Below are 57671 nucleotides of genomic sequence, written 5' to 3' on the forward strand. Positions count from 1 at the left end.
GCGGAACAGAATCAGATCCTTGTCCTCTTCCGGATTTGGCGTGGTAAGCAGTTTGCAGCCGTAGAAGATGGAGTTAGCGCCGGCCATAAAGCACATCGCCTGCGTTTGCTCGCTCATCTGCTCGCGTCCGGCAGAAAGACGCACATGCGACGAGGGCATCATGATGCGCGCCACCGCGATGGTGCGGATGAAGTCGAAGGGTTCAACATCGTCGTTATCGGCCAGCGGCGTGCCTTTGACCTTTACCAGCATGTTGATCGGTACGCTTTCGGGCGGCGTCGGCAGATTCGCCAGCTGCACCAGCAAGCCCGCGCGATCTTTCACCGTTTCACCCAGACCCACAATGCCGCCGGAACACACCTTGATGCCCGCGCCGCGCACTTTATCCAGCGTATCCAGACGTTCCTGATAGCTGCGCGTGGTGATGATGTTGCCGTAAAACTCTGGCGAGGTGTCGAGGTTGTGGTTGTAGAAATCCAGTCCCGCTTCGGCGAGGCGCTGCGCCTGGTCGCCATCCAGCGTGCCAAGCGTCATGCAGGTTTCCATGCCCATCGCTTTCACGCCCTGCACCATCTGCTGAAGGTAAGGCATGTCGCGCTCGTGCGGGTTTTTCCACGCGGCGCCCATGCAGAAACGGCTCGATCCCGCCGCTTTGGCTTTGCGCGCCGACTCCAGCACCGCGTCCACTTCCATCAGACGTTCCGATTCCAACCCGGTTTTGTAGCGCGCGCTCTGCGGACAGTATTTACAGTCTTCCGGACAGGCGCCGGTTTTGATTGATAGCAGCGTGCTGACCTGCACCTGGCGTGGATCGAAATGTTGACGATGCACTTGCTGCGCTTCAAACATCAACTCAAGGAAAGGTTTATCGAAAAGTGCCTGAGCTTGTGTCAGTGTCCAGCGGTTTGCCATTGCTTACTCCAGAAAAAGGGGGTTCATCCCGACGATTAACGTGGTTATACTTGTAAACTAAATCTTTTTAAAATGGTTTACAACTCACATGTTCACTCAGGATGACCTCAACTTTGACCGTCAGCATATCTGGCATCCCTACACGTCGATGCGCGATCCCCTGCCCTGTTATCCGGTTGTGGCGGCGCACGGCTGCCAGCTGCAGTTGGCCGATGGACGTGAACTGGTGGACGGCATGTCGTCGTGGTGGGCGGCGATACACGGCTACAACCATCCGCGTCTCAATCAGGCGCTGCAGCAGCAAATGACGCAGATGTCGCATGTGATGTTTGGCGGCATCACCCATCCGGCGGCGGTGGAACTGAGCCGCCAGTTGGTTGCCATGACGCCTGATGCGCTGGAGTGCGTGTTCCTCGCCGATTCGGGTTCGATCGCCGTCGAAGTGTCGATGAAAATGGCGCTGCAATACTGGCTGGGACGCAACCAAACGCGACAGAAATTCCTCACGCTGAAGCGCGGCTATCACGGTGATACCTTTGCCGCGATGTCGGTGTGCGATCCGGAAAATTCGATGCACAGCCTGTGGCGCGGCTATCTGCCGGAACATCTGTTCGCCAACGCGCCGCAGTGCGCTTTCGATGACGCGTGGAACGAGGCCGATTTCGCCGATTTTGCGCAGCTGGTGGAAATCCATCATCGGGAGATTGCGGCGGTGATTCTGGAGCCGATTGTGCAAGGCGCTGGCGGGATGCGTTTCTACCATCCGCGCTATCTGCAGCAGGTGCGCGAGCTGTGCGATCGCTACGGTTTGCTGCTGATTGCCGATGAGATCGCCACCGGATTTGGTCGCAGCGGCAAGCTGTTTGCCTGCGACCATGCGGGTATCACGCCGGACATTCTCTGCCTCGGCAAAGCGCTGACCGGCGGTACCATGACGCTCTCCGCCACGCTGACCACGCGTGAAGTCGCCGACACCATTAGCCGCAGCGCAGCGGGCTGCTTTATGCACGGCCCTACTTTTATGGGCAATCCGCTGGCCTGCGCGGTGGCGGTGGAAAGTCTGAAGATGATCAATGAAGGCGGCTGGATAACGCAGGTGGCGCACATCGAACAGCAGCTGCGCACCGAGCTGCTGCCGCTGCGCCGTCATCACGCGGTGGCCGATGCGCGCGTGCTGGGTGCGATTGGCGTGATCGAAACCCATCAGGCCGTGAACATGGCGGCGCTGCAGCACTTCTTCGTTGAACGCGGCGTGTGGATTCGTCCATTTGGGCGCTTGCTGTACCTGATGCCACCTTATCTGATTTCTGCCGCCGAACTGACGAAACTAACGCAAGCGGTCGGTGCGGCACTGGATGTTGCGGCGCATTTCCACCATGATTGAGGGTTCTGCACAACCATAAAAGGAGCGATCATGCGCGTAGTTAGCCAGGATTTTAACGACGGCGATAAGATGCCAGAGCGACACGTTTTCAATGGCATGGGTTACCAGGGCGACAATCTGTCACCGCACCTGGCGTGGGATGATGTACCGGCAGGCACCAAAAGCTTTGTTGTCACCTGCTACGATCCTGACGCGCCTACCGGTTCCGGCTGGTGGCATTGGGTGGTAGCGAACATTCCGGCTGACGTTACCGTGTTGCCGCAGGGTGCCGGTTCCGGCGTGGCGGACTTGCCGGAGAGCGCCATTCAGACGCGTACCGATTTTGGCCAAACCGGCTACGGCGGCGCAGCGCCACCGCAGGGCGAATCCCATCGCTACATCTTTACGGTGCATGCGCTGGATACGGATAAAATTGACGTGGATGAAGGCGCGAGCGGCGCGATGGTTGGCTTTAATGTGCATTTCCGTGCGCTGGCCAGTGCGTCGATTACGGTGAAGTACGCGTAACAGCACAGAATCGCGCTGTTAGAAAATATGCCTGCCTGTTTGATCAGGCAGGCATTTTATTTATCCCAATTGGTGGATAACCACCCACATTGGGCCTTGTCCTACCGCGTAACGCGCCAGCGGATTAAGCAGACCGCGTTCCTGAATCTTATACACTTCGATGTGGTGCGATTTCTGTCCCGCCGCTACCAGATATTGACCGCTGTGATCAATATTGAAGCCGCGCGGCTGGGTTTCAGTTGGCTGGTAGCCTTCAATCGCCAGCACCGAGCCATCTTCACTGATGCTGAATACCGTAATGGTGCTGCTGGTACGGTCGCAGGCATAGAGGAAACGGCCATCCGGCGTGATGTGGATGTCCGCCGCCCAGCGCGTGTCGCTGAAATCTTTCGGCATCATATCAAGGCTCTGCACGCGCTCAACCTGGCCGTGCACATTGTTCAGCGCCCAGACATCCACTGTGCTATCCAGCTCGTTCACCACGTAGCCATATGCGCCGTTCGGATGGAAGGCCATGTGACGCGGACCGGCACCTTCAACGGTGGTGACCTGCGCTTGTTCGCGCGGAGCCAGGGTGCCGTCTGCGTTCAACTGATACAGGCAGATGCGGTCCTGCTTCAGTGCCGGTACAAACAGCGTTTGGTTATTCAGATCGATATTGGCGGAGTGGCAACCGTCTAACCCGCTGATCACCTGAACTGGCGCTTGCGGCAAACCATCGCTGCCAATCGGGCTGATGCTGACGCAGGCATCGTTGTACGAACCGCAGAACAGATAATTGCCCTGACGATCGGTGGAGATGTGGGTTGGGCTGCCCGGCAGCGGTGCTTCACCGGCGAGGCTCAGCGTGCCGTCGGCCGCAATGCGAAACGCCAGCACGCGAAAATTCGGACGCACACCGACATAGAGAAAATCTTTCTTCGGGCTCACCACCATCGGCTGCACCTGGCCGGCAACATCTGTTACCTGCAATAACGTCAGTGCGCCATCTTCCTGCAACTGCCAGGCATGAATCTGCTGGCTCTCGGGACTGGCGGTATACACGACTTGTTTCATGCGTTTTCCTTATTCGCTGCCTGATGAAAGGGATAACTGTAGCGCGTTTCATTTTGTCGCGCTGGATTCATTTGTGCCCTGTTTTTTGTCTCAGGGCCGTTGCCGGGTGTAGACTCAATGCTTTGCCAACTCCCGGACGGAAAGTGTAATGAGCTACCGCGTAATCGCCCTTGACCTCGACGGCACCCTGCTGACCCCGAACAAAACCATCTTGCCAGAATCCATTGAAGCGCTGGCCCGCGCGCAACAGGCGGGCGTGAAAGTGTTAATCGTTACCGGTCGCCACCACTGCGCTATCCACCCTTTTTATCAGGCACTTAAGCTGGATACACCCGCAATTTGCTGTAATGGCACCTATTTATATGATTATCCCGCGAAACAGGTGCTGGCCGCCGATCCGCTGGATAAAAGCCGAGCCGCGCGGGTGATTGAGATGCTGGATGAAGAGAACATTCACGGTCTGCTGTATGTCGATGATGCGATGCTGTACCAAACGCCAACCGGCCATGTGACGCGTACGCTTAACTGGGCGCAATCGTTGCCGGAAGCGCAGCGTCCGCTGTTCCTGCAGGTGCCAAGCCTGGCGCAGGCGGCGATTGAGGCTGATTCGATCTGGAAATTCGCGCTGTCGCATCCCGACACGCGCGCGCTGCAGCAGTTTGCCGAACGCACCGAAGCCGAACTCGGTCTGGCGTGTGAATGGTCGTGGCACGATCAGGTGGATATCGCCAAAGGCGGCAACAGCAAAGGCAATCGTCTGGCGCAGTGGGTTGAAAGTCAGGGCTTTAGCATGCAAGACGTGCTGGCGTTTGGCGACAACTACAACGATCTCAGCATGCTGGAACAGGTGGGGTTGGGCGTGGCGATGGGCAATGCCGATGACGCCATCAAAGCGCGCGCCAAAAAGGTGATTGGCACCAATCTGGAGCCGGGCATCGCCGAAGTGATCTATCAAGAGGTTCTGTAACCGTAAGATGTAGCGGCGCAATTCATGGCGCGGATTTTTCTCACACCGCGCAATGAATCCATTTACGCTGCTATCGACACGCTCTTGATCTGCGCATACAGCCACTGATCCGGTCGGATGCCCAGCTCATCGCGCGCCCACGGCGAAATGCGCGCCCACAGTTCGCTTATCCCAATGCGCAGCTTCACTTCCACCTGATCGTCAATCTCCAGCAGCTCAACCACCTGTGCCGGCAATATATTGCGGATCGAGGTGTTATGCGGCGGCTGCAATGCCAGCGACACATCGGCTGAGGCGATGCGAATACGCAGCGGCGTTTTCAACGGCTGATTCACCCGGCTCACCCAAATATGCTGATCGCCAAGCGACAGCGCGGTCATTGGGTAATCAGGATGCTGCTCCAGCACCTGCACGCGCAGCACGCTGGTGCGCTCGGCGAGCGGCAGCCACGGACGCATCGCCGAACTGCTCCACACTTTTTCCAGCGGACCAAAGGCTTTCACCTGGCCGGCATCCAGCACCAGCACGTTATCCGCCAGCTGCAGGATTTCATCGAGGCTGTGCGATACGTAAAGAATGGGAATATCGACCTGCTTCGCCAGCTTTTGCAGATAGGGCATCAGCTCACGTTTGCGCGGCAGATCAAGCGACGCCAGCGGCTCATCCATCAGCAGAATATCGGGCGCCGTCAGCAACGCGCGGCCTATCGCCACGCGCTGTTTTTCACCGCCCGAAAGCGACGCAGGAAAACGCGTCAGCAGCGATTCTAAACCCAGCAGCGCCACCAGCGCGTTGAACTGCGGCTTCATTGAGGCCGCCATGCCGTATTGCAGATTGCCGCGCACGCGATAATGTGGAAACAGCCGCGCGTCCTGAAACACATAGCCGATACGGCGCTTTTCCGGCGGCAAATTCACGCGCGTGGCCGAATCGAACAGCAGGCGATCGTTTAACTCAATACGCCCGCTCTGCGGCTGGGTTAATCCGCCAATCGCGTTAATCAACGAGGTTTTGCCCGCACCCGACACGCCGAAAATGGCGGTAATGCCGCTGGCGGGAATATTGATGTTAACGTCGAGCAGGTGCTCGCCCAACTGCTGAGAAAGTTGCAGATTGAGCATTATGCCGCTCCCAGCCGTTTACGGCCCCAGCGCGCCAGCATTTCCGATGCCACTAACGACATCAGCGCCAGCGCAATCGCCACCGCACAGAGGCGCGCGGCGGTGCCTTCCGCGCCCGGCGTTTCAATCAGGGTAAACATCGCCGACGGAATGGTGCGCGTCTCGCCGGGAATGTTGGAGACAAATGTGATGGTGGCACCAAATTCACCCAGCGAACGGGCAAAGGCCAGCACCGTGCCAACAATAATGCCCGGCAAGGTGAGCGGAAGCGTGATGGTGAAAAATACGCGCCAGCGCCCGGCACCCAGCGTGCGTGCGGCCAGCTCCAGTTTGGTATCCACCGCTTCCAGCGCAAGACGAATTGCACGCACCATCAGCGGAAACGCCATCACCGCCGAAGCGATCACCGCGCCGCGCCAGCTAAAGGCAAAGGTGAAACCGAACCAGTCATACAGCCATTCGCCAATAAAACCGCGCCGGCCTAAGGCGATCAGCAGCAGATAGCCGACCACCACCGGTGGCAGCACCAGCGGCAGGTGGACGATGCTGTCCAACAGGGTTTTGCCCGGAAAGCGGCAGCGCGCCAGAATCCAGGCCATCAGGATGCCAAACGGCAAGCTGCATATCACAGCTACACAGGACACTTTCAGGCTGAGAAAAACGGCCTGCCATTCGGGATCGCTCAATATCATTTCTTCGGCGTGAATCCATACTGTTTAAACACGGCAGCGGCATCTGGCCCCTGCAAATAGTTGTAGAAGGCTTCCACCGTTGCGTTCTGATGTTCTTTGACAATCGCCATCGGATATTCCACTGGCTTGTGGCTATCTTCCGGGAATCGTCCCACGACCTGCACTTTCTGGCTGGCTACCGCGTCCGAACCATACACGATGCCGTACGGCGTTTCGTTACGCTCAACCAATGCCAGCGCGGCGCGCACATTGTTGGCTGGCGCCAGCTGCGGGGATAAAGCTTCCCACGCGCCGAGTTTTTGTAATGCTTCTTTGGCATAAATGCCGGCTGGCACGTGATCCGGATCGCCCACCGCCAGACGCTCGCCTTTCAGCAGGCTTTTCCAGTCGGTTTTGCTATCAATGGTGACCGCTTTAGCCGCGTCGCTTTTCGGTGCAATCAGCACTAAATCGTTGCCAAGCAGCGTATAGCGCGTGCTGCTCACCACGCTGTTTTTTGCCACCACATCGTCCATCCACTGCTGATCGGCAGAGATGAACAGATCGGCCGGTGCGCCCTGATCGATCTGGCGCGCCAGCACCGAAGAAGAGGCAAAAGAGGATACCACTTCTACACCACTTTTCTTCTGGTACTGCGTCGCAATGTCCTGCAGCGCATTGGTCAGCGATGCTGCTGCAAACACGGTGATTTTCTCTGCGGCCGCGGCATGACCGGCCAATGAAACGCTTAAAACGGTTGCAGCAGCCCAACGGTACTTGATGGTTCGCATTTGTTGCTCCTTGTTACGTTATATATTTGATAATACAACGTACGCGCAAATGCGTCATGAGCTTTATATCGGCAGGATTTTACGGAAGTTCAGAAACAAAACGCCCGCAGGAAGCGGGCGTTGAGAAATTAGTGTTGTGAGCTGTTGGCAGGACGATCGTCGCGGCGGCCAAATTTTGAGATGACGTTGAAAACTTCACCCAGGCCGTAAATCAAACCGAGCATAATCGCCATCACAATCGGCACCATGATGATAGCCACAGCCAGGCTTTTTAACAGTTCCAGCATGGAAACCTCACGCAGAAAATAAAAAAGTGATTGTAACGGTTAGCGAAAAAAACGCACTGCCCTTTTCGTGCTTTTACTTTTAAGCAGTAAACTGAGCGGATTAACCTAAGGAGCTGACATGCAGGCAGAACTTTCTCTCCATATTCGTCTTCAGCAAAAGCTGTTTGCCGATCCGCGTCGCATCGAATTACTGAAACGCGTGCAGCAAACCGGCTCCATCAGCCAGGGCGCGAAACTGGCGGGCATCAGTTATAAAAGTGCCTGGGATGCGATCAATGAGATGAATCAGCTGGCCGACCAAACGCTGGTGGATCGCGCCACCGGCGGCAAAGGCGGCGGCGGCGCGCAGCTGACGCGTTATGGCGAGCGGCTGATTCAGCTGTTCCAGTTGATGGAGCAGATTCAACAAAAGGCCTTCGATGTGCTGCAAAACGACAGCTTGCCGCTCGACAGTTTGCTGGCGGCGATTGCGCGTTTCTCGCTGCAAACCAGCGCGCGCAATCAGCTGTTTGGTACGGTGCTGGCCAGCGATCATCAGCAGGTGCAGCAGCACATTGAGGTGCTGCTCGCCGATGGCTTAACGCGCCTGCAGGTGGCGATCACCGCACGCAGTGCCGAACGCTTGCAGCTCGACAGCGGCAAGGAGGTGCTGGTGCTGATTAAAGCACCGTGGATTCACGTCAGTCACGCCGCGGCCAGCAGCGACAATCAACTGGCTGCGCAGATCAGCGCAATTGAGCCCGGCGATCAGCTTAGCGAAGTATTGATGGCGTTGCCGAGTGGCGAAACGCTGTGCGCGACCGTCACCAATGAGGCGGTGAAACAGCAGAATCTGCAGGTTGGTGCCAGCGTCACCGCCAGTTTTAATGCCGAACACGCCATCATCGCCACACTGCTCTGAAATCCACGCCATGATTTGACTTCGTCTGCATCGCTGGCTAAAACTGGACGACACGATGCATAAAACGGAATAGATCATGGCTTCATTGCAAATTTCGCAAGGTACGTTTCACCTTAGCGACACCCGAGCACTGTCCCTTAACGATTTAACCCTCAACAGCGGCGAAAGCTGGGCGTTTGTCGGCGCCAACGGCAGCGGCAAGTCATCGCTGGCGCGCGCCCTATCCGGCGAGTTGCAGCCCGGTAAAGGCAGCGTGCAGCAGGATTTTCAGCGTCGTACGCGCCTATCGCTGGAGCAGCTACAGAAACTGGTCAGCGATGAGTGGGAACGTAATAACACCGATCTACTGAGTGAAGGCGAAGACGATACCGGTCGCACCGCCGCACAGATCATTCAGGATGAAGTGCAAGATGAGGCGCGTTGTCAGGCGCTGGCGCAGCAGTTTGGCATCACTTATCTGCTTGATCGCCGGTTCAAATATCTCTCCACCGGCGAGACGCGCAAAACACTGTTGTGTCAGGCGCTAATGGCGCAGCCGGATCTGCTGATCCTCGATGAACCTTTCGATGGGCTGGATGTGGCGTCGCGCGCCAGCCTGGCGCAAACCCTCAACGATCTGCATCGAAGCGGTTTTAGCGTAGTGCTGGTGCTCAATCGCTTTGATGATATTCCCGATTTTGTCGAGAAGGTCGGCGTGTTGGCCGAATGCACGTTAACCCACGTGGGCGAACGGGGCGCGATTCTGGCCGAAGCGCTGGTGGCGCAGCTGGCGCACAGCGAGAAGCTTGCTGGTATGGCGCTGCCGGAAGCGGATCAACCCGATCAACTGCCGCAGCTGGCCGAAGATGCGCCGCGCGTGATGCTGCGCAACGGCGTGGTGTCGTACAACGACAAAGCGGTGATTGATGGCCTGAACTGGCAGGTTAATCCCGCTGAACACTGGCAGATTGTGGGGCCGAACGGCGCGGGTAAATCCACCCTGCTCAGTTTGGTAACCGGCGATCATCCACAGGGTTACAGCAACGATTTGACGCTGTTTGGCATCCGACGCGGCAGCGGTGAAACCATCTGGGACATCAAGCAGCACATCGGTTACGTCAGCAGCAGCCTGCACCTCGATTATCGCGTCAGCTGTAATGTGCGCACCGTGGTGCTCTCCGGCTTCTTCGATTCGATTGGTTTGTATCAGGCGGTGTCCGATCGGCAAAAAGCGCTGGCGCGTCAGTGGCTGGCGCTGCTCGGTATGGATAATCAGCTGGCGGATGCGCCGTTCCACAGTTTGTCGTGGGGCCAGCAGCGGCTGGTGCTGATTGCGCGCGCGCTGGTGAAACATCCCACGCTACTCATTCTCGATGAACCGTTGCAGGGGCTTGATCCGATTAACCGCCAGTTGGTGCGCCGCTTTGTTGATGTGCTGATTGGCGAAGGCCGTACGCAACTACTGTTTGTCTCCCACCACGCCGAAGATGCGCCGCAGTGCATCACCCATCGCCTGAGTTTTGTCGCGCAGGAACAGGGTTACGGTTTCCTGCAAGAGTCGCTGCGTTAAATAGCGGTTGCCATAGATGGCGTAATGCTCGTCAATTAAGACATGAAAAACCCTCATCACCGAGAGCACACATTGTAGCGGCGCAATTCATTGCGCGATAAATCGCGCCGCTACGGAAGGTGCGGTGATTTGATACGGCGCTTAACTGAGCGGCGTTACGCCATCAATGGTGACCCTTATATCTACAAACATCTAACGTGCATAGCGCCATTGCCAAAATAATTCGAGCTGCGGCAAGCAGCAGCAGTTCGGAGTATGAAGGCAATGTAAGCGTTACCATTTCATCGCCTGGTAATTCAACAAACATACGCAACAACCCCACAAAATGAGAATCGTCACCTTGTGTAAACGATACCATTTATCCAGACTGGATCACGCTTTCACGCTGGTCTTTGTGCTACTTTGATCAAAATCATTTTTATCTGTTTGCCGTTTACCAGGACTCATCATGGAAAAATTTAACCCGGTCGATCACCCGCATCGCCGTTATAACCCATTGATCGATCAATGGGTGCTGGTCTCACCCCATCGCGCTAAGCGCCCGTGGCAAGGTGCGCAGGAAACCCCGGCACTGGAGCAACTGCCAGCGCACGATCCTGACTGTTTCCTCTGTGCCGGAAACACCCGCATTACCGGTGACAAAAACCCAAACTATAAAAGCACTTACGTGTTCACCAATGACTTTGCCGCGCTGATGACTAACACGCCAGACGCACCGCAAAGCGACGATCTGTTGATGCGCTGCGAAAGCGCACGCGGTACCAGCCGGGTGATCTGCTTCTCGCCGGATCACAACAAAACGCTGCCGGAACTGCCGCTGAGCGGGCTGGAAGATATCGTGCGGACCTGGCAGGAACAGACTGCCGATCTCGGTCAGCACTATCCGTGGGTACAGGTGTTTGAAAACAAAGGTGCGGCGATGGGCTGCTCCAACCCGCATCCGCATGGCCAGATTTGGGCCAACAGCTTCCTGCCGAACGAAGCGCAGAAAGAAGATGACAACCAACGTCACTATTTTGCCGAGAAAGGCACGGCGCTGCTGGTCGATTACGCTGCGCGCGAGTTGAGCGATGGCAGCCGTACGGTGGTGGAAACCGAACACTGGCTGGCCGTGGTGCCGTGGTGGGCGGCGTGGCCGTTTGAAACCTTGCTGCTGCCGAAAGCCCATGTGAAACGCATCACCGATCTCTCCGAGCCGCAGCGCACCGATTTGGCGCTGGCGCTAAAGCAGCTCACCAGCCGCTACGACAACCTGTTCCAGTGCTCTTTCCCCTATTCGATGGGCTGGCACGGCGCGCCGTTCAACGGCGAAGCCAACGATCACTGGCAGCTGCACGCACACTTCTATCCGCCGCTGCTGCGTTCAGCCACGGTACGCAAATTTATGGTTGGCTATGAAATGCTGGCCGAAACCCAACGTGATTTAACGGCGGAACAGGCAGCTGAACGTCTGCGTTCTGTCAGCGATGTCCATTTCCGCGAGGCGCAATAAATGTCATTAAAATCCATTACTCAACAGGTTTTCGCTGACACTTTCGGCTATCAGGCGACACACAGCATTCAGGCACCGGGCCGCGTCAATCTGATTGGCGAACACACCGACTACAACGATGGCTTTGTGCTGCCGTGCGCCATCGATTATCAAACCGTGATTGCCTGCGCCAAACGCGACGATCGCCAGGTGCGCGTGATTGCCGTCGATTACGACAATCAGCAGGACAGCTTCTCGCTGGATGCGCCGATTGAGCCGCTGAAAGAGCCAATGTGGGCCAACTACGTGCGCGGCGTGGTGAAACATCTGCAGAAACGCGATGCCAGCTTTGGCGGCGTCGATATGGTGATCAGCGGCAACGTGCCACAAGGCGCGGGCCTGAGTTCTTCGGCGTCGCTGGAAGTGGCGGTCGGTACCGTATTCCAGCAGCTGTATGCATTAAACCTCGATGGCGCAGCGATTGCGGTGAACGGTCAGGAAGCGGAAAACCAGTTTGTCGGCTGCAACTGCGGCATCATGGATCAGCTGATCTCGGCGCTCGGTCAGCCGGATCACGCCATGCTGCTGGATTGTCGTACGCTCGGCACGCGCGCGGTATCAATGCCGGAAGATGTCGCGGTGGTGATCATCAACTCCAACTTCCGTCGTAGCCTGGTGGGCAGCGAATACAATACGCGTCGTGAACAGTGTGAAACTGGCGCACGCTTCTTCAATAAACCGGCGCTGCGCGATGTGACGCTGGAAGAGTTTGAAGCCTCTGCTGGTGGGCTGGATGCGTTGGTGGCAAAACGCGTGCGTCACGTGATTAGCGAAAATGCGCGCACGCTGGAAGCCGCCGATGCGTTAAGCGCGGGCGATCTGAAACGCATGGGCGAACTGATGGCCGAATCGCACGCCTCAATGCGTGACGATTTCGAAATCACCGTGCCGCAAATCGATCAGTTGGTTGAGATTGTGAAAGCAGAAATCGGCCCGCGCGGCGGCGTGCGTATGACCGGCGGCGGTTTCGGTGGCTGCATCGTGGCGCTGATGCCAATCGATCTGGTCGATGCGGTGAAAACGGCGGTGGCCGAGAAGTATGAAGCGCAAACCGGCATTAAAGAGACCTTCTACGTGTGCAAAGCGTCCGCAGGAGCAGGCCAATGGTAAGTGATGTGAATTCACACGCGCCAGACGGGCAACCGTGGCGCATCACTGTGCTGCGCAATCGCAACGGCATGGTGGCTACTTTTATGGATTGGGGCGCGACTTGGCTTTCAGCGCGCGTGCCAATGTTGGACCACAGCGTGCGTGAAGCGCTGCTCGGCTGCGCCACACCGTCCGATTATCTGCATCAGGATGCTTATCTTGGCGCGACAATTGGCCGCTACGCGAACCGCATCGCCTCGGCCGAACTTAAGCAACTCAATTTACAGCTGACGGCTAATCAGGGCGCACATCAGCTGCACGGCGGGCCGCAAGGTTTCGATAAACGTCGCTGGCAGATTCTCAGTCAGAGCGAAAGCGAGGTGCACTATCGCCTCGATTCGCCGGATGGCGATCAGGGTTATCCCGGCAATATGATCGCCGATGTCATCTATCAACTTGATGACGATAATTGCTTGTCGATTCGCTATGAAGCGCAAACCGACAAGCCTTGCCCGGTCAATCTCACCAACCATGCTTACTTTAATCTTGATGCGCATCATGGTGATGCGCGCCAGCATCGCTTACAACTGCACGCCGATCGTTACCTGCCGGTGGACAGCGAAGGCATTCCTAACGCGCCGCTGAAAGAGGTGGCGGGAAACAGTTTTGATTTCCGCCAGCCGAAGCGCGTCGCCGATGAGTTCCTCGCCGATGACGATCAAAAAGCGGTGAAAGGCTATGACCACGCCTTTTTGCTCAACACCGCTGGCGACAGCAGCCAGCCCGCCGCCCATTTATGGTCTGCCGATGGCAAGCTGGAGCTGAGCGTGTTTACTGCCGCTCCGGCGCTGCAGTTCTACACCGGCAACTATCTGGCGGGAACACGCGCCCGTGAGCAGGACAGCTATACTGCTTTCCAGGGCATCGCTCTGGAGAGCGAATTTTTACCGGATTCGCCTAACCATGCAGAGTGGCCGCAGCCCGATTGCTGGCTACAACCCGGCGACAGCTGGCAGTCCGTGACGCGTTATCGCTTCACGCCGCACTGAGCCACCGGATGAAAAACGCGCACTGCGCTGCCGACAGGCTTACGCCGTGCGTTGTTTTCCGCTATGGTATGGCGCTATTAGTGAGCCGCTTCTCAGTGGCCGCAGCCGGTTTCAATACTAATCGTAAATCGAGCATTAAGGAGTAAAGCTATGGCCGTAACTAAGCTGGTACTGGTGCGACACGGCGAAAGCCAGTGGAACCAGGAAAACCGCTTCACCGGATGGTACGACGTTGACCTGTCTGACAAAGGTCGCACTGAAGCCAAAGCAGCCGGTCAGCTGCTGAAGAAAGAAGGTTTCGTGTTTGATTTCGCTTACACCTCAGTGCTGAAGCGCGCTATCCATACCCTGTGGAACGTGCTGGATGAGCTGGATCAGGCTTGGCTGCCGGTTGAAAAAACCTGGCGTCTGAACGAGCGTCACTACGGTGCGCTGCAAGGTCTGGATAAAGCAGAAACCGCCGCTAAATACGGTGACGAGCAAGTGAAACAGTGGCGTCGTGGCTTTGCCATCACTCCACCCGAACTGGATCGCGCTGATGAGCGTTTCCCTGGCCACGATCCGCGTTACGCTTCACTGACTGACGCGCAGCTGCCAACCACCGAAAGCCTGGCGCTGACCATCGAACGCGTGATTCCTTACTGGAACGAAAGCATTCTGCCGCGCATTAAGAGCGGTGAGAAAGTGATCGTTGCTGCACACGGCAACTCACTGCGTGCGCTGGTTAAATACCTCGACAACCTGAGCGAAGACGAGATCCTCGAACTGAACATCCCAACTGGCGTGCCGTTGGTGTATGAGTTCGATGAGAACTTCAAGCCACTCAAACGTTACTATCTGGGTGATGCTGATGAGATTGCTGCGAAAGCCGCAGCCGTAGCAAACCAGGGTAAAGCGAAGTAAGCGAACGCTGAAACGCAAAAAGGCCAGACGCAAGTCTGGCCTTTTTTATTGCCGCATTGGCTTAGCTGCGGCGCTGTTTGACCGCCTGAGCCAGCTGACGCAACGCCTTCTCAGTGTCTTCCCAGCCGATACAGGCATCGGTCACGCTCTGGCCGTACACCAGCGGTTTGCCGCTTTCGAGGCTCTGATTACCTTCCACCAGATGACTCTCGATCATCACGCCAGTAATCGCCTGCTCACCACCGGCAATTTGCTGCGCCACGTCGTCGGCAACCACCATCTGACGCTGGAACTGCTTGCTGCTATTAGCATGGCTGAAGTCGATCATCACTTGCGGACGCAAGCCTGCTTTCTCCAGACCGGTTTTCACGGCCGCCACGTGTTCGGCGCTGTAGTTCGGCTCTTTGCCGCCGCGCAGGATGATGTGGCAGTCTTCGTTACCGCTGGTTTCGACAATCGCCGAGTGACCATATTTGGTGACTGACAGGAAGCAGTGTGGCGCGCTGGCCGCACCGATGGCGTCAATCGCCACTTTGATGGTGCCGTCGGTACCGTTTTTGAAGCCCACCGGGCAAGAGAGGCCGGAAGAGAGTTCGCGATGCACCTGCGATTCGGTGGTACGTGCACCAATCGCGCCCCAGCTCATCAGATCGGCCATATATTGTGGCGTGATCATATCAAGGAACTCACCGGCCGCTGGCAACCCGATATCGTTGATATCCACCAGCAACTTGCGCGCCAGGCGCAGGCCGTCATTGATCTGGAAGCTGCCATCCATAAACGGGTCGTTGATCAGCCCTTTCCAGCCCACCGTGGTGCGCGGTTTTTCAAAGTAAACGCGCATCACCACTTCGAGATCGTCTTTCAGCTCATCACGCAGTGCCAGCAGGCGCGTCGCATACTCTTGCGCAGCCTGGGTATCGTGAATTGAGCACGGACCGATCACCACCAGCAGACGATCGTCCTCGCCATGCAGAATGCGGTGAATCGCCTGACGTGACTGCGCTACGGTTGTAGCCGCTTTATCGGTGGCGGGGAATTTTTCAAGCAAAGCAACAGGAGGCAGTAACTCTTTGATCTCTCTGATGCGTAAATCATCGTTCTGGTAATCCATACACAATTCCATTCAAATTTCTGGCCCAACGTCCGTCGGGCGCAACCCGCCCACTTTAGCCCTTCGCGCGGTGGGTGTAAATTACGCACCGCGCTTAAAATGTACATCTCAAATTTGCATTTATATATCCATGCACTAAGCTTTTTAAATGTAAGCACTAAGGAATGATGTGTTTGCAAAATTAAATTTTTAAGTGAAGCGTATAAGGTGGATTTTGTTCCATCGCGGCACGCTATTTTCGTCACTCAACACCAGCGGGTGTTAGACGGCAACTATCCATTAATTACTGGAGCATAATGATGAATAAGTTTGCAATGATCTTTCTGACAGCAGCGATGACCATGGGTAGCGGTGCTGTAATGGCTGCGGATAACAACAATGGTGCGGCCAACGCTTCAGCTGAAGCCGGTGCAGCAGCTGGCGGTGCAAAACAAAATCTGCCACCTAATAATGTTGATAACAGCAAAATTAACAGCGGTAGCACGAATACCAACAGCGCAGCAACGTCAGGCACTGACTCAAGCAATATGTCAGCCAACCAGGTGCACAAAAACAGCATGTGCAAAGACGGCAAATGCCCGGACATGAATAAAAAAGTCGACACTAAAGAGGGTGGCGGCCACGTGAAACATAAAACAGACGGTACTTCGCAATAAGTTTCCTTCTGTTTGATCAAGGGAGAGCTTCGGCTCTCCCTTTTATTTTGCCCCCCGCCCTTTTCCGCTATGCTGAAGCAATGAAATTCACAGGAACTGTTTCATGGCTTCATTGCTGCTTATTGATGATCACCCGTTAGTTGCCGTCGCACTGGAAGCGGCTTGCGTTAACGCTCCTATCACGTTGAACATTCACGCCGCTGGCGACGAAGCGCAGGCGCGCCAACTGCTTCAACAACATCCCATCGATTTAATTGTGCTGGATATCGGTTTACCCGATTGCGACGGACTCGAACTGCTGCGCCGGTTGCGCGTGCGTAATCAGTACTGCCCGGTGTTGATCTATTCCGCGCAGCAGAGCCGCCACACGCTGCTCAGCGCCGTGTCGCTTGGCGCTGCCGGTTACGTGGTGAAAAGCCAAAGCATGGCGCAACTGCTGAGCGCGATTCTGGCGGTGCTCGGCGGCCAGCAGGCTTTTCCGCCGCTGCCGGAACGTATCGAACTGCCGTTAACCGAGAAAGAGCAGCAGATTGTAGCGCTGCTGGTGCGCGGCCTCTCGAATCTGCAGATTGGCGAACAGCTGCATATCAGTAATAAAACCGTTAGCACCCACAAGAAGAACATCCTGGAGAAAACCGGCGTACAGTCGGTGGTTGAGCTGGCTGAGCTGTGGAAAGCGCAGCAGTGAGGATCTGTTTGCTGCTGTGTACGCTGCTGCTGAGTGTGATGGCGAAAGCCGATCTGCAACCCGCCAGCAGCGTGATGTTACCCGCGATGATGCCAGCCCCACACGCCGAACCGTGGCCTGGCGCAACGTTGCGCGTCGCGGTGCCGGCACAAAACAGCGCGCCCTGGGCAATGCGCATTGGCGATCACATCTGGGGCATCGACGCCGACTATCTCAGCGCCCTAAGCCAGTTGACCGGTACGCATTTTACGCTGCAAAGCTATGCCGATCGCGCGCAGCAACTGGCAGCCTTGCAGCGCGGCGAGGTGGATTTGGTGTTAAGTAATCAACATGCCCAGCTCCCATCCGATGTGCTGCTCAGCGACAGCTGGTACAGCAGCCCGATTCGCATCTATCGTAACCGGGATAATCAGCGCGCGGTGATGTTCAATAGCGAAACCGCGCAGCTCACCATTGCCGAAGCGACGCTGGCGCAGTTGCCCACTGAATTTGTGCAGCAGCATCGCTGGCACACCTTGCCGGGCGATCTGCAGGCGCTGTATGCGCTGCTCAATCAGCAAAGCGATTATCTGGTCGCCGATGAAGCCAGCGCCGGTTTCTTGCTGGGCCAGCTGCAGCAAGGACAAATTTACCAAATCACTGCCGATCCTGGCGCGGGCGAATTAACGCTACGCGCAATGACGCGCAATGCCGCGCTGATCCACTGGCTTAACAGCCAGCTGCGCCTGCTGCCCGCCGAGTTCAGCAGTCGGGTCCAGCAGCGCTGGAGCCCGCCGCTGCTGCGTTATCAGGACACACAAACTCTGATGCTGTCGGCCAGCGAAAAGCAGTGGCTGGCGCAACATACTGAGATTCCGTATGCGGTTGAGGCGGATAACGCGCCCTGGAGTTATCGCGACAGCAGCGGCAACGCGCGCGGCTTCGGCATCGACATGCTGAACGCGCTGAGCCAAAGTACCGGCCTGCGTTTTACCCCGCGCTGGGTCAACAATCCGCAGCAGGCCGCCACGCTACTGCAGCAACAGCAGGTGATGCTCAACCTGTTGCAGCCGCTGTATGGCGACGATCCCGGCAGCAATACTTTGCCGGTATGGCGCGCCATTTGGGGCATTTACACGCTTGCCACGCATCAGCCAATGAACTGGCAATCGTTACAAGGCCAGCGCGTGGGCGTATTACGCGACGATCTCGCCATACGTTTGCTGCCGTCAGGTATTACGCCGCAGCCGTTCGACGATCGGACGCAGCTGTGGCAAGCGCTGAATAACGGTCAGATCGATGCGCTGGTGGATAACGTGCTCTCTGCCCGCTGGCGTATGGCGAGTCACGAAGATAATCGTGTGCATCTGGCGTTTGCTGCCAGCGATATCGCCTGGCCGCTGGCGCCGCAGGTCACTGCTGAACAGCCTGAGCTGCGCGCCCTGCTCGACCATGCATTGCAGCAAATCCCGCCTGATACGCTCAACCAGATGCGCGTCAGCTGGTCACAGCCGCCGCAGCCCGGCACGACGATGGCGATGCGCAATATTCCGCTGATGATTTTGCTTGCGGCAGGCGTAATTATTCTGTTGCTGTTGGGCTTGCTGGCGCGTCGTTACTGGCAGCAGCGTCGTGACCGATTGCAGCGTGAGCAGGCCGAACGCGCCAATGCCGCCAAAAGCCAGTTTCTCGCCACCGCCAGCCACGAACTGCGCACGCCGATGCAGGCGATTCTCGGTTTGCTGGAGCTGGAACAGCAGCAGCATCCGAGTGAACGGCTGGCGCTGATGCACAGCAGCGCGCGGTCGCTGATGGCGCTATTGAACGACTTGCAGGATCACGCGCGTATTGAGAGCCAGAGCTTCCGTCTGGCGCCGCGTCCGCTCAATCTGACGCTCTGGCTGCAGCAACAGCAGCAGTTTTATCATCCCTTAATGCGCGATGCCGGGCCGAACCTGATTGCCGAAGCCCTGACGCCGCTGCCTGCCAGCGTGTTGCTGGATGGGGATCGCCTGCAGCAGGTGGTGAATAATCTGGTGGCCAACGCCCTTAAGTTTACCCGCGAAGGCGAAGTGCGCCTGTCGCTGGCGGTCAGTGAGCACATCCAGCTTACGGTCACCGACACCGGCAGCGGCATCCCGCTTAACGAGCAGGCAAAACTGTTTGAGCCGTGGTATCAGGCGCCGTCCGGCAAAAGCCATGCGGTGCAAGGCAGCGGCTTAGGTTTGTTTATCTGTCGCGAGATTGTGCAACGAATGGGCGGTACGCTAACGCTCACTTCAGCACCGGGCAGCGGCACCACGGTCAGCGTGCAGTTGCCATTAGTCGTGAGCCAAGAGCCGTTAACCGAGCGCACAGCCAGCTGGCCTGTTTACCCGCAGCTGCGCGTGGCGATTGTGGACGATCACCCGACCAATCTTTTGGTGATGCAGCAGCAGCTGGCGATGTTTGGCGTTGAGGCGCAGGTATTTGAAGAGGGCCGAGCGCTGCTGCGCGCCGATGCTCAGCGCGCCTTCGATATTCTGTTTATCGACCAGATGATGCCGCGCCCGGATGGTTTAACGCTGCTGCGTATTCTGCGCCGTCGTCAGCGCCAGCGCGGCAGCACCTCGCTACGCGTGCTCTGCTCTGCGGATGTTCAGTTGCTGAAAATCGCCTTGCTGGATGACGAAGCTCTGCTGCTCAAACCCATTGAGCTCGATCATCTGGCACCGCTGCTGGCGCGCGCCGTAAAAGATCCATTGGATGTCTTGCCAAACAGTTTACTGATTCTGGCGCAGGATAATCAGGCATTTATTCCGCGCATCTGTCAAACCTTGCAGCGCACGCTGCAACAGGATCGGGATTTGCTGTTGAACGCGCGCGATACACAAAATTGGACGGCGCTGGAACAGGCTGCACACCGTATGAAGGGCAGCTGGTTGATGCTGGGTATGGATGAGGTAGCCGAGCGCTGTCAGCAGTTGATTGAGCAGGTTAAACAGCAGCAGTTGCCGCTTGATGATCTCAATTTACTGATATCATTAACAAACAGGTTACTTAAACAACTGGATAATTATGGCACACACGCATTCTCACGGGACCGCTAACGGCAACCGCAAACGACTGGCCGCGGCGTTTGGCGTAACGGCGCTGTTTATGGTGGCCGAAGTGATCGGCGGGCTGGTTTCTGGCTCGCTGGCGCTGCTGGCCGATGCCGGACATATGTTGACCGATGCCGCCGCGCTGCTGATGGCGTTACTCGCGGTGCAGTTTGCTCAGCGCAAGCCTAACGCGCGCCATACCTTCGGCTTGCTGCGTCTCACCACCTTAGCGGCGTTCGTCAACGCCATTGCGCTATTGGTGATTACGGTGCTGATTGTCTGGGAAGCGCTGCGTCGCTTCTATGAACCCCAGCCGATTGCCGGCGGATTGATGCTCGGCATCGCCATTGCCGGTTTGCTGGCCAATCTGCTGTCGTTCTGGCTGCTGCATCGCGGCAGCGAAGAGAAGAATCTCAACGTACGTGCGGCGGCATTGCATGTGCTGGGCGATTTGCTGGGTTCGGTCGGTGCGATTGTCGCGGCGGTGATCATCATGCTGACCGGCTGGACGCCAATCGACCCGATTTTGTCGCTGCTGGTGTCATTGCTGGTGGTACGTAGCGCCTGGTCGCTGCTGCGCGAGAGCCTGCATGAGTTGCTGGAAGGTGCGCCGGGCCATATCAACGCGGATAAACTGTCACGCGAGCTGACGCGCAATATCGATGAAGTACGTAACGTGCATCACGTTCATTTGTGGCAAGTGGGTGAAAAACCGGTGCTGACGCTGCATGTGCAGGTGATTCCGCCATACGATCATGACGGCCTGCTTAAGCGCATTCACCACTATTTGCATGAGCACTATCAGATTGCCCACGCCACGGTGCAGATGGAATATCAGCCGTGCAGCGGGCCGGACTGCGAGTTGTGTTTAGATAATAGCGCCGCGCAGCACGATCACCACGATCATGCTGCGCTGGAAGGTCACGCTCATCATCACTGATGGGACAGCGCGCGCGAGCCATGTTCGCGTGCGCTTTGCATCCACAGGCGCGAACCGTTAAGCGCAATCAGCGTCAGAATCGCGTACTCCAGTGACATAGCATATACGCCCTGACGCGCAAAGATCATCACGCTGATAACGTTGATCACCACCCAAAGCAGCCAGTTCTCAACGTACTTACGCGTCATCAAAATCATCGCCACAATCGACAGCACCATCATGCACGAATCCCAGAACGGGAACGCGTCCGGCTGCAGTTGCGGCATCGCCACGTTGAGCCCCAGACTTTGCATGATGCCGACCGCTGTTTTGGTCAGGAAAGCAAAGACCGGATCGATGTACACCGTCATCAGCGCAATCGCCACCACACACGCCGCGCCCCAGCCCAATGCTTTCGGCAGCGGCAGCCAGCGAATTCTCAGCTCCGTTTCGTTGTTAGAGGTTTGCCGACTCCACGCGTACCAGCCGTAAACGTTGGCGACAAAGAAGAACAGTTGCAGCAACAAGCTGGCGTAAAGCTGAATCTGGAAGAAAATCACCGCGAACAGCGTGACGTTAATCAGCCCGAAAAAGTAGTTGATGATTTTCTCAAGGCTGGCGAGCCAGATGCACAGCAGGCCCGCAAGGGTGCCAACGGCTTCGATCCATGAGAGATCGTAACCGCCAACGCCGAGCGGAATGTGAACCAGAATATTTTGCGTGCTAAAGAAGTCCATATTAGGTGCCTGTGTAACGGGAGCCCGTCATGCATTCCCTTTGATTTTAAGTTTAAGATCTGCAGCAAAGGATAGCATGCGGTTGAGCGGTAGCAACGCGGCCTCACGCAACGCGCTATCCACATGGATCTCATGCGCGCTGCCGCCACGCTCCAGTCCTTCGGCAATCGCTTTCAGGCCGTTCATCGCCATCCAAGGACAGTGCGCACAGCTGCGGCAGGTGGCGCCCTCGCCTGCGGTGGGCGCTTCCAGCAACTCTTTGTTCGGCACCGCCTGCTGCATTTTGTAGAAGATGCCGCGATCGGTGGCGACGATCATCTGCGGATGCGGCAAACTTTGCGCCGCCTGAATCAGCTGACTGGTGGATCCCACCGCATCAGCCAGATCGACAATCGCCTGCGGTGATTCAGGATGCACCAGCACCGCCGCACGCGGATAGAGCGCCTTCATGCGTTGCAAAGCCTGTGTTTTGAATTCGTCATGCACAATACAGGCGCCCTGCCAGCACAGCACATCCGCGCCGGATTTTTGGGTGACGTAGCGGCCGAGATGGCGATCCGGTGCCCAGATGATTTTCTCGCCGAGGCTGTCAAGATGCTCAATCAGCTCAACCGCGATGCTCGAGGTGACGACCCAATCCGCACGCGCTTTAACCGCCGCCGAGGTGTTGGCATACACCACCACAGTGCGATCGGGATGCTGATCGCAGAAGCGGTTAAATTCTTCAATTGGGCAACCGAGATCGAGCGAGCATTCCGCCTGCAAGGTGGGCATCAGCACGGTTTTTTCCGGGCTAAGGATTTTTGCGGTTTCACCCATAAAACGCACGCCCGCCACCAGCAAGATTTTAGCGGGATGGGTGCTGCCGAAACGCGCTATTTCCAGTGAGTCCGATACGCAGCCGCCGGTCTCTTCCGCCAGCGCCTGAATTTCGGGATCGGTGTAGTAATGCGCCACCATCACCGCATCGCGTTCTTTCAGCAAGCGTTTGATTTTGTTTTTGTAGTGGGCTTTTTCATCGTCGCTGAGACGTGCCGGTTTCGGCGGGAAAGGATAGATCGCGCTTTCAGGATCGAACATCAGGCTCATGACACGGCTCTCGTTTTCTCAATTTAACAAAATTGCCGGTTACGGCAATGATGCGGCATCAAAACCGCTATCGTGTTTTATATGCTAAACACGATAGCGGAATTGCGCGAGAGTGTCGTCTCTTTTTTGCGCGCTCTACAGCAACAATGCGCTGCTCAACGTTTTCTGCGGACTTTCCAGCTCCAGCAGGAAGGCTTTAACGGTGAGTCCGCCTGCAAAACCGGTGAGTTTGCCGTTGCTGCCAATCACGCGATGGCACGGCGCCATAATCGACAGCGGATTTTTACCGTTCGCTGCTCCCACGGCGCGCACCGCTTTCGGATTGCCGATCTGCTCGGCGATTTGCTGGTAGCTGCGCGTTTCTCCAAACGGGATGGTGAGCAGCGCCTGCCACACTTTTTTCTGGAACTCGGTGCCGACGGTGTCGTACGGCATATCAAACTGCTGACGCTCACCGGCGAAATATTCGCGCAGCTGGCGTTCGGCCTCACACAGAATCGGATGCTGATCGTTACGGTTGATCGGCTTCAACGGCACGCGCTGCGCCCCTTCGTTTTCCCACAGAATCGCCGACAATCCTTTATCGGTGGCAACAAGCGTGAGCTCACCAACGGGCGTCGCGATGATTTTGGCATGATACATGGTGCACCTCCGGCATATTCTCTGCTGGCGATTATCGCATTTCCGCCGCAGGAAACTGGCTGTTTTCGGTCATCAGCATAAACTGGTTAGCTGTCCGAAAGCAGCGAGTTTTCCTGTTCAGCTTGCGCGACCATGCCGTTTATTTGCCGGAGACGATGATGTTTGATGCTGAAATTGCTTACCAGGCGCTGACGTCGCGCGATAGCCGCTTCGACGGGCTGTTTTTTGTTGGCGTGACATCCACCGGCATTTATTGCCGCCCCATTTGTCCAGTGAAAGCGCCGATGCAGAAGAACTGCCTGTTTTTTAGCAGCGCAGAGGCCGCCGAGAAAGCGCACTTCCGTCCGTGTTTACGCTGCCGTCCGGAACTGGCGCCCGGCTCTGCGCCGGTGGATAGCCATCACCGCATTGCCGATCGTTTAATTCGCCGCATCGAAGAGGGCTTGCTGGAAGAGCAGGAGACGCTGGCAGACATCGCTGGCGAGTTTGACCTCAGTGAACGTCAATTACGTCGCGTGGTGCAGCAGGAGCTCGGCGTATCGCCTCTAGAGCTGCGTCAGACGCGTCGTATGCTGCTGGCCAAGCAACTTTTGACAGAAACCTCTCTGCCAGTCACGGAAATTGCCTACGCGAGCGGCTTCCGCAGTTTGAGGCGCTTTAACGATGTGTTCCAGGCGCGCTATCGCATGACGCCCTCCCGCCTGCGCAAGCAGAATCAACCCGACGCCGTGAAAACCACGCAGGAGAGCGCCGAACTGCGCCTGAGTTATCGGCCGCCTTACGATTGGGATGCGATGCTCGATTTCCTGCAACAGCGCGTGATGAAGGAAGTGGAATGGGTGAACGAGGGCATGTATCACCGCACCGTGGCGCTGGGCAACTGTCGCGGCTGGGTGCGTGTGAGCCATGTTGCGGAGAAACAGTCGCTGAAGGTGCAATTCACAACGTCGCTGACGCCAGTGCTGCCCGCTCTGCTGCGTCGGCTACGCGATTTGTTTGACCTGGATGCGCAGCCACAGCGCATAGCAGAGCATTTAAGCCACGATCCGTTATTAGCCGAGAGCTTATCGCGCTTTCCCGGCTTACGCGTTCCTGGTGCGTTTGACGGCTTTGAGTTGGGTGTGCGCGCGATACTCGGCCAGCAGGTTACCGTCAAAGCCGCAACCACGCTAAGCAGCCGAATGGCACAGCGCTTTGGTGAGCCGCTGGTGACGCCGTGGTCAGAACTTTCGCGTTTGCCGCCAAATGCGGAGTCGCTAGCGGCGGCGAGCATCGATGATATTGCCAGCCTGGGAATCGTCAGTGCGCGTTCACATGCCATTCAGGCGTTGGCGCAGGCCTGCGCTTCTGGCGCATTACGCTTTAACGGTGCGGTGAATCCGGACGTGGTTCAGCAGCAGTTACTGGCGCTGAAAGGCATAGGGCCGTGGACGGCAAGTTATATCGCGATGCGCGCACTGCGCTGGCCTGATGCGTTTCCCAAAGAGGATATTGCGATTCGTAATAATCTCGGCGGCGTGAATGCCAAAGTAGCGGAGCAGTTATCGCAGGTTTGGCGGCCGTGGCGCAGCTATGCGGTGCTGCATATCTGGAAGAGTCTGACGCCGGTTAAGTTTAAAAAATAGATTTAGCTTAAAAGCTTGCCAATCAGCCGGAAGGACCGGGCGGTTCCGTAAAGTCGCCGTGGATACATCCCTGTAGGCTCTGCCGGCGCATCCATGCGCCGTAAGCTTTACTCCACCGCCCATTCCTTTCGTCTTCGTTCAGTATGCGTGCGATTATTTCAAGCAACGACAAAACATAAGGGCCAGAAAAGGCGGGAGCGGAAGGAGCGAAGCGTCCGAGCCATGGATGGCGAGGCCGATCCACAGGGATGTGAGGTTTCTTCGCGATCCGCCCCGCCTTATCTGGCCGGTGCACCATCTCAAAGCAAATCCACCTAGCGTAGAAAAGCAAAAAGGCGCCTTTAGGGCGCCTTTCTACATAACTGGTGGGTCGTGCAGGATTCGAACCTGCGACCAATTGATTAAAAGTCAACTGCTCTACCAACTGAGCTAACGACCCGCTGTGGGGCTTACAACCTTTACTTGATGGTGGGTCGTGCAGGATTCGAACCTGCGACCAATTGATTAAAAGTCAACTGCTCTACCAACTGAGCTAACGACCCATCAAGGTTGTGAAGCTTACTGAAGAAATCATCTCACTTACAACGGGTTGAGATGGTGGGTCGTGCAGGATTCGAACCTGCGACCAATTGATTAAAAGTCAACTGCTCTACCAACTGAGCTAACGACCCATCTTCAGTGCTGCCGATACTTGTTAAGATATGTCCCGGCAACGGCGGCATATATTACTGATTTAGCGGGGGGGCGCAACCCTTATTTTCCACTAAATGTCTCAATTGCTTACCTTTCATGCTGTAAGACCAGAAATCACACGAAATCCGGTCTTTTAGGCACAAATTACAACCCGGCAAGGCGTTTTTGCGCCTGCTTAGCAGAATCACTATTTGGGAATTGTTTGATCACTTGCTGGAAGACAGCCTTGGCTTTCGCCGTGTCGTTCTTCTCTTGCATGATCACACCAACCTTAAACAGCGCTTCCGGAGCTTTTGGCGATTTCGCGTAATTTTTTACCACAGTGGCAAAGTAATAGGCCGAATCGTCTTTTTTGCCCTTGTTGTAAAACAGCTGACCCAGCCAGTAATTGGCATTCGGCTGATAGGTAGAATCAGGATATTTCTTCACCCAAGCCTGCAGGGCAGTAATCGCCTGATCGTACTGCTTCTTCTCCAGAATCAGCGCAACCGCAGCATTGTAGTCCGTGTTGGCATCGCCGGTTTGCGCTGGCGCGGCCGAACTGGCGCTGCTACCGCTATCCGCAGAAGCCGCAGCGCCCGCTGCAGCGGCATCAGCACCACCGCTCGCCTGCGCACCGTTACTGCCGGAGCTAAGGCTGTCGATTTGCTGATAGAGCTGCTTCTGGCGCTCAATCACCTGATTAAGCTGATAGCTATTTTGCTGGATTTGCCCGCGCAGCGAATCGATATCGCTTTGGTTGTCGCTCATCTGCTGCTGCAATTGCTGCAAAAGCTGAGCCTGGGCATTAGAGATACGTTCAAGAGTGGTGACACGGTCTTCGACCGAGCCTGAGCCAACGCTACTGATTGACGCCTGGGCATTAGCGGCCCCCAAAGGAGCCGCTAAACCAACCAGTAACGACAGACTCAACAGATGAAGTCTGAAGTTACTCATCATGATATTTTCTTAGTAAACCAGTACGGCACGACGGTTTTTAGCGTAAGCCGCTTCGTCATGACCCAGTACAGCTGGTTTTTCTTTACCGTAAGAAACGATAGACATCTGGTCAGCAGAAACGCCTTTGCCTTGCAGATACATCTTAACGGCGCTTGCACGACGTTCGCCCAAGGCGATGTTGTATTCTGGGGTACCGCGCTCATCCGCATGACCTTCGATGGTCACTTTGTAAGACGGGTTGCCACGCAGGAATGCAGCGTGCTGATCCAGCATCTGAGCGTAGTCAGAAGCCACGTCATATTTGTCCAGACCGAAGTAAACGATGTTGTTCTGCTGCAGCTGCTGCATCTGCAGACGCGCTTGCTCATCAGAAGACATGTTACCGCCGTTCTGACCAGCACCATAAGCACCGTCGTTAGCGCCCATGCCAGTCTGATCGTTGTTGTTGTTTTTGTGTGAGCTACATGCAGCTACTGCGATAACCGGCAGAGCCAGCATCAAACCCTTCAGCACTTTGTTCAGTTGCATTTCTTTATCCTATTATTTTGTTTGCCATACATTTTAATCCCCCGCCGTGCAGGGGACCTATGCATCACAGATACGGCGACCAGGCAGGGAATTTGACCTGTCCATCAGTTGCCGGAAGACGCGCTTTGAAACGCCCGTCGGTTGAAACCAATTGCAACACGGAACCCATCCCCTGAGTAGAGCTATAGATTACCATTGTGCCGTTTGGCGCCAGACTCGGCGTTTCATCCAGGAACGTGTCCGTTATTGTTTGAACGGCTCCCGTTACCAGATCCTGTTTGGCGACGTGCTGAGCGCCACCGGCGCTGCTGATCATCACCATAGTTTTGCCGTCGGTTGACACATCCGCATCCTGGTTTTGCGCACCTTCCCAGGTAATACGTTGTGGCGCACCGCCGTTGATACCAACTTTATAAATCTGGGGCGCACCGGCCTGATCCGAGGTGTAAGCCAGTGTCTGGCTGTCCGGGAACCACGTTGGTTCAGTGCTGTTGTAGCGACCATCGGTCACCTGACGCGTCTGACCAGAAGCCAGATCCATCACATACAGGTTCAGGCTACCGGTTTTCGACAGCGCGAAGGCCAGTTTAGAACCGTCTGGTGAGAAGGCTGGCGCACCGTTATGACGCGGATAAGAAGCCACCTGACGGATTGCACCGTTAGACAGCGTCTGAACCACCAGCGCAGATTTGCCGCTTTCGAAGGTCACGTAAGCCACTTTGCTGCCATCTGGCGACCAGGCCGGAGACATCAATGGCTGCGGTGAACGGTGAACCACAAACTGGTTGTAGCCATCGTAATCCGACACGCGCAACTCATACGGGAACTGACCGCCATTGGTCTGCACCACATAGGCAATGCGGGTACGGAATGCGCCTTTGATGCCGGTCAGCTTTTCGAACACTTCGTCACTGGCGGTGTGCGCTGCGTAACGCAGCCACTGCTTAGTCACTTTATAAGAGTTCTGCGCCAGCACGGTGCCTGGCGCGCCACCGGTGTCCACCAGCTGATAGGCAACTTGATAGCTGCCGTCAGCGTTAGGCGTTACCTGACCAACCACAACCGCATCAATACCCAATGCGCTCCATGCGGCAGGTTGAACTTCCTGCGCGCTGGCTGGCTGTTGTGGCAGACGAGAACGATCGAGCGGATTGAATTTACCGCTGTTACGTAAGTCAGCAGAAACGATCCCGCCGATGTCTTCTGGTGCCGCGCCTGGGCCAGCCCATTGGAACGGAACCACACCAATAGGACGTGCGGTGTTAACGCCCTGCGTAATTTCAATACGGACTTCTGCATGAAGCATTGCTGCCCACAGCAGTACAAAAAAACCTAAGGTTACACGAAGTGCCTGCTTCATTTTTTCTCCCTTACCTGAACCAGAGGTTCATGATAATTCGCACAGTTCCTGAAAAACACGAGTACTCATAGAGTATGGCAAGCTAACCTTAGTTCAACCTGCCGTACGTTACTGCATTATTCTGGTTTGAAACGCATCGGTGCGTTTTTAAACACTTCATACACCGCCTGCGAAGGCGGCTTCGGAATCCGCGCCTGCTTCGCGGCAGCAATTGCCGCCTGACACAAGGCGGGGTCGCCACCTTCGGATTTAACGTCAATCAGCAAACCATCCGGTGCCAGTTTAATACGCAGGTTACACTCTTTACCTTTGTACAAATCTGCATCGTAGAAACGGCTCTGAATCGCCCCGACCACTTGCCCCAGATAATTATTGATATCTGCGCCTGACGCGCCCGCTTTCTTCTGATTGCCCTGCCCTGCAGCGCCACCCGATGCGGTGCCGCTTTTCGGTGCATTCTTACCAGAAGACAAACCACCTAACAGGTCATCAACCGCATTTTCGTTCTTCGCAGCTTCAGCGGCGGCTTTTTTGGCATCCGCAGCCGCTTTCGCTTTTGCATCCGCTTTTGCCTTAGCAGCCGCATCGGCCTTGGCTTTCGCCTCGGCGGCAGCCTTCTCTTTGGCTTCTGCTGCGGCTTTTTCCTTCGCCTCAGCAGCCGCTTGCTCTTTAGCCTCTTTGGCTTCCTGAGCCGCTTTCGCCTTGGCATCGGCAGCAGCCTGCGCTTTGGCTTCAGCGTCCGCTTTGGCTTTCGATTCTGCGGCCGCTTTTGCCTGCTGCGCCGCTTTCTCTTTCGCTGCTTCAGCGGCAGCGGCTTTCGCCTGCTCTTCTGCTTTCTTCTTCGCGTCAGCTGCGGCTTGCTTGGCTTCTTCTACCGCTTTGGCTTTGGCGTCAGCCGCTGCTTTTGCCTGCGCATCAGCTTCCGCTTTGGCATCAGCCTTGGCTTTTGCAGCTGCGGCTTCGGCAGTTTTCTGCTGTTCCTGGGCTTGCTTAGCGGCGGCTTCAGCGGCTTTCTGCTGCTCGGCCTGCTGCTTCGCCTGCTCTTTGGCTTCCTGCTGGGCCTGCAAGCGCTCTTTTTCCATCTCTTTCAGGCGCTGCTGCTCAGCAGCTTGTTTCTGCTGTAACTCTTCGGCCTGCTGCTGCGACTGCTTCTGACGCTGCTGCTCGGCGCGCTGACTGTCTCGTTGCTGATTCTGCTGGCGGTTATACTGCTCAACCACGGCGCCGGAATCGACCATCACTGCGTCAATATCACTGCCACCGCCACCGCCGCTGGATTCGATTTTTTCGTTAAACGAGCTCCAAATCAGTAAGGCGATCAGCACGATGTGCAGAATCACCGAAACGATTATCGCGCGCTTTAACTTGTCGTTCTGCTCGGTTGCCTTCGACACACTCGGTTCCCAAAAAACGGTTCGCTTTAAATCGGCTGCGTCATCAAACCGACAGATTTCACGCCGGCCTGATGTAACAGGTTCAGCGCCTTGATGATTTCGTCATAAGGGACGTCTTTCGCACCGCCGATCAGGAAGACCGTTTTCGGATTGGCTTCAATCCGGCGTTGCGCTTCGCTCACCACCTGCTCCGGCGGTAACTGCGTCATACGATCGTGATCCACCACCAGGCTGTACTGGCCAACACCAGACACTTCAACAATCACCGGTGGATTATCATCAGTTGAGACGGTTTTTGAATCTGTCGCATCCGGCAGATCCACTTCCACGCTCTGGGTAATAATCGGCGCGGTTGCCATAAAGATGAGCAGCAACACCAACAGCACGTCCAGCAGTGGAACAATGTTGATTTCCGACTTAAGGTCGCGTTTACCGCGACCACGGGTTCTGGCCATCGTAAACCTCGACTTACTTCGTGTTGTCGGTGGAGAAAGCCTGACGATGCAGGATAGCCGTGAACTCTTCCATGAAGTTGTCGTAGCCCTGTTCCAGCTTGTTAACGCGCTGGTTCAGACGGTTGTACGCCATAACGGCAGGAATGGCCGCAAACAGACCGATTGCGGTCGCGATCAACGCTTCGGCAATACCCGGTGCAACCATCTGCAGCGTGGCCTGTTTTACCGCACCGAGGGCGATAAAGGCGTGCATGATCCCCCACACCGTACCAAACAGACCGATATACGGACTGATGGAGCCAACGGTGCCAAGGAAAGGAATGTGAGTTTCCAGCGTTTCCAGTTCACGATTGAAGGAGATACGCATCGCACGGCTTGCGCCCTCAACGACCGCTTCTGGCGCATGGTTATTAGCACGATGCAAACGCGCAAACTCTTTGAAACCCGAATAGAAAATTTGCTCAGATCCGCTCAGTTCATCGCGGCGTCCCTGGCTTTCCTGATACAGGCGTGACAGCTCGATACCCGACCAGAACTTATCTTCAAACGCTTCGGCTTCGCGCCCCGCCGCATTCAAAATGCGCGTACGCTGAATAATGATCGCCCATGAGGCAATAGAAAAGCCGATCAAAATCAACATGATAAGTTTGACCAGAAGGCTCGCCTTCAGGAACAAATCAAGAACATTCATGTCAGTCACTGCTTGAACTCCGCGACAATAGACTTGGGAAGCGCAATTGGCTTCATTAGATGTGGGTTGATGCAGGCAATCAGGACTTCTGCTTCATTTAGCACTTTGCCTTCTGCATTCACGATACGCTGCAAGAACGTCATCGTTGCACGCGTCATTGAGGTCACTTCTGTTTGAATTTCCAAAAGATCGTCCAGACGTGCAGCCGCAACAAAATCGATCGTCATGCGTCGTACCACAAAAGCCACCTGCTCTTCCAACAGGACCTGCTGATTGAAATGGTGCTGGCGCAACATTTCGGTACGTGCTCGTTCATAGAAAGCAAGATAACTGGCGTGGTAAACCACACCACCGGCATCGGTGTCTTCGTAATAGACACGAACCGGCCAGCGAAACAGCGTTGTACTCACTCTACATCCCGGTCTCATTTTAAACGTTGCTACTATACGCAAGAGAGATCGGCTTGGGAATGGTCCGCTGACGCCGCGAGAAAATAATTATCACAGGTTAACAACTGGAAGGATTTATAGGATGTTTCTTGACCGGACGCTGACAAAACCTCACGTCAGCGTCTGAAATTGCGGCGTTTTTAAGTCCTGAGCCTGGACTTAATAGTAGAACCAGAAAATTCCTGCCACTAAAAGTATCATCGCGGGCAACGGCGAGAAGAGCGCTTGCCAGCGCAGGCGCTGCGGGCGAAATCCGGTGCCGTGAATAACGCCGGTACAAACGGCCCAAATCAGCAGCATTCCATGCCATATCGCTAAATCACTGGTACGCGCGGCAAAGCGTGAAGGCTGCCAAATGACACAGCCCGCCAGCCACAACGCGAGGATTAGCGAAAGGGCCCGAAGCGGGCCCTTGTCCATCAGACGATAAAGCGTCTGAATCAGTGTGCGCATCAGACTTGCTCGTCCTTCGCGCTGCTCTCTTCAACGTGCTCCAGCGCCAGCGCCGTAATCACACCGAACGCACAGGCCAGCAAGGTGCCAAGAATCCAGGCAAAATACCACATGCTCAATCTCCTTAATCAGTACAGGGAGTGCGTATTGCTCTCAATGTGTTCTTTGGTGATACGGCCAAACATCTTGTAATAACACCAGGCGGTGTACGCCAGGATAATCGGTACAAAGATGATGGCGGCAATGGTCATCACTTTCAGCGTCAGCAGGCTAGACGTGGCATCCCACATGGTCAGGCTGATGCCCGGCACGGTGCTGGATGGCATGATGAAGGGGAACATCGCAATCCCGGCCGTCATAATCACGCAAGCTAAGGTCAATGAAGACGAGATAAACGCCAGAGCGCCCTTCTCGATACGCGAGCAGAGAACGGTCAGCAGCGGCAACACCACGCCCAACAGCGGGAACAGCCACAGTACTGGCATCTGCTCGAAGTTCACCATCCACGCACCGGCTTCACGCACTACATCTTTACCCAACGGGTTGGATGCCGCGTGATGATCGATAACGCTTTTCAGCACATAACCGTCGATGCCGTATTTCACCCACACACCCGCAAGAATGAAGCACACCATCATTACAAGCGCCGAGATTTGCGCGGTGCTGCGGCTGCGGACGTGTAACTCACCGGCAGTACGCATCTGCAGATAGGTTGCGCCTTGCGTCAGGATCATCGCCACACTCACCACACCCGCCAGCAAGCCAAACGGGTTCAGCAACTGGAAGAAATTGCCGGTATAGAAGAGGCGCAGATATTCGTCAGCATGGAACGGCACCCCTTGCAGCAGGTTGCCGAACGCCACACCAATCACCAGCGGCGGAACAAAGCTGCCGATGAAAATGCCCCAATCCCACATGCCGCGCCAGCGCATATCTTCAATCTTTGAACGGTAATCAAATCCAACCGGACGGAAGAACAGTGAAGCCAGCACCAGAATCATCGCCACGTAGAAGCCGGAGAACGCGGCGGCATATACCATTGGCCAGGCGGCAAACAGCGCGCCACCGGCAGTGATCAGCCAAACCTGGTTTCCGTCCCAGTGCGGCGCAATGGTATTGATCATGATGCGACGTTCGGTATCAGTACGACCCAGAATGCGCGTCAGCATACCAACGCCCATATCAAAGCCATCGGTGACTGCGAAACCGATCAGCAACACGCCAATCAGCAGCCACCAGACAAAGCGCAATACTTCGTAATCAAACATGGTCGCTCTCCTTATCCACGCGCCGGCTGAGATGATGTCTTCAGCGTTTCATGATGATAGCGGCCGGTTTTCAGGCTGCTTGGACCGAGGCGCGCGAACTTGAACATCAGGTACATTTCCGCCACAAGGAACAAGGTGTAGAGACCGCAAATCAGCGTCATTGAGAACAGCAGATCGCCAACGGTCAATGAGGAGTTAGCGACCGCGGTTGGCAGCACCTCACCAATTGCCCACGGCTGGCGACCATACTCGGCAACGAACCAACCCGCTTCAATCGCAATCCACGGCAATGGAATGCCGTACAACGCGGCTTTCAGTAACCAGCGGGACTTACCGATGCGGTTACGAATCACGCTCCAGAAGGAGAGCGCAATAATGCCCAGCATCAGCACACCGCCCAGCACCATGATGCGGAAGGCGAAGTACAGTGGCGCAACGCGTGGGATCGAATCCTGTGTCGCTTTCTGAATCTGCTCTTCGCTGGCGTTAGCCACATCCGGCGTATAGCGCTTCAGCAGCAGGCCATAACCGAGATCCTGTTTGCTGGCTTCAAACTGGCTGCGCACCTCAGGATCTTTGCTGCCACCACGCAGTTCGTTCAGCAGCGCGTAGGCTTTCATGCCATTACGAATACGCACTTCATGTTGTGCCAGCAGCTCTTTCAAACCGGTGACCGGCGTATCCACTGAACGCGTGGCGATCAGGCCGAGCAGATACGGAATCTGAATCGCATATTTGTTCTCCTGCGTCTCCTGATCCGGAATACCAAACAGCGTAAACGCAGCCGGAGCCGGTTGGGTTTCCCATTCCGCTTCAATTGCCGCCAGTTTGGTTTTCTGCACGTCACCGATTTCATAACCGGATTCGTCACCCAGTACGATCACTGACAGAATCGCCGCCATACCGAAACTGGCTGCGATGGCGAAAGAGCGTTTAGCGAAAGCAATGTCGCGCCCTTTCAGCAGATACCATGCGCTGATACCAAGGATGAACATCGCGCCCGTGGTGTAACCGGCGGCCACGGTATGGACAAACTTCACCTGCGCAACCGGGTTCAGCACCAGCTCGGAGAAACTCAACATCTCCATACGCATGGTTTCGAAATTGAATTCCGATGCAATGGGGTTTTGCATCCAGCCGTTCGCCACCAGAATCCACAGCGCGGACATGTTCGAACCGAGCGCCACCAGCCAGGTCACCGCAAGGTGTTGCACCTTACCGAGGCGATCCCAGCCGAAGAAGAACAGGCCAACAAAGGTGGATTCGAGGAAGAACGCCATTAAACCTTCGATGGCGAGCGGCGCACCGAAGATATCGCCGACATAGTGTGAATAATATGACCAGTTGGTACCGAACTGGAATTCCATGGTCAGGCCGGTAGCCACGCCGAGTGCAAAGTTGATACCAAACAACTTGCCCCAGAACTTGGTCATATCTTTATAAATTTGTTTCCCCGTCAGGACATATACCGTTTCCATGATCGCCAATAAAAACGCCATACCCAGCGTTAATGGCACGAACAGGAAATGGTACATCGCCGTCAGGGCAAACTGTAAACGCGACAGCTCGACAATATCTAACATGATGACTCCTTGCTCCTCGCATGAATTTCCCCTGCGGATGACAACGGCAAACAACAGACATTGACGCGCAGAACAAGATTCAGGAACGACTGATTATTGATTCCAGTTTTGTTACTGATAGAACAGAGAAAGCTGTTGCCCGAAGAGAGCGAGTAACAGTGATAAAATTCCCTTAAAAATCGATCTTTTCAGTCAATTTAAAGCAGGAGTAACACGAGGAGGCGGCAGAATTGATATAACAACGCCTGGCACAAACTCCTGATAAATTATGACGAAGACTGAATTGATGCAGCGCAATTTATACCGGTTAGTCGGCCTTTTGCTAGCGGTAAAGTTTCCTATAAGTCGCCAATTATTGATCTAGATTAAGACAATAAATTTCCAGATATGTAGTGTTACAGTGGTTGTTAATTAGATGTCACAACATCATCATATTATTAAGAATATAATTACCTTTTCCGCAATTATTTAACCTCATTTTGGAAAGTCGCACGCCAATTGCTTGACAAAAATCCAGCGCCTTTTCCCTTCTTTACCTTGATGAGAGAGTAAGCATAGCCGCAATTTTTTGAAGCCGTTGCGCTTTTTTCCCTCTCTTTCAGGCGGGTTATTACCAAAAAAAAGCCACCCGAAGGTGGCTTTTCATTGTCAGTCTGTATTGGCTTATTTGAGTGGTAAAACCGCTTTAACCGCGTCACCAATGTCTGCCAGGCTGCGTACGGTTTTCACACCGGCCGCTTCCAGCGCAGCAAATTTCTCATCAGCGGTACCTTTACCACCGGCAATGATGGCGCCTGCGTGGCCCATACGTTTGCCTTTCGGTGCAGTCACACCGGCGATGTAGCCGACAACCGGCTTGGTCACGTGGGCTTTGATGTAAGCTGCTGCTTCTTCTTCCGCGCTACCACCGATCTCACCGATCATCACGATCGCTTCGGTCTGTGGATCTTCCTGGAACAATTTCAGAATATCGATGAAGTTAGAGCCAGGGATCGGGTCACCACCGATACCTACGCAGGTTGACTGGCCGTAGCCGATGTCAGTGGTCTGCTTAACGGCTTCATAAGTCAGCGTACCTGAACGCGATACGATACCTACGCGGCCTGGCTGGTGAATGTGGCCTGGCATGATACCGATCTTACATTCGCCTGGCGTGATCACGCCTGGGCAGTTCGGGCCGATCATGCGCACGCCAGCTTCATCCAGCTTCACTTTCACGGTCAGCATATCCAGCGTTGGGATACCTTCGGTGATAGTGATGATCAGTTTAATGCCCGCATCGATCGCTTCCAGGATACCGTCTTTGCAGAACGGCGCTGGAACGTAGATCACGGTGGCGGTTGCGCCGGTGGCTTCTACTGCTTCACGTACGGTGTTGAACACCGGCAGGCCGAGATGCGTGGTGCCGCCTTTGCCTGGCGTTACACCGCCAACCAGCTGCGTACCGTAAGCCAGCGCCTGCTCAGAGTGGAACGTCCCTTGACCACCGGTGAAACCCTGGCAAATGACTTTGGTGTTTTTGTCGATCAAAATGGACATTATTTACCCTCCGCTGCAGCTACAACACGCTGTGCAGCGTCTGTCAGGCTGGTTGCTGCAATGATGTTCAGACCGCTGTCCGCCAATTTCTTAGCGCCCAGCTCGGCGTTGTTACCTTCCAGACGTACCACAACCGGCACGTTGACACCCACTTCTGCCACGGCACCGATGATGCCGTCTGCGATCAGGTCGCAACGCACAATACCGCCGAAGATGTTAACGAACACGGCTTTCACTGCATCGTCAGACAGAATGATTTTGAAGGCTTCGGTGACGCGCTCTTTGGTTGCGCCGCCGCCAACGTCCAGGAAGTTTGCTGGCTCACCACCGTGATGTTTCACGATGTCCATGGTGCCCATCGCCAGACCGGCGCCGTTCACCATACAGCCGATGTTGCCATCCAGCGCAACGTAGTTCAGTTCCCACTGCGTTGCGTGGGCTTCACGTGGATCTTCCTGGCTCGGATCGCGCATTTCACGCAGTTCCGGCTGACGGAACAGTGCGTTACCGTCCGCGCCCAGTTTGCCGTCGAGGCAGATCAGATCGCCCTGCTTGGTGATCACCAGCGGGTTGATCTCAACCATCGCCAGATCGCGCTCAAGGAACATGGTCGCCAGGCCCATGAAGATTTTGGTGAACTGGCTAACTTGCTTGCCGGTCAGGCCGAGTTTGAACGCCAACTCGCGGCCCTGATACGGCTGTGGACCCGCTAATGGATCGAGCGCCATCTTGTGGATCAAGTGTGGCGTTTCTTCTGCCACTTTCTCAATCTCAACACCGCCTTCTGTCGAAGCCATGAAGATGACACGACGGGTAGCACGGTCAACAACCGCACCCAGATACAGCTCCTGATCGATATCCGTCGCGGCTTCAACCAGAATCTGGTTTACCGGCTGACCGTGCGCATCAGTTTGATAGGTCACCAGACGTTTGCCCAGCCAGTGTTCAGCAAAAGCACGAATGTCTTCTTTGCTGTTCACCACTTTCACGCCGCCCGCTTTACCGCGGCCACCGGCATGAACCTGACATTTCACTACCCACGGACCTGCGCCAATTTTAGACGCGGCTTCTTCAGCTTCACGTGGCGTGGTGCAGGCGTAGCCTGTCGGTGCTGGCATGCCATAGCGTGCAAACAGCTGCTTCGCCTGGTATTCATGTAAATTCATGATGTTCTATCCATTCAGGTATGAGTTTGGGCGCGCCTTAACACCGCGCGCCCGGCGAAATTAGACGTCCAGCAGCAGGCGAGCTGGATCTTCCAGCATCTCTTTCACCGCCACCAGATAGCCAACGGATTCACGACCATCAATCAAACGGTGATCGTAAGAGAGCGCCAGATACATCATTGGCAGAATCACAACCTGACCATTAACCGCCATTGGGCGATCTTTGATGGCGTGCATGCCGAGAATCGCGCTCTGCGGCGGGTTGATGATTGGCGTAGACATCAGCGAACCAAACACACCACCGTTGGTGATGGTGAAGTTACCGCCGGTCAGCTCTTCAACCGTCAACTTGCCGTCACGGCCTTTCACCGCCAGCTCTTTAATTTTCTTCTCAATGTCGGCCATGCTCAGTGCATCAACATCTTTCAGCACCGGCGTAACCAGACCACGCGGGGTAGAAACCGCAATGCTCACATCGAAATAGTTGTGGTAAACCACATCTTCGCCATCAATAGACGCGTTAACTTCCGGGAAGCGTTTCAGCGCTTCCACTACCGCTTTGATGTAGAAGGACATGAAGCCCAGACGCACGCCGTGACGTTTCTCGAACGCATCGCCGTACTGCTTGCGCAGATCCATGATTGGCTTCATGTTGATTTCGTTAAACGTGGTCAACATCGCGGTGCTGTTTTTCGCTTCCAGCAGACGCTCGGCAACACGCTTACGCAGACGCGTCATCGGTACGCGTTTTTCGCTGCGGTTAGCCACAGCGGCCTGCGGTGCAGCAGCGGCTGGCGCGGCAGCCGGTGCAGCTTTGCCACCGTCAGCTTTCTTCGCCAGATGTTTTTCCACATCTTCACGCGTCAGACGGCCACCAACGCCGGTGCCTTTGATCTGGCTGGCATCGAGGTTGTTTTCAGCAATCAGGCGGCGTACCGCTGGGCTGAGCGCATCGTTGCTCTCTTCTTCCAGCGAAGCGGTCTGGCGCTGTGCCGGTGTAGATTCGTTACTTTCCGCTTTGGCCGCAGTCTCTTTCCCGCCGCTGTTGCCCTCTTTCAGACGGCCCAGAATCTGACGAGAAGTGACGGTAGCGCCTTCCTCTTCCAGCACGGCTTCCAGGATGCCATCCGCTGAAGCAGGCACTTCCAGAACCACTTTGTCAGTTTCAATCTCTACCAGTACTTCATCGCGGCTCACAGAGTCGCCAGGTTTTTTGTGCCAGGTTGCAACCGTTGCGTCCGCTACGGATTCAGGCAAATCGGGAACGAGAATTTCTACGCTACTCATTTTCTTTCCTTTTTATTAACCAAGGTTCAGCGCGTCATTAACCAGGTCTTGCTGCTGTTTTTGATGTACGGACATGTAGCCCACGGCCGGTGAAGCAGAAGCCGGACGGCCTGCATAACGCAGTGACGCACCAAATGGAACCACTTCGCGGAAATGATGCTGACTGCAATACCATGCGCCCTGATTCAGCGGCTCTTCCTGACACCACACGAAATCCTGCACATGAGCATAGTTTTTCAATACGTCCTGCACGACTTTGTGCGGGAACGGATAGAGTTGTTCGATACGCACGATGGCCACGTCGGTCTGCTCGTTTTTACGACGCTGCTCCAGCAGATCGTAATAAACCTTGCCCGAACACAGCACCACGCGTTTTACCTGTTGTGGATCGAGATCGTCGATCTCACCAATCGCTGGCTGGAAGCTGCCTGTGGCCAACTCTTCCAGGCTGGAAATCGCCAGCGGATGGCGCAGCAGTGATTTCGGTGACATGACGATCAGCGGACGGCGCATACCGCGCAGCGCCTGACGACGCAGCATGTGGTAAACCTGCGCTGGCGTAGAAGGCACGCACACCTGCATGTTCTGTTCAGCACAGAGTTGCAGATAACGCTCCAGACGCGCTGAGGAGTGCTCAGGACCCTGGCCTTCATAACCGTGCGGTAGCAACATGACCAGGCCACACATACGGCCCCATTTCTGTTCGCCGGAGCTGATGAACTGGTCGATCACGACCTGCGCGCCATTGGCGAAATCGCCGAACTGCGCTTCCCAGATGGTCAGCACGCGCGGTTCTGCGGTGGCATAACCGTATTCGAAAGCCAGTACCGCTTCTTCAGACAGCACGGAATCCCACACTTTGAACTGACCCTGGCCGTTATGGACATGGTGCAGCGGCGTGTAGGTTGAGCCGTTGGTCTGGTTGTGGATTACCGCATGACGGTGGAAGAAGGTCCCGCGACCGGTATCTTCACCGGAAAGACGCACCGGAATCCCCTCGTCAACCAGCGTGGCATAGGCGAGGTTTTCTGCACCGCCCCAGTCGAACGCTTTGTTGCCTTCGGCCATCTCTTTACGATCGTTGTAGATCTTGGCAACGCGAGACTGCACTTCTACCGATTCCGGTACGCTGCTAATGCGACGCGCCAGTTCCTGCAGGCGTTTCAGTTCCACTGTTGCCGGGTAGCTTTCGTCCCACTCGTGGTTCAGATACGGCGACCAGGTGAATGAGTGCAGGCTCATCGGACGCCACTCTGGCACCACGCATTCGCCTTCATCCAGCGCGTCGCGATAGAGATTGACCATCTCGGTGGCATCTTCGCTGGTCGCTACGCCTTCGCTTTCCAGCTGATCGGCATAGAGTTTACGCGGCGTCGGATGCTTTTTGATTTTCTGGTACATCAACGGCTGCGTTGCACTTGGCTCGTCGGCTTCGTTGTGGCCGTGACGGCGATAGCACACCAGGTCGATGAAGACATCACGTTTAAAGGTGTTGCGATAATCCAGCGCCAGGCGAGTCACAAAGGCTACGGCTTCCGGATCGTCCGCGTTAACGTGGAAAATCGGTGCCAGCACCATCTTGCCGATATCCGTACAGTACGGCGTAGAGCGCGCATCTTTCGGGTTGGAGGTGGTGAAACCAACCTGGTTGTTGATCACGATGCGAACGGTACCGCCCACTTCGTAGCCACGCGCCTGCGACATGTTCAGGGTTTCCTGCACCACGCCCTGACCAATAACAGCGGCATCACCGTGAATGGTGATAGGCAGAACTTTGTTGCTGCTTGGCTCAGCCAGACGATCCAGACGCGCACGCACCGAACCCATCACTACCGGGCTTACGATTTCCAGATGTGACGGGTTGAACGCCAGCGCCAGGTGCACTAAGCCGCCTTCGGTTTCCACGTCAGACGAGAAGCCCATGTGGTACTTCACGTCGCCGGTGCCGAGGTGTTCTTTGTGCTTACCGGAGAACTCGTCGAACAGATCCTGCGGCTTCTTACCTAATACGTTGATCAGTACGTTGAGACGACCGCGGTGCGCCATACCCAGCACCACTTCGCGCGTACCGCTCTTGCCCGCGTGACGAATCATCTCGCGCAGCATAGGCACCAGTGCATCGCCGCCTTCCAGCGAGAAGCGCTTCGCACCCGGGAATTTTGCACCCAGATATTTTTCCAGGCCTTCTGCCGCGGTCAGCTCTTTCAGGAAACCTTTTTTCTCGTCACTGCTGAAAGACGCGTGGCCCACCACCGATTCCAGACGCTGCTGAATCCAGCGCTTCTCGTCGGTGTTGTTGATGTGCATGTACTCAGCACCAATCGAGCCACAGTAAGTCTGCTGCAGCGCCGCAAACAGATCGGCCAGCTTCATGGTCTCTTTGCCGATAGCAAAAGAGCCTACGTTAAAGCTTTCCTGAAAATCGGCGTCGGTCAGATCGTGATAAGCCGGATCGAGGTCGGCTACCGTGTCCTGTTTCCACAGGCCAAGCGGATCGAGGTTTGCATGCTGATGGCCGCGGAAGCGGAACGCATTAATCAGCTGCAGCACTTTTACCTGTTTGGAGTTGGTTGCCGGATCGGTCACGGTTGATGTGTAACGCGTAGCGTCTTTAGCCAGGCGGCGGAAGTAGTCACGCGTGGTGGAGTGAAATTGCTCAGGTTTCACGCCAGTGCCCGGCAGCTGTTGGAACAGCTCGCGCCACATGTCATCAACTGAGTCAGGATCGGTCAGGAAATCCTCATAGAGCTGCTCTATGTAAGATTGGTTCGCGCCGGCCAGCCAGGAGGAGTCCAGCCAGGGTTTCATCGCGCTGTTCTGCATTGTGATCCCTTAAGCATTAATCTGCTTTTTATGAGGTTTCATTTTTTACCGCTTACGCGGCTTGCCGTAGTGAGTTCAGCGATACGAACCTGTGCGCTACCGGCGCCTGGCTCGTAAGGGAACCTTTATAAGCGTGGTCAGCACCGCGCTTATAGAGGCTTCCGTAAACATCCGGGAACTCAGGTTCCCGGAGAGTGACTTTTTCTGTTACGCCCCGCGTTGCAGCAGCATCGACTTAATATGGCCGATGGCGCGCGTTGGGTTTAGGCCTTTCGGGCACACGCTCACACAGTTCATGATGCTGTGACAGCGGAAAACACTGAAAGCATCGTTGAGATTGTCGAGACGCGCATTGGTTTCCGTGTCGCGGCTGTCGATCAGGAAACGGTAAGCGGCCAGCAGGCCAGCCGGACCGACAAACTTGTCCGGATTCCACCAGAACGACGGGCACGACGTTGAGCAACAGGCGCAGAGAATACACTCATACAAACCGTCCAGATGCTCACGCTCGGCTGGGCTCTGTAAATGTTCGCGCGCCGGTGGATTTTCCCCATTATTCAACAGGAAAGGCTTAATCTTCTCATACTGTGCATAGAATTGTCCCATGTCTACCACGAGGTCGCGGATCACCGGCAAACCTGGCAGTGGACGGATAACAATTTTCTTCGAACCGTTGCCCAGCGCAGAGATCGGCGTGATACACGCCAGACCATTTTTACCGTTCATGTTCAGACCATCTGAACCGCACACGCCTTCACGGCAAGAGCGACGGAAAGCCAGCGTAGGGTCTTTCTCTTTCAGACGGATCAGCGCATCCAACAGCATCATGTCGCGACCATCTTCCGACTCCAGGGTGTACTCCTGCATGCGCGGCTTGGCATCGACTTCCGGGTTGTAACGATAGATTGAAAATTCGAGTCTCATGATGATCTCCGCAATTAGTAGGTACGCGCTTTCGGCGGGAAGGCCGCACGCAGTTTCGGTTGCATGTTCACCTCACGGCGCGTCATGCTTTCCGTCTGCGGAACATAGAGACTGTGGCACAGCCAGTTTTCATCATCGCGGTCCGGGAAGTCGAAGCGGCTATGTGCACCACGGCTTTCGGTACGGAAGTTGGCGGCAACAGCGGTGGCGTAAGCGGTTTCCATCAGGTTATCCAGCTCAAGGCACTCGATACGCTGGGTGTTGAAGTCTGGCGAACGGTCATCAAGACGCGCTGATTTCAGACGCTCACGAATCACTTTCAGCTCTTCCAGACCTTCACGCATCGCATCGCCATCGCGGAACACCGAGAAGTTGTTCTGCATGCAGCGCTGCAGCGCTTTACGGATTTCGACAGGATCTTCACCGGTGGTGTTATTTTCCCAGCGGTTGAAGCGCGCCATCGCTGCATCGATATTTTCCGGCGTGGCTTCACGCAGTTCGCCCTGCTCTTCAATACACTCCAGCAGATGCACACCAGCTGCGCGACCGAACACCACCAGATCGAGCAGCGAGTTGCCGCCGAGGCGGTTAGCGCCATGAACCGATACGCAGGCGATTTCACCGACGGCGAACAGACCCGGAATCACCTCATCCTGGCCCTGCTCATTCACGCGCAGCGCCTGGCCGGTCACTTTGGTCGGCACGCCGCCCATCATGTAGTGACAGGTTGGGATCACCGGAATCGGTTCTTTAATTGGGTCAACGTGGGCAAAGGTACGCGACAGCTCAAGGATGCCAGGCAGACGCGACTCCAGCACTTCGGCACCGAGATGGTCGAGTTTCAGTTTGATGTGCGGACCCCAGGGGCCATCGCAACCGCGACCTTCACGGATTTCCACCATCATCGAACGCGCAACCACATCACGACCCGCCAGATCTTTGGCGTTCGGCGCATAACGTTCCATGAAGCGTTCACCGTGCTTATTCAGCAGGTAACCGCCTTCACCACGGCAACCTTCGGTGACCAGCACGCCCGCACCGGCAATACCGGTTGGGTGGAACTGCCACATTTCCATATCCTGCACCGGCACGCCGGCGCGCAGCGCCATGCCAACGCCGTCACCGGTGTTGATGTGGGCGTTAGTGGTGGATTGGTAAATACGGCCCGCGCCGCCGGTCGCCAAAATAGTGGCCTTGGCTTTGAAATAGACGGTTTCGCCGGTTTCCATGCAGATAGCCGTACAGCCGACAATCGCGCCGTCTTCGTTTTTCACCAGATCCAGCGCGTACCATTCGGAGAAGATGGTGGTTTTGTTTTTCAGGTTCTGCTGATACAGCGTATGCAGCAAGGCGTGGCCGGTACGGTCGGCCGCAGCTGCGGTACGCGCCGCCTGCTCACCGCCGAAATTCTTCGACTGACCACCAAACGGACGCTGATACACCCGGCCATCATCCAGACGGGAGAACGGCAATCCCATATGTTCCAGTTCCAGGATCGCTTCCGGACCGACATGACACATATATTCGATCGCGTCCTGGTCGCCGATAAAGTCGGAACCTTTGACGGTGTCGTACATGTGCCATTCCCAGTTATCGTCATGGGTGTTACCCAGCGCAACGGTAATACCGCCCTGCGCCGATACGGTATGGGAACGGGTTGGGAATACTTTGGATAACAGGGCACAAGTCTGGCCCGATTGGGAGATTTGCAGAGCGGCGCGCATTCCTGCGCCACCCGCGCCGATCACCACGGCATCAAATTCTCTGACTGGCAAACTCATTTACACACCCCACACAACAACGGTTCCATAAATCGCATATGACAACAGCGCAACCACAATCACAAACTGCAGCAACAAACGGGTTGCAACAGGTTTCACGTAGTCAGTCAGCACCTGCCACATTCCAATCCAGCCGTGGATCAGAATCGAGAACAGCGTCAACATGGTGAACACTTTAGTGAAGGCGGACGAGAAGAAGCCATGCCAGACGTCATACGTCAGCGTGCCTGTCATCACGACAAAACCGAGGATGTAGAGAATATAGAGCGTAATTAAGATTGCAGCAGCACGCAGTAACAGCCAGTCATGGATACCGTTGCGTCCTAATGCAGAAGCATTGCTTACCATACGAGGACTCCAGCCAAAATTGAGAGCACGACAGTGATAACAAAAGCCGCTTGCGCGGAACGGGTTCCCACCTGCAGGGTTTCTGCTGTTACACCAAAATCAGCCAACATATGGCGAATACCGCTCACAGCGTGATACGCCAGCGCAGTTAAAATGCCCCACATGATGAATTTGGCGAAGAAGCTATCCATGATGGATGCCGCTTGCTGGAAACCTTCTGGAGAGGAGAGAGAGAGACCCAGTAACCAGAGCAGAATTCCGAGAGCGACAAAGGTGATCACGCCGGAGACGCGGTGGAGAATGGACGATATTGCAGTAACGGGAAACCGGATCGTCGAGAGATCCAAGTTAACAGGTCTTTGTTTTTTCACGGTTTTGCCCACACAGCTCTTTTTTATTTTGCTTCCTCCGGTCCTGAGTTGCATCAGAGACACAGCGTGTGTTCAGACTGCAACCGCCACCAAAATAGCAACATCCAGTGTTAAATAAAGCGGGTAAAACGCTGGGTGGCTCCTGGTGTCAGGGTGTTCCGGAGACCTGGCCGCAGTATAGGAGGATCACATTCTGATTACAATTCCCCTACAATCTCTTTGGTCACATTTAGGCTGAACAGTGATCAGTCTCACGAATTTCACAATTCATACATTTTTAATTATCTGATTTGACAAAAGATCAACATTTCAGTTACAAACAATCGCATTAAAGTCCTATGATGCACAAAAGTTATGGGGATACACTTTCCCCTAAGCTCAAGTTATGTAACATTGCCAATACAAGTAACACAAAGCATCAGGTTATTGGTTACCAAGAAGTTATGTCGTGACAGGAACTTTAACATCCTCGATGTGCAGCATGTCATGCCCCGACGCCACCGAATGGCCCAGTTCAGCATTTACTCTGTAACCCTGCACGACCAACGTTACCGCAGAGTGATGCTGTGAAGATTGTGGTTTTACGTAACAACATGGCTATTCTGGTGTCTAAGATCCTTACCTTAAAGGCGCTATGGAGACGAAATAATGACAGATAAAAAAGTGACGCTAACCCTACAAGATAATACTTCTGTTGAACTGGACGTGATGCAAGGCACGCTGGGACAAGATGTAGTTGATGTCCGCGCCCTTGGCTCACAAGGCCTGTTCACCTTCGATCCCGGCTTCACCTCTACGGCGTCCTGCGAATCTAAAATCACCTTTATTGATGGTGACGAAGGTATTCTGTTACACCGCGGTTTCCCGATTGATCAGCTGGCAACCCACTCTAACTATCTTGAAGTGTGTTACATCCTGTTAAATGGCGAAGCCCCGACCCAAGCCCAGTTTGAAGAGTTCCGCACCACCGTTACCCGCCACACCATGATTCACGAGCAAATCACCCGACTGTTCCACGGCTTCCGCCGCGATTCGCATCCAATGGCAGTAATGTGTGGTGTGACCGGTGCGCTGGCAGCGTTTTATCACGACTCATTAGACGTCAACATTGAACGTCACCGTGAAATCGCTGCGTTCCGCCTGTTGTCGAAAATGCCGACCATGGCAGCGATGTGCTACAAGTACTCGATTGGCCAGCCGTTTGTGTATCCGCGCAACGATCTCTCTTATGCCGGTAACTTCCTGCACATGATGTTCGCCACGCCGTGCGAAGAGTACAAAGTGAATCCAGTGCTGGAACGCGCGATGGACCGTATTCTGATTCTGCACGCCGACCATGAGCAGAACGCTTCAACCTCTACCGTCCGTACCGCAGGCTCTTCAGGCGCGAACCCGTTTGCCTGTATCGCCGCCGGTATCGCTTCACTGTGGGGACCGGCGCACGGCGGTGCCAACGAAGCGACACTGCGCATGCTGGAAGAGATCAGCACCGTTGATCACATCCCTGAGTTTGTTAAACGTGCGAAAGATAAGAACGATTCGTTCCGTCTGATGGGCTTCGGCCACCGCGTGTACAAAAACTACGATCCACGTGCCACCGTGATGCGCGATACCTGTCACGAAGTGCTGAACGAACTGGGCATGAAAGATGATCTGCTGGAAGTGGCGATGGAGCTGGAACACATCGCGCTGAACGACCCGTACTTCATCGAGCGTAAACTCTATCCAAACGTCGATTTCTATTCAGGCATCATCCTGAAAGCGATGGGCATTCCGTCTTCCATGTTTACCGTTATCTTCGCGATGGCGCGCACCGTGGGCTGGATTGCACACTGGAAAGAGATGCACGACGAAGGCATGAAAATCGCCCGTCCGCGTCAGCTTTATACCGGTTACACCGAGCGTCCATTCACCTCGGCGCTGGATAAATAAGAGAAAGGCGGCCATCTGGCCGCCTTTTTTATAGCGCTACAACTGGCATCCCGGGCACCAGTAAAACGGCCGCGATGACAGCACGCCCTTCTCAACCACCGCGCCGCACCGCCGACACTTTTTCCCCTGCCGATGAAACACCTCGAAGCGAAACGCTGCTTCTTCATGATACTTCTTCATACTGCCACGCATCTCGTATGACAAACGCGGCACCGCCAGCATCGCCTCACTTAACGCCGTCAGCTGCTGTTCGCTGAGGTCCTGCACCCGATGCGACGCCAGCAATCCGGCATGCCACAAAATCTCCACGCGCAGATAATTGCCGAGGCCGGCTAAAAAGGCCTGATCAAGCAGCAAGCCGCTGAACTGGCGACGACGAAAACGCGGCGACAGCAAACGCTCGCGCACCTCTTCCACCGTTAAGCTGGCATCCAGCACATCCGGGCCCACGCGCTGCAAAAACGGATGCGCAGCTAAAGTATCGGCGTTGAGCAGCTCAATATCCGACGCGCTATACAGCAAAATGGTTTTATCCGCCGTCGCGAGCCGCACGCGCAGCTGACGTGTGGTATTCGGTTGCGTACCGGTTGGCACCACGCGCCACACGCCGTACAGCTGATTGTGGCTGTAGAGCGTCAAACCATTGGAGAAGTGGGTGAGCAGCGCTTTACCGCGCGTTTCGAAGGCGTTGATGGTGGCATCCATCAGCGCCGGTTCGTAGGTTTTCAGCTGTGGAAAGGCAAACCACACATCGGTGAGGGGTTTGCCGACCATTGCCTCTGCCAGCTGATCCGCCGCGCGGCGGATCTCCGGTCCCTCAGGCATAACAACTCCTTTTAATGCGTAGCGCCACCGACGACGCGGATATCATTTTCGGTACTTAGGATCACCTGCAGCGAGGTTTCCAGCGCCTGAATCACGCTTGCAGTCGCCATGCTGGCCACGCCGGGATGGTGCACCGCTTGTTCCGGCATATACGGGATATGAACAAAACCGCCGCGCGCCTTGCTGTTGGTGGTGTGGATCCAGTGCAGCAGGCTGTACATCACGTGGTTACAGGTGAAGGTGCCGGCGGTTTGCGATACCGAGGCCGGCACACCCACTTCACGCAGCGCGGCAACCATCGCTTTGATCGGCAGCGTGGAGAAATAAGCCGCCGGGCCATCCGCCTCGATGGGCTGATCGATCGGTTGCTGCTGGTTGTTATCCGGTATGCGCGCGTCATCCACGTTGATCGCAACGCGTTCAACGGTAATATCGGCGCGGCCGCCGGCTTGCCCGACGCACAACACGCGGTCGGGTTGAATCTCCTCCAGCGCGCGCGTCAGCACTTCACCGCAAGTGGCAAATACCACCGGCAGCTGGCGTACCACAATGCGTGCACCGGCGATCTCTTTGCCGTCGAAGGTGCGCACCGCTTCCCACGAAGGGTTGATGTTTTCGCCACCAAAAGGCTCAAACGCCGTCATTAACACCGTTTTCATTGCAACCTCACAAGAACATCAGGAAGTAGAGCAGGAAAATATTCACTACCAACAGTAGCACACCGGTTGGCACCTGAGCCTTGATCACCGCGTTGCGGTCCGGCAGCTCCAGCAGGCGCGCCGGCACGATGTTGAAGTTGGCCGCCATTGGCGTCATCAACGTGCCGCAATAGCCGGAGAACATCCCAATCGCCGCCATTACCGCCGGATTGCCGCCGTGCTGCAGCACCAGAATCGGAATACCAATGCCGGCGGTGACAATCGGGAAGGCAGCAAACGCATTGCCCATCACCATGGTCAGCAATGCCATGCCACCCGCATACACCGCGACGGCAATCAGGCGATTATCTACCGCCAGATACTGTTCGGTGAGATGCGAAATTGCCGTGCCGACACCGGCGCTGGTGAACAGCAGGCCAAGCGTGGCCAGAATCTGCGGCAGAATAAACGCCCAACCGACCGCATCCAGCAGGCGACGGGTTTCCTGCATCGACTGCAGCGGCTTTTCATGGGTGATTTTCAACGCAATCAGCCAGCCCAGCAGGCAGCCAATCATCATGGAGAACAGCGTCACCAGCGTGGCGTGATTGCCGGGACCAAACACCGTATCCTGCAAACCGGGAATATGGTTAAACGCCAGCACGCCAATCACCGTCACCAGTGGAATCGCCAGCGCTGGCAGGAACAGTTTGTTGTGCATACGTTTAGCACTTTCCTGTTTCTGCTCATCGCTGCGCTGATGATAACGCCCCAGACGCACGCCGCCGAAACCGGCAATCAGCGCCATCAACACCACGGCCACGCCCACGCCGATATGCAACCAGCGGCGGCCCAGTTCCGCATCGCCCGCCCATTGTCCCATCAGCTGATAAGCACCGTCGCCAATCAGGAAAATCAGGCCATACAGTGCCCAGAACAGACCGGTGGTAAAACGGCGCGGGTTAGCGCTGTCACGCCATGAAAGCACGGCAACCACCAGCAGGATCACCCCTGCCAGCCACATTAAATATTGTTGCTGGAACATTACTTCGCTCCTTTGGCGTTCAGCGCCTGCTGGTTTAACGCGCCCAGTTCACGCGACAGCTGGCGATCGAGACGCACCAGACGAGCTGAATGAATGAGGAAAGCACAGAGCGCGGTAGGAATGCCCCACAGCGCGATATGCAGCGGTTCGGTGCTGATACCGGCAGATTCCTGCATAAAGTTATGCATGAAGATAATCGCGCCAAAGGCAACGAAGATATCCTCGCCAAAGAACAGACCGACGTTATCGGTCGCTGCAGACATGGCGCGCAGACGATGGCGCACGTCTGGCGGGACGTCACCGTAGCGGTTTTCTGTGGCACCTTCGGCCATCGGCGCCAGCAGCGGACGCACCATCTGCGGATGCCCGCCCAGGCTGGTTAAGCCCAGCGCGGCGGTGGCTTCACGTACAAACAGGTAGACGATCAGCAAGCGGCCGGCGGTGGCGGTTTTGATCTGCGCAATCCAGCTTTGCGCCCGCTCTTTCAGGCCATGACGCTCCAGCAAACCGATAACAGCCAGCGGCAGCAGCAGAATCAGCGGCAGATTACGCGTATTGAGGAAGCCAGAGCCGAGCTTTTCCAGAATGTCTGCCAGCGGCAGATGCGCTGCCAGCCCGGTGACGAAGCCCGCCACAATCACCACCAGCACCGGGTTAAAGCGCAGCACAAAACCCAGAATGATGGCGGCAATGCCCAGCAGCGGCCAGAGGTTTACCACGTTATCCATGTTGTTCCCTTATGTGAAAAGACAAAGCCCGGCGTGATGCCGGGCAATGAGTAAAAACGTTATGCGCTGGTGACCGCAATCTGACTGGTCGCAAATGCCGCGCGCAGCGTGCGGGCGAACTGCAGCGCATGTGCGCCATCACCGTGTAAACAGACGGTTTCGGCGTTAACCTTGACCCATTCTCCGCTGATGCTCTGCACCTGACGCTGCTGCACCATCGCCAGCGTTTGCGCCAGCGCCTGTTCGGCATCTTCAATCATCGCTTGCGGCTGGCTGCGTGGCACTAACGCCCCGCTCGCCAGATAGCCGCGATCGGCAAACACCTCTTCGCGGGTGCGCAGACCATGATGCGCCGCCGCCGCAATCGACGCGCTGCCCGCCAATCCGACCAGAATCAATCCGCTATCCACGGCTTTTACCGCGCGCGCGATGGCATCCGCCAGTTGCGGATCGCCCGCCGCCTGGTTGTACAGCATGCCGTGCGGCTTGACGTGTACCAGCCGTTCGCCTTCGCTCTCGGCAATGCTCTTCAGCGCACCAATCTGGTAGATCATCTGCGCATACACCGTTTCCGGCGGCAGCTGCATAGCGGTACGGCCAAAGTTTTCCCGATCGGGGAAACTCGGATGTGCGCCAATCGCCACGCCCGACGCTTTCGCCCAGCGCACCGATTGCAGCATGGTTTGCGCATCACCGGCGTGGAAGCCGCAGGCGATATTGGCTGAACTCACCAGCGTCAGCAGCTCCCGATCGCTGGCGCTGCCTTCGCCGAGATCGGCGTTAAGATCAATCTTCATGGGCCAATCCCCAGGCTATTTGGTCGAAGGAACGTTGTTGATGCTGTTTGGCGTGAATCGCGTCTTCCAGCGCGCAGTGGATAAAGTGAATCGGTTCGCCGAGACGAATTTGCGCCAGATGATAGAGATCGGCTTCGATGATGCAGGCAATGCGCGGATAGCCGCCGGTGGTTTGTGCATCCGCCATCAACACAATCGGTTGACCATTGGGCGGCACCTGTACCACGCCGGGCACTAAACCGTGCGACAGCAAATCGCGCGTCGCATCGCGATGCAGTTGACGTCCCTGCAGGCGATAACCCATGCGATTACTTTGCGGACTGAGCTTCCACGGGCTGCGCCAGAAACCCTGCTGCGCCTCACGCGAGAACTCGTTATATTCAGGGCCCGCTAAGGCGCGGATGCGGTTGCCCCATAGCAGTTGACGCACGCCGGCTTTATCTTTGAAGTCGCGCGTCGGTTTACCCAACGGCAGCTCGTCGCCATCCTGCAGTTTACGTCCCTGCCAGCCGCCAAACGCTGCCTTGAGATCGGTACTGACCGAACCGAGCATGTCCGGCACGGCAAAACCACCGTTGACCGCCAGATAGCTGCGCATGCCGCGCGTTGGCGTTGCCAGCGTCAGCACCTGCCCTTTTTTCACCGGCAGACGCCAGCCGGTCCAGACCGGTTTGCCATCCAGATCGGCATTGCAGCCCGCGCCCGTCAATGCAAACCAGCCATCGCGCGTAAACTGCGTTTTAAATTGTCCCAGCACGATTTCCAGCACTGCGCTCTGCTCGGGGTTGCCCACCAGCATATTGGCGGTGCGCATTGCCGGTTGATCGAGCGCGCCGCCCACGCTGATGCCATATTGGCGGAAGCCGGTGCGGCCGTGGTCTTGCAGCGAGGTCATCATGCCCGCGCGGAGAATTTTCAACATACGCCCTCCTGCTGCGGCACAAAACGCACGCTATCGCCGGGGCGTAACAGTGTCGGCGGATGCTGAAGCGGGTCGAACAGGCTGAGCGGCGTATGACCAATCAGTTGCCAGCCGCCGGGCGCGGCTAAGGGATAGATGCCGGTTTGGCTGCCGCCGATGCCCACCGAGCCGCTCGGCACCAGTACGCGCGGTTCAGCGCGGCGTGGCGTGTGTAAACGCTCATCCAGGCCACCGAGATAAGGGAAACCAGGCTGAAAGCCGATAAAATAGACCACATAATCGATGCTGCTGTGCAGTTCTACCGCTTGCCTGGGCGTCATGTTGGCGCGCTCCGCCACCTCCAGCAGATCCGGCCCGCCTGCGCCGCCGTACACAACTGGAATCTCGACGCGGCGCGATTCCGGCAGCTGCGCTTCGCTCTCTTCCCACCAACGCTGCAAACGCTCAATCGCGTCCAATGCATTGCGTTGCGGATCGCGCAGCAGCAACGTCAGGTTGTTCATGCCAGGAATCACTTCCTCAACCTGCTCGTTTTTCTGCAGTCGCTGACACAATCCCCAGATGCGCTGCTGGCTGGTCAACGAAACCGGTGGCTCCAGTTCCAGCACCACAGCGCGCTCACCTAGCAGATAACAACGTGCTCGTTGCAAAAACAACCTCCTGGTAAAAGTCTTACATGTCGCAGAACGAATGTTGCAGGATCGCCATTCATAGCGAACGAACTTCTCGTTTATGCGTAAAGGCCATAAGTTATGCGAAAGTGACAGAGATGTGTCAACAGATTTGCGCCCTTAACGCAGGTTAAGGGCGTGAGAGGGAAGAAATCAGGCAGGATTGTCGATGTCGATAAAGGTCACATCAAGGCCATGATGGGCAGCTAACCATTCGCCCAGCGCCTTGATGCCGCCGCGTTCGGTCGCGTGGTGTCCGGCGGCAAAGAAGTGCAAACCTTGTTCGCGCGCGCTGTGGATGGTTTGCTCGGAGACTTCGCCGGTGATAAAGGCATCGACGCCAAAGGCTGCCGCGCTATCGATAAAGCCCTGACCGCCGCCGCTGCACCAGGCAACGCGCTTGATCAATGCCGGCGCGTTATCGCCACAGTGCAGCGGTGTGCGACCTAAACGTTGGGCAATTTTTTCCGCCAGCGCCGCGCCACTCAGTGGTTGTGCCAGCTCGCCCCACGGCACCAGTGGCTGAATTTGGCCTTTCACTGCAATATCTAACAGACGCGCCAGCTGCGCGTTATTACCCAACTCGGGATGCGCATCCAGCGGCAGATGCCAGCCATACAAATTGATATCATTGGCCAGCAGCGTGCGCAGACGCTGGCGCTTCATGCCTTTAATCACCGGCGCTTCGCTTTTCCAGAAGTAACCGTGGTGCACCAGCACCGCATCGACGTTGCGCTTCACCGCCTCATCCAGCAGCGCCTGACACGCGGTTACGCCAGTGATGATGGTTTTCACCTCGGCGCGCCCTTCCACCTGCAAACCGTTCGGCGCGTAGTCGCTGAAGGCGCTGTTATTCAGCTGCTGGTTAACAATCTGTTCTAACTCGACATTATTCATTACGGCTCCCTGACCGCCTCAAGCCGCGCTGCGAGCGCGCTCAAAGGCGTCTAGTGTCTTTTTACGTGCGTCCTTATGTTCCACGATTGGCGCGGGATAATCGAGTTTCTTGTTATTTTTCTGCGCCCACACTTGCGGCTGATGGATATCGCTGTCGGGCACGTCGCTGAGTTCCGGCAGCCACTGACGAATAAACTCGCCCTGTTTATCGAAGCGCTCGCCCTGCGTGGTGGGATTGAAGATACGAAAATAGGGCGCGGCATCGGTGCCAGTTGACGCGGCCCACTGCCAGCCGCCATTGTTGGCGGCCAGATCGCCATCGATCAGCTGCTGCATGAAATAACGCTCACCTTCACGCCAGTCGATCAGCAGATCCTTCACCAGGAAACTGGCGGTAATCATGCGCAAGCGATTATGCATCCAGCCGAACGTGTTGAGCTGGCGCATCGCCGCATCAACAATCGGATAGCCGGTTTTGCCCTGTTGCCAGGCTTTGAGATGCCCGTCGTTTTGCTGCCAATCCACGTTGCGCGTCCAGTCGACAAACGGCTGATGTTTGCACAGCGCCGGAAACGCCACCATCAGATGACGATAGAATTCGCGCCAGATCAGTTCGTTCAGCCAGGTAAAGGCCTTGCCCTCGTTGAGAGCATCGGGATGCTCTTTGAGCACGCGATGAAGACATTGGCGCGGCGACAGCACGCCAGTGGTTAGATAAACCGATAAGCGGCTGGTGCCGTCAATGGCCGGTAAATCACGCTGATCCGGATAATGCTGCACCGCCTGTTTAGCGAAGTGGCGCAGCTGTTTTAACGCCGCCTCTTCTCCCGCCGGGAACAGGCTTTCATCAAAGGCTTCACAAGGATAATCAAAAGCGGGAATCTTCTTTTCGGTACTGATGGGCGCACCATCACGCGCTTTCGGTGCCTGATGGCACTCCGGTAAGCCCTGATGTAAACGACGAACAAAGGCTTTGCTGAACGGCGTGAACACTTTGAACATGGTGTTGCTGCCGGTTTGCACGCTGCCCGGCGGCAACAGCAAGCTGTCATCGAATCCCTGACATATTACGCCCTGCGCATCCAGACGTTTCTCCGCCTGCGCATCGCGTTCACGCTCGTTGATTTCATACTGGTAATTGTAGAACAGCGCATCAACCCGCTGCTGCTGGCAAAATTTCGCCAGATATTCAATCGAAGCGGCAAAGTCATCACACTGATGGAAATGCAGAGGAATGCCGCGTTCAGCCAGTGACTTCTGCAACAAGCTGAGATTTTGCTGGATGAACGCCGCCTGCTTTGGCGCCATATGGTGTTGCTGCCACTGCTGCGGTGTGGCGATAAACAGCGCAATCACTTTGGTCTGGCTATCGCGGCAGGCAGCGGCCAACGCCATGTTGTCATTGATGCGCAGATCGTTGCGCAGCCAAACTAAATGGGTGGTCATAAAGCCCCGAAATTATTGGCCGTAGCGCAAACGCAGCGCTTCCGGATAAGGATCAAAATAGCGCTGCTGTGCCAGCCACGGATGCGGGTATTCCGCCATGTAATGTTTCAGCATAGTGATCGGTGCTAACAGCGGCTGCACGCCCTGACGATAACGATCAATCAGTTGCGCCAGCTCCTGACGCTGCGGCGAACTCAACTGCGGACGGAAGTAGCCTTGTACATGCATCAGCACGTTAGTGTGATTGCGTCGTGATGCCTGATGTGACATCAGGTGCATCAGACGACTGCGGTACTCAAAGGCGTAATCCTCCAGCGAATCCCACTGGTCCATCGCCGCGACAAAGCGGCCCATCTCGCGGTATTCGTCCTGCGCATGAGATAGCAGCAATAATTTGTAGCGACTATGGAAGGCCATCAGCTTGTGGCGCGATAATCCGCTGCGCCACATTTCGTTGAATTCGTGTAGCGCATAGACGCGGCCGATAAAGTTTTCGCGGATAGCGTCATCATGCAGACGACCATCCTCTTCCAGCGGCAGCCACGGCATCTCTTTCTGTAAAAATGCGGTAAACATGCCGGTGCCCGCTTTACGATTGTTGTTGGTTTCAGGCTCGTAAACGCGGACACGTTCCAGCCCACAGCTAGGGGATTTGGCACAGAGGATGTAGCCGCACAGATGATGTAGCGACTTCACGCGTTCGGCGGACCAGCGCTGCATCTTTTCCGTCACCTCTTCGCCGCCATCTTTGCTGAAACAGAGATGGATGTTTTCATCGCTCTCTTTTACCAGGCGCAAAGCCGGACGTGGCGTCGGTAAGCCAATCGCCATTTCGGGACATACAGGTTCAAAGCGCACAAATGGCACGAGTTCGTCCGTGGCGAAAGCAAAACGTTTATGGCCACCATCAAATCGGACGTTATCCCCGAGCAGGCAAGCGCTGATACCAACAGGAATTTTCTCGCTCATACTTGTACAACCTCATAAATCTTGTAGAGGTTTTAAGTGTAGCTGAAATGCGCGGAGATAACAGCGGGAACGCGCGGTGGGGGTGAAAATTATCGATAAAAAACCCGGCGCTTCAGGTGAAGTCGCCGGGTTAATAGTGCGTTAAAATCGCTTACCAGTGAATGCCGGCAGCCGCTTCAGACTGCGCCAGCCAGACGGGTTTCGTGCTGGTTTTGCACCACATACGATGCAGGTAACTGTACAAACGTGCGCGATCTGAGCGGAATAACATCACTGGCAACGCCAGCAAACCGATTGCTACCACCAGCACGCGGCGCAGTACGATTTTATACAGTGGATATGCGCGATCCATCTTTGGCCCCCTTGTGGTAAACATTGCGTTGAAATGTGATCTGGTTCAGATATTACCCGTTATTGTGTAATTTTACTACTCATCCGACCACTATATTTGCGCTTTTTTTCAGCAATTTGTGTGGTGGTGAAAGTTAGTTACAAGATTGTGAATTAAACGATCCATTCAAGTTAAAAACTTCGTGACGGACGCCGGGCCGCTTTATTGCTAAAGTGATGCGTTAACTTTTTTGCCGCTGGAGGCAGCGTGACGACCATCTTGATAGTGGAAGATGAAAAAGAGATTCGCCGTTTCGTGCGCCTTGCGCTGGAGAGCGAAGGCCTGAAGATTGTGGAAGCGGAGCAACTGCAGCGCGGCCTGATTGAAGCGGCGACGCGTAAGCCGGATCTGGTGATCCTCGATCTCGGCTTGCCGGATGGTGATGGCAATGACTTTATCCGTGAAGTTCGTCAATGGAGCAGCATGCCGGTTATTGTGCTGTCGGCACGGAGCGATGAGCAGGATAAGATTGATGCGCTGGACGCGGGTGCGGATGATTATCTCACTAAGCCGTTTGGCATAGGTGAACTGCTGGCGCGCGTGCGCGTGGCGCTGCGTCGCCATCAAAGCAACCAGCCAGAACCGGTGGTGAAATTTGGCGAAGTCAGCATAGATTTGTCGGCGCGCCGTGTATTGCGCAACCAACAGGAAGTGCATCTGACACCGACTGAATTCCGTCTGCTGAGTTTGCTGGTGAACAACGCCGGAAAAGTGCTGACCCAGCGTCAATTACTGAATCAGGTTTGGGGGCCCAATGCGGTGGAGCACAGCCATTATTTGCGCATCTATATGGGGCACTTGCGCCAGAAGCTGGAAGCGAATCCCACGCAGCCCAGCCATTTGCTGACCGAAACCGGTATCGGCTATCGATTTATGCCATAAAAAAAGGCCGCGAAGCGGCCTTTTCTCTTCACTGCCCAATCAGGCGTTTTTCAGTACTTCGCTAACAATCTCAACCGCTTCTTTCTCGATTTGCTGACGATGTTCAGCACCCAGGAAGCTTTCGCAGTAGATTTTGTACGCGTCTTCTGTACCTGATGGACGCGCGGCGAACCAGCCGTTTTCCGTCATTACTTTCAGACCGCCGATTGACGCACCGTTACCCGGC

Annotated in this window: 57 protein-coding genes and 3 tRNA genes (2 of these 60 only partly in view); 16 read left to right on the forward strand and 44 right to left on the reverse strand. The window is 55.7% G+C overall.

Annotated elements, in window-relative coordinates; genetic code table 11:
- Positions 1-912 carry the 5' portion of a biotin synthase BioB gene (gene bioB / locus IB226_RS17745; RefSeq protein WP_192236606.1) on the reverse strand. 120 nt of this gene lie to the left of the window's left edge, so only the first 912 of its 1032 coding nucleotides appear in the window; the start codon lies at positions 910-912; its stop codon lies beyond the left edge, outside the window.
- Positions 913-1000: 88 nt separating this feature from the next.
- Between bioB and bioA the strand changes: the two genes are divergently transcribed.
- Together bioA and IB226_RS17755 are read left to right on the forward strand one after the other, a co-directional pair.
- A complete protein-coding gene (gene bioA / locus IB226_RS17750; protein WP_192236607.1) occupies positions 1001-2296 on the forward strand; it encodes an adenosylmethionine--8-amino-7-oxononanoate transaminase in 1296 nt (431 codons plus the stop codon).
- A gap of 30 nt (positions 2297-2326) precedes the next feature.
- Positions 2327-2803, forward strand: coding sequence for a kinase inhibitor (locus IB226_RS17755; RefSeq protein ID WP_192236608.1), 477 nt, complete (start codon positions 2327-2329; stop codon positions 2801-2803).
- Positions 2804-2863: 60 nt separating this feature from the next.
- Here the strand turns inward: IB226_RS17755 and pgl are convergent, their stop codons facing one another.
- Positions 2864-3859 (reverse strand): 6-phosphogluconolactonase, encoded by a 996-nt coding sequence (gene pgl, locus IB226_RS17760; protein WP_192236609.1) that lies wholly within the window; start codon positions 3857-3859, stop codon positions 2864-2866.
- Positions 3860-4007: 148 nt separating this feature from the next.
- Between pgl and IB226_RS17765 the strand changes: the two genes are divergently transcribed.
- Positions 4008-4826 carry a pyridoxal phosphatase gene (locus IB226_RS17765; protein WP_192236610.1) on the forward strand — a complete coding sequence of 273 codons (819 nt, stop codon included), beginning with the start codon at positions 4008-4010 and terminating at the stop codon, positions 4824-4826.
- A 62-nt stretch (positions 4827-4888) separates the two neighbouring features.
- On the opposite strand, the gene modC is transcribed toward IB226_RS17765, so the two are convergent.
- The 4 genes from modC to IB226_RS17785 form a co-directional block, all read right to left on the reverse strand.
- Entirely contained in the window at positions 4889-5947 is a 1059-nt protein-coding gene (modC, locus tag IB226_RS17770; RefSeq protein WP_192236611.1) for a molybdenum ABC transporter ATP-binding protein ModC, read from the reverse strand.
- Entirely contained in the window at positions 5947-6639 is a 693-nt protein-coding gene (modB, locus tag IB226_RS17775) for a molybdate ABC transporter permease subunit (protein WP_192236612.1), read from the reverse strand. Before modB ends, modC begins: the two co-directional genes overlap by 1 nt.
- The gene (gene modA / locus IB226_RS17780; protein WP_192236613.1) at positions 6636-7409 is read right to left on the reverse strand and encodes a molybdate ABC transporter substrate-binding protein; all 774 of its coding nucleotides are present in this window, start codon (positions 7407-7409) and stop codon (positions 6636-6638) included. Before modA ends, modB begins: the two co-directional genes overlap by 4 nt.
- A 128-nt stretch (positions 7410-7537) precedes the next feature.
- On the reverse strand, positions 7538-7696 hold the full coding sequence (locus tag IB226_RS17785) for an AcrZ family multidrug efflux pump-associated protein (RefSeq protein WP_007890616.1): 159 nt from the start codon (positions 7694-7696) through the stop codon (positions 7538-7540).
- Between the two features lie 118 nt (positions 7697-7814).
- On the opposite strand from IB226_RS17785, the gene modE reads away from it, so the two are divergent.
- From modE to gpmA, 6 genes are all read left to right on the forward strand, one after another.
- Entirely contained in the window at positions 7815-8597 is a 783-nt protein-coding gene (modE, locus tag IB226_RS17790) for a molybdenum-dependent transcriptional regulator (RefSeq protein WP_192236614.1), read from the forward strand.
- 76 nt (positions 8598-8673) lie between these two features.
- On the forward strand, positions 8674-10146 hold the full coding sequence (gene modF / locus IB226_RS17795; RefSeq protein ID WP_192236615.1) for a molybdate ABC transporter ATP-binding protein ModF: 1473 nt from the start codon (positions 8674-8676) through the stop codon (positions 10144-10146).
- Positions 10147-10594: 448 nt separating this feature from the next.
- Positions 10595-11638: a galactose-1-phosphate uridylyltransferase gene (galT, locus tag IB226_RS17800; protein WP_192236616.1), complete on the forward strand. Its 1044-nt coding sequence runs from the start codon at positions 10595-10597 to the stop codon at positions 11636-11638.
- Positions 11639-12787 carry a galactokinase gene (gene galK, locus IB226_RS17805; RefSeq protein WP_192236617.1) on the forward strand — a complete coding sequence of 383 codons (1149 nt, stop codon included), beginning with the start codon at positions 11639-11641 and terminating at the stop codon, positions 12785-12787.
- Positions 12781-13815, forward strand: a complete 1035-nt coding sequence (gene galM, locus IB226_RS17810; protein ID WP_192236618.1) for a galactose-1-epimerase — start codon at positions 12781-12783, stop codon at positions 13813-13815. Before galK ends, galM begins: the two co-directional genes overlap by 7 nt.
- A 150-nt stretch (positions 13816-13965) precedes the next feature.
- Complete coding sequence (gene gpmA / locus IB226_RS17815; RefSeq protein WP_008109047.1) at positions 13966-14718, forward strand: 2,3-diphosphoglycerate-dependent phosphoglycerate mutase; 753 nt, start codon at positions 13966-13968, stop codon at positions 14716-14718.
- Positions 14719-14779: 61 nt separating this feature from the next.
- Here gpmA and aroG read toward each other — a convergent pair whose 3' ends face one another.
- Positions 14780-15832, reverse strand: a complete 1053-nt coding sequence (gene aroG / locus IB226_RS17820; RefSeq protein ID WP_192236619.1) for a 3-deoxy-7-phosphoheptulonate synthase AroG — start codon at positions 15830-15832, stop codon at positions 14780-14782.
- A gap of 299 nt (positions 15833-16131) precedes the next feature.
- Between aroG and IB226_RS17825 the strand changes: the two genes are divergently transcribed.
- The 4 genes from IB226_RS17825 to zitB all read left to right on the forward strand — a co-directional run bounded on the left by IB226_RS17825 (position 16132) and on the right by zitB (position 21178).
- Complete coding sequence (locus tag IB226_RS17825) at positions 16132-16488, forward strand: YbgS-like family protein (protein ID WP_192236776.1); 357 nt, start codon at positions 16132-16134, stop codon at positions 16486-16488.
- Between the two features lie 103 nt (positions 16489-16591).
- Positions 16592-17176: a response regulator transcription factor gene (locus IB226_RS17830; RefSeq protein ID WP_192236620.1), complete on the forward strand. Its 585-nt coding sequence runs from the start codon at positions 16592-16594 to the stop codon at positions 17174-17176.
- A 38-nt stretch (positions 17177-17214) separates the two neighbouring features.
- Entirely contained in the window at positions 17215-20244 is a 3030-nt protein-coding gene (locus IB226_RS17835; RefSeq protein WP_192236777.1) for an ATP-binding protein, read from the forward strand.
- Positions 20213-21178 (forward strand): CDF family zinc transporter ZitB, encoded by a 966-nt coding sequence (gene zitB, locus IB226_RS17840; protein WP_101763201.1) that lies wholly within the window; start codon positions 20213-20215, stop codon positions 21176-21178. The genes IB226_RS17835 and zitB overlap by 32 nt, the downstream gene beginning before the upstream one ends.
- On the opposite strand, the gene pnuC is transcribed toward zitB, so the two are convergent.
- The 3 genes from pnuC to IB226_RS17855 all read right to left on the reverse strand — a co-directional run bounded on the left by pnuC (position 21172) and on the right by IB226_RS17855 (position 23625).
- A complete protein-coding gene (gene pnuC / locus IB226_RS17845) occupies positions 21172-21894 on the reverse strand; it encodes a nicotinamide riboside transporter PnuC (protein WP_110865748.1) in 723 nt (240 codons plus the stop codon). The genes zitB and pnuC overlap by 7 nt on opposite strands.
- Before the next feature lie 27 nt (positions 21895-21921).
- A complete protein-coding gene (nadA, locus tag IB226_RS17850; RefSeq protein WP_192236621.1) occupies positions 21922-22983 on the reverse strand; it encodes a quinolinate synthase NadA in 1062 nt (353 codons plus the stop codon).
- Positions 22984-23118: 135 nt separating this feature from the next.
- Positions 23119-23625 (reverse strand): methylated-DNA--[protein]-cysteine S-methyltransferase, encoded by a 507-nt coding sequence (locus IB226_RS17855; protein ID WP_192236622.1) that lies wholly within the window; start codon positions 23623-23625, stop codon positions 23119-23121.
- A 158-nt stretch (positions 23626-23783) separates the two neighbouring features.
- Between IB226_RS17855 and IB226_RS17860 the strand changes: the two genes are divergently transcribed.
- A complete protein-coding gene (locus tag IB226_RS17860; protein ID WP_192236778.1) occupies positions 23784-25250 on the forward strand; it encodes an AlkA N-terminal domain-containing protein in 1467 nt (488 codons plus the stop codon).
- 363 nt (positions 25251-25613) lie between these two features.
- Here IB226_RS17860 and IB226_RS17865 read toward each other — a convergent pair.
- The 22 genes from IB226_RS17865 to sdhC all read right to left on the reverse strand — a co-directional run bounded on the left by IB226_RS17865 (position 25614) and on the right by sdhC (position 45314).
- Positions 25614-25689, reverse strand: a tRNA-Lys gene (locus tag IB226_RS17865).
- Positions 25690-25716: 27 nt separating this feature from the next.
- Positions 25717-25792 (reverse strand) — tRNA-Lys (locus IB226_RS17870).
- A 53-nt stretch (positions 25793-25845) separates the two neighbouring features.
- Positions 25846-25921: transfer RNA gene (locus IB226_RS17875), tRNA-Lys, on the reverse strand.
- 166 nt (positions 25922-26087) lie between these two features.
- Positions 26088-26882, reverse strand: coding sequence for a cell division protein CpoB (gene cpoB, locus IB226_RS17880; RefSeq protein WP_110865745.1), 795 nt, complete (start codon positions 26880-26882; stop codon positions 26088-26090).
- 9 nt (positions 26883-26891) lie between these two features.
- Positions 26892-27410 carry a peptidoglycan-associated lipoprotein Pal gene (gene pal, locus IB226_RS17885; RefSeq protein ID WP_101763207.1) on the reverse strand — a complete coding sequence of 173 codons (519 nt, stop codon included), beginning with the start codon at positions 27408-27410 and terminating at the stop codon, positions 26892-26894.
- A 64-nt stretch (positions 27411-27474) separates the two neighbouring features.
- Positions 27475-28770, reverse strand: coding sequence for a Tol-Pal system beta propeller repeat protein TolB (gene tolB / locus IB226_RS17890; RefSeq protein ID WP_101763208.1), 1296 nt, complete (start codon positions 28768-28770; stop codon positions 27475-27477).
- Positions 28771-28886: 116 nt separating this feature from the next.
- Positions 28887-30164, reverse strand: coding sequence for a cell envelope integrity protein TolA (gene tolA / locus IB226_RS17895; RefSeq protein WP_192236623.1), 1278 nt, complete (start codon positions 30162-30164; stop codon positions 28887-28889).
- Between the two features lie 26 nt (positions 30165-30190).
- Positions 30191-30619, reverse strand: a complete 429-nt coding sequence (tolR, locus tag IB226_RS17900) for a colicin uptake protein TolR (protein ID WP_008107389.1) — start codon at positions 30617-30619, stop codon at positions 30191-30193.
- A gap of 13 nt (positions 30620-30632) precedes the next feature.
- Positions 30633-31319, reverse strand: coding sequence for a Tol-Pal system protein TolQ (tolQ, locus tag IB226_RS17905; protein ID WP_101763210.1), 687 nt, complete (start codon positions 31317-31319; stop codon positions 30633-30635).
- A complete protein-coding gene (gene ybgC, locus IB226_RS17910; protein WP_192236624.1) occupies positions 31316-31720 on the reverse strand; it encodes a tol-pal system-associated acyl-CoA thioesterase in 405 nt (134 codons plus the stop codon). The genes tolQ and ybgC overlap by 4 nt, the downstream gene beginning before the upstream one ends.
- Positions 31721-31918: 198 nt before the next feature.
- Positions 31919-32212: a cyd operon protein YbgE gene (gene ybgE / locus IB226_RS17915; protein WP_110865743.1), complete on the reverse strand. Its 294-nt coding sequence runs from the start codon at positions 32210-32212 to the stop codon at positions 31919-31921.
- Positions 32212-32325 carry a cytochrome bd-I oxidase subunit CydX gene (gene cydX, locus IB226_RS17920; protein WP_007890642.1) on the reverse strand — a complete coding sequence of 38 codons (114 nt, stop codon included), beginning with the start codon at positions 32323-32325 and terminating at the stop codon, positions 32212-32214. The genes ybgE and cydX overlap by 1 nt, the downstream gene beginning before the upstream one ends.
- A 15-nt stretch (positions 32326-32340) precedes the next feature.
- Positions 32341-33480, reverse strand: coding sequence for a cytochrome d ubiquinol oxidase subunit II (cydB, locus tag IB226_RS17925; protein ID WP_192236625.1), 1140 nt, complete (start codon positions 33478-33480; stop codon positions 32341-32343).
- Positions 33481-33491: 11 nt separating this feature from the next.
- Positions 33492-35063 (reverse strand): cytochrome ubiquinol oxidase subunit I, encoded by a 1572-nt coding sequence (gene cydA / locus IB226_RS17930; protein WP_101763213.1) that lies wholly within the window; start codon positions 35061-35063, stop codon positions 33492-33494.
- 663 nt (positions 35064-35726) lie between these two features.
- Positions 35727-36602, reverse strand: coding sequence for a succinate--CoA ligase subunit alpha (gene sucD / locus IB226_RS17935; protein WP_110865742.1), 876 nt, complete (start codon positions 36600-36602; stop codon positions 35727-35729).
- The gene (gene sucC, locus IB226_RS17940; RefSeq protein WP_007890646.1) at positions 36602-37768 is read right to left on the reverse strand and encodes an ADP-forming succinate--CoA ligase subunit beta; all 1167 of its coding nucleotides are present in this window, start codon (positions 37766-37768) and stop codon (positions 36602-36604) included. The genes sucD and sucC overlap by 1 nt, the downstream gene beginning before the upstream one ends.
- Before the next feature lie 60 nt (positions 37769-37828).
- The gene (gene odhB, locus IB226_RS17945) at positions 37829-39055 is read right to left on the reverse strand and encodes a 2-oxoglutarate dehydrogenase complex dihydrolipoyllysine-residue succinyltransferase (RefSeq protein ID WP_101763215.1); all 1227 of its coding nucleotides are present in this window, start codon (positions 39053-39055) and stop codon (positions 37829-37831) included.
- A gap of 15 nt (positions 39056-39070) precedes the next feature.
- On the reverse strand, positions 39071-41878 hold the full coding sequence (gene sucA, locus IB226_RS17950) for a 2-oxoglutarate dehydrogenase E1 component (protein ID WP_110865741.1): 2808 nt from the start codon (positions 41876-41878) through the stop codon (positions 39071-39073).
- 207 nt (positions 41879-42085) lie between these two features.
- Positions 42086-42802, reverse strand: coding sequence for a succinate dehydrogenase iron-sulfur subunit (locus IB226_RS17955; protein ID WP_007890649.1), 717 nt, complete (start codon positions 42800-42802; stop codon positions 42086-42088).
- Between the two features lie 14 nt (positions 42803-42816).
- Complete coding sequence (gene sdhA, locus IB226_RS17960; protein ID WP_101763217.1) at positions 42817-44583, reverse strand: succinate dehydrogenase flavoprotein subunit; 1767 nt, start codon at positions 44581-44583, stop codon at positions 42817-42819.
- Positions 44584-44931: a succinate dehydrogenase membrane anchor subunit gene (gene sdhD / locus IB226_RS17965; RefSeq protein ID WP_049850912.1), complete on the reverse strand. Its 348-nt coding sequence runs from the start codon at positions 44929-44931 to the stop codon at positions 44584-44586.
- Positions 44925-45314, reverse strand: a complete 390-nt coding sequence (gene sdhC / locus IB226_RS17970; protein WP_101763218.1) for a succinate dehydrogenase cytochrome b556 subunit — start codon at positions 45312-45314, stop codon at positions 44925-44927. Before sdhC ends, sdhD begins: the two co-directional genes overlap by 7 nt.
- 636 nt (positions 45315-45950) lie before the next feature.
- On the opposite strand from sdhC, the gene IB226_RS17975 reads away from it, so the two are divergent.
- Positions 45951-47234 carry a citrate synthase gene (locus IB226_RS17975; RefSeq protein ID WP_008107361.1) on the forward strand — a complete coding sequence of 428 codons (1284 nt, stop codon included), beginning with the start codon at positions 45951-45953 and terminating at the stop codon, positions 47232-47234.
- 36 nt (positions 47235-47270) lie between these two features.
- Here IB226_RS17975 and nei read toward each other — a convergent pair whose 3' ends face one another.
- The 11 genes from nei to IB226_RS18030 form a co-directional block, all read right to left on the reverse strand.
- Complete coding sequence (gene nei, locus IB226_RS17980) at positions 47271-48059, reverse strand: endonuclease VIII (RefSeq protein ID WP_192236626.1); 789 nt, start codon at positions 48057-48059, stop codon at positions 47271-47273.
- Positions 48060-48070: 11 nt separating this feature from the next.
- On the reverse strand, positions 48071-48718 hold the full coding sequence (gene pcp, locus IB226_RS17985) for a pyroglutamyl-peptidase I (RefSeq protein WP_101763220.1): 648 nt from the start codon (positions 48716-48718) through the stop codon (positions 48071-48073).
- 7 nt (positions 48719-48725) lie between these two features.
- Positions 48726-49742 carry a DUF979 domain-containing protein gene (locus tag IB226_RS17990; protein ID WP_192236627.1) on the reverse strand — a complete coding sequence of 339 codons (1017 nt, stop codon included), beginning with the start codon at positions 49740-49742 and terminating at the stop codon, positions 48726-48728.
- Entirely contained in the window at positions 49742-50470 is a 729-nt protein-coding gene (locus tag IB226_RS17995) for a DUF969 domain-containing protein (protein WP_101763222.1), read from the reverse strand. Before IB226_RS17995 ends, IB226_RS17990 begins: the two co-directional genes overlap by 1 nt.
- Positions 50471-50529: 59 nt before the next feature.
- Positions 50530-51267, reverse strand: coding sequence for a 5-oxoprolinase subunit PxpA (pxpA, locus tag IB226_RS18000; protein WP_101763223.1), 738 nt, complete (start codon positions 51265-51267; stop codon positions 50530-50532).
- Positions 51257-52189: a 5-oxoprolinase subunit PxpC gene (gene pxpC, locus IB226_RS18005; protein ID WP_192236628.1), complete on the reverse strand. Its 933-nt coding sequence runs from the start codon at positions 52187-52189 to the stop codon at positions 51257-51259. Before pxpC ends, pxpA begins: the two co-directional genes overlap by 11 nt.
- Positions 52183-52839: a 5-oxoprolinase subunit PxpB gene (pxpB, locus tag IB226_RS18010; protein ID WP_192236629.1), complete on the reverse strand. Its 657-nt coding sequence runs from the start codon at positions 52837-52839 to the stop codon at positions 52183-52185. Before pxpB ends, pxpC begins: the two co-directional genes overlap by 7 nt.
- Positions 52840-53013: 174 nt before the next feature.
- Positions 53014-53757 carry a type 2 GTP cyclohydrolase I gene (locus tag IB226_RS18015; RefSeq protein ID WP_192236630.1) on the reverse strand — a complete coding sequence of 248 codons (744 nt, stop codon included), beginning with the start codon at positions 53755-53757 and terminating at the stop codon, positions 53014-53016.
- Positions 53758-53775: 18 nt separating this feature from the next.
- Complete coding sequence (phrB, locus tag IB226_RS18020) at positions 53776-55203, reverse strand: deoxyribodipyrimidine photo-lyase (protein ID WP_192236631.1); 1428 nt, start codon at positions 55201-55203, stop codon at positions 53776-53778.
- A 12-nt stretch (positions 55204-55215) separates the two neighbouring features.
- Complete coding sequence (locus IB226_RS18025) at positions 55216-56172, reverse strand: 2-thiouracil desulfurase family protein (RefSeq protein WP_101763228.1); 957 nt, start codon at positions 56170-56172, stop codon at positions 55216-55218.
- A gap of 151 nt (positions 56173-56323) precedes the next feature.
- Entirely contained in the window at positions 56324-56524 is a 201-nt protein-coding gene (locus IB226_RS18030; protein ID WP_008107019.1) for a YbfA family protein, read from the reverse strand.
- 246 nt (positions 56525-56770) lie between these two features.
- On the opposite strand from IB226_RS18030, the gene kdpE reads away from it, so the two are divergent.
- Positions 56771-57445 (forward strand): two-component system response regulator KdpE, encoded by a 675-nt coding sequence (kdpE, locus tag IB226_RS18035; protein WP_192236632.1) that lies wholly within the window; start codon positions 56771-56773, stop codon positions 57443-57445.
- Between the two features lie 39 nt (positions 57446-57484).
- On the opposite strand, the gene pgm is transcribed toward kdpE, so the two are convergent.
- Positions 57485-57671, reverse strand: the 3' portion of a protein-coding gene (gene pgm, locus IB226_RS18040) for a phosphoglucomutase (alpha-D-glucose-1,6-bisphosphate-dependent) (protein ID WP_101763230.1). Its footprint extends 1454 nt past the window's final position; 187 of the gene's 1641 nt are visible here — the last part of the coding sequence; the start codon falls outside the window, past its right edge — the gene reads right to left on this strand; it ends in the stop codon at positions 57485-57487.

Origin of the sequence: Pantoea sp. PNT03 (genome assembly GCF_014852515.1) — a bacterium.
Classification (GTDB): Bacteria; Pseudomonadota; Gammaproteobacteria; order Enterobacterales; family Enterobacteriaceae; genus Pantoea; species Pantoea leporis.

What these genes read in the sequence shown, in the direction of transcription:
- cpoB (WP_110865745.1), bottom strand. Translation starts at nt 26,882, where the DNA reads ATGATGAGTAACTTCAGACTTCATCTGTTGAGTCTGTCGTTACTGGTT.
- galK (WP_192236617.1), top strand. Translation starts at nt 11,639, where the DNA reads ATGTCATTAAAATCCATTACTCAACAGGTTTTCGCTGACACTTTCGGC.
- IB226_RS17860 (WP_192236778.1), top strand. Translation starts at nt 23,784, where the DNA reads ATGTTTGATGCTGAAATTGCTTACCAGGCGCTGACGTCGCGCGATAGC.
- sdhA (WP_101763217.1), bottom strand. Translation starts at nt 44,583, where the DNA reads ATGAGTTTGCCAGTCAGAGAATTTGATGCCGTGGTGATCGGCGCGGGT.
- sucC (WP_007890646.1), bottom strand. Translation starts at nt 37,768, where the DNA reads ATGAATTTACATGAATACCAGGCGAAGCAGCTGTTTGCACGCTATGGC.
- cydB (WP_192236625.1), bottom strand. Translation starts at nt 33,480, where the DNA reads ATGTTTGATTACGAAGTATTGCGCTTTGTCTGGTGGCTGCTGATTGGC.
- galM (WP_192236618.1), top strand. Translation starts at nt 12,781, where the DNA reads ATGGTAAGTGATGTGAATTCACACGCGCCAGACGGGCAACCGTGGCGC.
- modC (WP_192236611.1), bottom strand. Translation starts at nt 5,947, where the DNA reads ATGCTCAATCTGCAACTTTCTCAGCAGTTGGGCGAGCACCTGCTCGAC.
- IB226_RS17785 (WP_007890616.1), bottom strand. Translation starts at nt 7,696, where the DNA reads ATGCTGGAACTGTTAAAAAGCCTGGCTGTGGCTATCATCATGGTGCCG.
- modE (WP_192236614.1), top strand. Translation starts at nt 7,815, where the DNA reads ATGCAGGCAGAACTTTCTCTCCATATTCGTCTTCAGCAAAAGCTGTTT.
- IB226_RS17825 (WP_192236776.1), top strand. Translation starts at nt 16,132, where the DNA reads ATGAATAAGTTTGCAATGATCTTTCTGACAGCAGCGATGACCATGGGT.
- sucD (WP_110865742.1), bottom strand. Translation starts at nt 36,602, where the DNA reads ATGTCCATTTTGATCGACAAAAACACCAAAGTCATTTGCCAGGGTTTC.
- nei (WP_192236626.1), bottom strand. Translation starts at nt 48,059, where the DNA reads ATGCCTGAGGGACCGGAGATCCGCCGCGCGGCGGATCAGCTGGCAGAG.
- IB226_RS18025 (WP_101763228.1), bottom strand. Translation starts at nt 56,172, where the DNA reads ATGAGCGAGAAAATTCCTGTTGGTATCAGCGCTTGCCTGCTCGGGGAT.
- pxpA (WP_101763223.1), bottom strand. Translation starts at nt 51,267, where the DNA reads ATGAAGATTGATCTTAACGCCGATCTCGGCGAAGGCAGCGCCAGCGAT.
- pgl (WP_192236609.1), bottom strand. Translation starts at nt 3,859, where the DNA reads ATGAAACAAGTCGTGTATACCGCCAGTCCCGAGAGCCAGCAGATTCAT.
- IB226_RS17955 (WP_007890649.1), bottom strand. Translation starts at nt 42,802, where the DNA reads ATGAGACTCGAATTTTCAATCTATCGTTACAACCCGGAAGTCGATGCC.
- sucA (WP_110865741.1), bottom strand. Translation starts at nt 41,878, where the DNA reads ATGCAGAACAGCGCGATGAAACCCTGGCTGGACTCCTCCTGGCTGGCC.
- galT (WP_192236616.1), top strand. Translation starts at nt 10,595, where the DNA reads ATGGAAAAATTTAACCCGGTCGATCACCCGCATCGCCGTTATAACCCA.
- cydA (WP_101763213.1), bottom strand. Translation starts at nt 35,063, where the DNA reads ATGTTAGATATTGTCGAGCTGTCGCGTTTACAGTTTGCCCTGACGGCG.
- IB226_RS17855 (WP_192236622.1), bottom strand. Translation starts at nt 23,625, where the DNA reads ATGTATCATGCCAAAATCATCGCGACGCCCGTTGGTGAGCTCACGCTT.
- IB226_RS17995 (WP_101763222.1), bottom strand. Translation starts at nt 50,470, where the DNA reads ATGGATAACGTGGTAAACCTCTGGCCGCTGCTGGGCATTGCCGCCATC.
- modF (WP_192236615.1), top strand. Translation starts at nt 8,674, where the DNA reads ATGGCTTCATTGCAAATTTCGCAAGGTACGTTTCACCTTAGCGACACC.
- ybgE (WP_110865743.1), bottom strand. Translation starts at nt 32,212, where the DNA reads ATGCGCACACTGATTCAGACGCTTTATCGTCTGATGGACAAGGGCCCG.
- IB226_RS18030 (WP_008107019.1), bottom strand. Translation starts at nt 56,524, where the DNA reads ATGGATCGCGCATATCCACTGTATAAAATCGTACTGCGCCGCGTGCTG.
- aroG (WP_192236619.1), bottom strand. Translation starts at nt 15,832, where the DNA reads ATGGATTACCAGAACGATGATTTACGCATCAGAGAGATCAAAGAGTTA.
- IB226_RS17830 (WP_192236620.1), top strand. Translation starts at nt 16,592, where the DNA reads ATGGCTTCATTGCTGCTTATTGATGATCACCCGTTAGTTGCCGTCGCA.
- nadA (WP_192236621.1), bottom strand. Translation starts at nt 22,983, where the DNA reads ATGAGCCTGATGTTCGATCCTGAAAGCGCGATCTATCCTTTCCCGCCG.
- IB226_RS17765 (WP_192236610.1), top strand. Translation starts at nt 4,008, where the DNA reads ATGAGCTACCGCGTAATCGCCCTTGACCTCGACGGCACCCTGCTGACC.
- pcp (WP_101763220.1), bottom strand. Translation starts at nt 48,718, where the DNA reads ATGAAAACGGTGTTAATGACGGCGTTTGAGCCTTTTGGTGGCGAAAAC.
- odhB (WP_101763215.1), bottom strand. Translation starts at nt 39,055, where the DNA reads ATGAGTAGCGTAGAAATTCTCGTTCCCGATTTGCCTGAATCCGTAGCG.
- modA (WP_192236613.1), bottom strand. Translation starts at nt 7,409, where the DNA reads ATGCGAACCATCAAGTACCGTTGGGCTGCTGCAACCGTTTTAAGCGTT.
- IB226_RS17755 (WP_192236608.1), top strand. Translation starts at nt 2,327, where the DNA reads ATGCGCGTAGTTAGCCAGGATTTTAACGACGGCGATAAGATGCCAGAG.
- gpmA (WP_008109047.1), top strand. Translation starts at nt 13,966, where the DNA reads ATGGCCGTAACTAAGCTGGTACTGGTGCGACACGGCGAAAGCCAGTGG.
- pnuC (WP_110865748.1), bottom strand. Translation starts at nt 21,894, where the DNA reads ATGGACTTCTTTAGCACGCAAAATATTCTGGTTCACATTCCGCTCGGC.
- pxpC (WP_192236628.1), bottom strand. Translation starts at nt 52,189, where the DNA reads ATGTTGAAAATTCTCCGCGCGGGCATGATGACCTCGCTGCAAGACCAC.
- IB226_RS17990 (WP_192236627.1), bottom strand. Translation starts at nt 49,742, where the DNA reads ATGTTCCAGCAACAATATTTAATGTGGCTGGCAGGGGTGATCCTGCTG.
- bioA (WP_192236607.1), top strand. Translation starts at nt 1,001, where the DNA reads ATGTTCACTCAGGATGACCTCAACTTTGACCGTCAGCATATCTGGCAT.
- tolB (WP_101763208.1), bottom strand. Translation starts at nt 28,770, where the DNA reads ATGAAGCAGGCACTTCGTGTAACCTTAGGTTTTTTTGTACTGCTGTGG.
- phrB (WP_192236631.1), bottom strand. Translation starts at nt 55,203, where the DNA reads ATGACCACCCATTTAGTTTGGCTGCGCAACGATCTGCGCATCAATGAC.
- modB (WP_192236612.1), bottom strand. Translation starts at nt 6,639, where the DNA reads ATGATATTGAGCGATCCCGAATGGCAGGCCGTTTTTCTCAGCCTGAAA.
- pal (WP_101763207.1), bottom strand. Translation starts at nt 27,410, where the DNA reads ATGCAACTGAACAAAGTGCTGAAGGGTTTGATGCTGGCTCTGCCGGTT.
- zitB (WP_101763201.1), top strand. Translation starts at nt 20,213, where the DNA reads ATGGCACACACGCATTCTCACGGGACCGCTAACGGCAACCGCAAACGA.
- sdhD (WP_049850912.1), bottom strand. Translation starts at nt 44,931, where the DNA reads ATGGTAAGCAATGCTTCTGCATTAGGACGCAACGGTATCCATGACTGG.
- IB226_RS17975 (WP_008107361.1), top strand. Translation starts at nt 45,951, where the DNA reads ATGACAGATAAAAAAGTGACGCTAACCCTACAAGATAATACTTCTGTT.
- IB226_RS18015 (WP_192236630.1), bottom strand. Translation starts at nt 53,757, where the DNA reads ATGAATAATGTCGAGTTAGAACAGATTGTTAACCAGCAGCTGAATAAC.
- cydX (WP_007890642.1), bottom strand. Translation starts at nt 32,325, where the DNA reads ATGTGGTATTTTGCCTGGATTCTTGGCACCTTGCTGGCCTGTGCGTTC.
- tolR (WP_008107389.1), bottom strand. Translation starts at nt 30,619, where the DNA reads ATGGCCAGAACCCGTGGTCGCGGTAAACGCGACCTTAAGTCGGAAATC.
- IB226_RS17835 (WP_192236777.1), top strand. Translation starts at nt 17,215, where the DNA reads ATGGCGAAAGCCGATCTGCAACCCGCCAGCAGCGTGATGTTACCCGCG.